This window comes from Fusobacterium varium (assembly GCA_021531615.1).
In the GTDB taxonomy this organism is placed as follows: Bacteria; Fusobacteriota; Fusobacteriia; order Fusobacteriales; family Fusobacteriaceae; genus Fusobacterium_A; species Fusobacterium_A varium_C.
In genome coordinates this window covers 1-57,671 of the sequence record JADYUE010000009.1, presented here as the reverse complement: position 1 = coordinate 57,671, position 57,671 = coordinate 1, and the positions used below count along the sequence as shown (strand labels likewise).

Annotated in this window: 50 protein-coding genes (1 of these 50 running past the window's edge); 4 read left to right on the top strand and 46 right to left on the bottom strand. The window is 29.8% G+C overall.

The window, feature by feature from the left end:
* The 10 genes from alr to folP form a co-directional block, all read right to left on the bottom strand.
* Nucleotides 1–357, bottom strand: the 5' end (the start) of a protein-coding gene (alr, locus tag I6E31_05180) for an alanine racemase (protein MCF2639364.1). It extends 741 nt beyond the left edge of the window; 357 of the gene's 1,098 nt are visible here — the first part of the coding sequence; its start codon is at nucleotides 355–357; its stop codon lies beyond the left edge, outside the window.
* Nucleotides 358–457: 100 nt separating this feature from the next.
* A complete protein-coding gene (gene secF / locus I6E31_05175; GenBank protein ID MCF2639363.1) occupies nucleotides 458–1,396 on the bottom strand; it encodes a protein translocase subunit SecF in 939 nt (312 codons plus the stop codon).
* Nucleotides 1,396–2,619 (bottom strand): protein translocase subunit SecD, encoded by a 1,224-nt coding sequence (gene secD / locus I6E31_05170; protein MCF2639362.1) that lies wholly within the window; start codon nucleotides 2,617–2,619, stop codon nucleotides 1,396–1,398. Before secD ends, secF begins: the two co-directional genes overlap by 1 nt.
* An 18-nt stretch (nucleotides 2,620–2,637) precedes the next feature.
* Nucleotides 2,638–3,057: a Holliday junction resolvase RuvX gene (gene ruvX / locus I6E31_05165; protein ID MCF2639361.1), complete on the bottom strand. Its 420-nt coding sequence runs from the start codon at nucleotides 3,055–3,057 to the stop codon at nucleotides 2,638–2,640.
* 10 nt (nucleotides 3,058–3,067) lie between these two features.
* The gene (gene alaS, locus I6E31_05160; protein MCF2639360.1) at nucleotides 3,068–5,671 is read right to left on the bottom strand and encodes an alanine--tRNA ligase; all 2,604 of its coding nucleotides are present in this window, start codon (nucleotides 5,669–5,671) and stop codon (nucleotides 3,068–3,070) included.
* 24 nt (nucleotides 5,672–5,695) lie between these two features.
* Nucleotides 5,696–6,421 carry an LPS export ABC transporter ATP-binding protein gene (gene lptB / locus I6E31_05155; GenBank protein ID MCF2639359.1) on the bottom strand — a complete coding sequence of 242 codons (726 nt, stop codon included), beginning with the start codon at nucleotides 6,419–6,421 and terminating at the stop codon, nucleotides 5,696–5,698.
* Nucleotides 6,422–6,430: 9 nt separating this feature from the next.
* Entirely contained in the window at nucleotides 6,431–9,121 is a 2,691-nt protein-coding gene (gene lptC / locus I6E31_05150) for an LPS export ABC transporter periplasmic protein LptC (GenBank protein MCF2639358.1), read from the bottom strand.
* A gap of 3 nt (nucleotides 9,122–9,124) precedes the next feature.
* Nucleotides 9,125–11,752, bottom strand: a complete 2,628-nt coding sequence (mutS, locus tag I6E31_05145; GenBank protein MCF2639357.1) for a DNA mismatch repair protein MutS — start codon at nucleotides 11,750–11,752, stop codon at nucleotides 9,125–9,127.
* Nucleotides 11,753–11,764: 12 nt separating this feature from the next.
* Nucleotides 11,765–12,748, bottom strand: a complete 984-nt coding sequence (gene dusB, locus I6E31_05140; protein ID MCF2639356.1) for a tRNA dihydrouridine synthase DusB — start codon at nucleotides 12,746–12,748, stop codon at nucleotides 11,765–11,767.
* A 106-nt stretch (nucleotides 12,749–12,854) separates the two neighbouring features.
* The gene (gene folP, locus I6E31_05135; GenBank protein ID MCF2639355.1) at nucleotides 12,855–13,673 is read right to left on the bottom strand and encodes a dihydropteroate synthase; all 819 of its coding nucleotides are present in this window, start codon (nucleotides 13,671–13,673) and stop codon (nucleotides 12,855–12,857) included.
* Between the two features lie 171 nt (nucleotides 13,674–13,844).
* On the opposite strand from folP, the gene ahpC reads away from it, so the two are divergent.
* The 3 genes from ahpC (at nucleotide 13,845) to I6E31_05120 (ending at nucleotide 16,568) form a co-directional block, all read left to right on the top strand.
* Nucleotides 13,845–14,405 carry a peroxiredoxin gene (gene ahpC, locus I6E31_05130; GenBank protein ID MCF2639354.1) on the top strand — a complete coding sequence of 187 codons (561 nt, stop codon included), beginning with the start codon at nucleotides 13,845–13,847 and terminating at the stop codon, nucleotides 14,403–14,405.
* A 54-nt stretch (nucleotides 14,406–14,459) separates the two neighbouring features.
* Nucleotides 14,460–16,091, top strand: coding sequence for an FAD-dependent oxidoreductase (locus tag I6E31_05125; protein ID MCF2639353.1), 1,632 nt, complete (start codon nucleotides 14,460–14,462; stop codon nucleotides 16,089–16,091).
* A 63-nt stretch (nucleotides 16,092–16,154) separates the two neighbouring features.
* Nucleotides 16,155–16,568 carry a hypothetical protein gene (locus I6E31_05120; GenBank protein MCF2639352.1) on the top strand — a complete coding sequence of 138 codons (414 nt, stop codon included), beginning with the start codon at nucleotides 16,155–16,157 and terminating at the stop codon, nucleotides 16,566–16,568.
* A 54-nt stretch (nucleotides 16,569–16,622) separates the two neighbouring features.
* Here the strand turns inward: I6E31_05120 and folK are convergent, their stop codons facing one another.
* From folK to ptsP, 36 genes are all read right to left on the bottom strand, one after another.
* Entirely contained in the window at nucleotides 16,623–17,444 is an 822-nt protein-coding gene (gene folK, locus I6E31_05115; protein MCF2639351.1) for a 2-amino-4-hydroxy-6-hydroxymethyldihydropteridine diphosphokinase, read from the bottom strand.
* 12 nt (nucleotides 17,445–17,456) lie between these two features.
* Complete coding sequence (gene folE / locus I6E31_05110) at nucleotides 17,457–18,008, bottom strand: GTP cyclohydrolase I FolE (GenBank protein MCF2639350.1); 552 nt, start codon at nucleotides 18,006–18,008, stop codon at nucleotides 17,457–17,459.
* Nucleotides 18,009–18,032: 24 nt separating this feature from the next.
* Entirely contained in the window at nucleotides 18,033–19,055 is a 1,023-nt protein-coding gene (locus I6E31_05105) for a PTS sugar transporter subunit IIC (GenBank protein MCF2639349.1), read from the bottom strand.
* 72 nt (nucleotides 19,056–19,127) lie between these two features.
* A complete protein-coding gene (locus I6E31_05100) occupies nucleotides 19,128–21,200 on the bottom strand; it encodes a glycine--tRNA ligase subunit beta (protein ID MCF2639348.1) in 2,073 nt (690 codons plus the stop codon).
* 51 nt (nucleotides 21,201–21,251) lie between these two features.
* On the bottom strand, nucleotides 21,252–22,124 hold the full coding sequence (gene glyQ / locus I6E31_05095) for a glycine--tRNA ligase subunit alpha (GenBank protein ID MCF2639347.1): 873 nt from the start codon (nucleotides 22,122–22,124) through the stop codon (nucleotides 21,252–21,254).
* 11 nt (nucleotides 22,125–22,135) lie between these two features.
* Nucleotides 22,136–22,591, bottom strand: a complete 456-nt coding sequence (lspA, locus tag I6E31_05090; protein MCF2639346.1) for a signal peptidase II — start codon at nucleotides 22,589–22,591, stop codon at nucleotides 22,136–22,138.
* Nucleotides 22,592–22,606: 15 nt separating this feature from the next.
* The gene (ileS, locus tag I6E31_05085; protein MCF2639345.1) at nucleotides 22,607–25,405 is read right to left on the bottom strand and encodes an isoleucine--tRNA ligase; all 2,799 of its coding nucleotides are present in this window, start codon (nucleotides 25,403–25,405) and stop codon (nucleotides 22,607–22,609) included.
* Nucleotides 25,405–27,813, bottom strand: coding sequence for a GHKL domain-containing protein (locus I6E31_05080; GenBank protein MCF2639344.1), 2,409 nt, complete (start codon nucleotides 27,811–27,813; stop codon nucleotides 25,405–25,407). Before I6E31_05080 ends, ileS begins: the two co-directional genes overlap by 1 nt.
* A 1-nt stretch (nucleotide 27,814) precedes the next feature.
* Nucleotides 27,815–29,980 (bottom strand): RNA-binding transcriptional accessory protein, encoded by a 2,166-nt coding sequence (locus I6E31_05075; GenBank protein MCF2639343.1) that lies wholly within the window; start codon nucleotides 29,978–29,980, stop codon nucleotides 27,815–27,817.
* Between the two features lie 147 nt (nucleotides 29,981–30,127).
* On the bottom strand, nucleotides 30,128–30,391 hold the full coding sequence (rpsP, locus tag I6E31_05070; protein MCF2639342.1) for a 30S ribosomal protein S16: 264 nt from the start codon (nucleotides 30,389–30,391) through the stop codon (nucleotides 30,128–30,130).
* A 46-nt stretch (nucleotides 30,392–30,437) separates the two neighbouring features.
* On the bottom strand, nucleotides 30,438–31,787 hold the full coding sequence (ffh, locus tag I6E31_05065; GenBank protein ID MCF2639341.1) for a signal recognition particle protein: 1,350 nt from the start codon (nucleotides 31,785–31,787) through the stop codon (nucleotides 30,438–30,440).
* 8 nt (nucleotides 31,788–31,795) lie between these two features.
* Complete coding sequence (locus tag I6E31_05060) at nucleotides 31,796–32,110, bottom strand: hypothetical protein (protein MCF2639340.1); 315 nt, start codon at nucleotides 32,108–32,110, stop codon at nucleotides 31,796–31,798.
* A 146-nt stretch (nucleotides 32,111–32,256) separates the two neighbouring features.
* Nucleotides 32,257–32,664, bottom strand: coding sequence for an NfeD family protein (locus I6E31_05055; GenBank protein MCF2639339.1), 408 nt, complete (start codon nucleotides 32,662–32,664; stop codon nucleotides 32,257–32,259).
* An 11-nt stretch (nucleotides 32,665–32,675) separates the two neighbouring features.
* The gene (locus tag I6E31_05050) at nucleotides 32,676–33,080 is read right to left on the bottom strand and encodes a hypothetical protein (protein MCF2639338.1); all 405 of its coding nucleotides are present in this window, start codon (nucleotides 33,078–33,080) and stop codon (nucleotides 32,676–32,678) included.
* A gap of 27 nt (nucleotides 33,081–33,107) precedes the next feature.
* Entirely contained in the window at nucleotides 33,108–33,929 is an 822-nt protein-coding gene (locus I6E31_05045; GenBank protein ID MCF2639337.1) for an NAD+ synthase, read from the bottom strand.
* Nucleotides 33,930–33,944: 15 nt separating this feature from the next.
* Nucleotides 33,945–34,808, bottom strand: coding sequence for a ribosome biogenesis GTPase YlqF (gene ylqF / locus I6E31_05040; protein ID MCF2639336.1), 864 nt, complete (start codon nucleotides 34,806–34,808; stop codon nucleotides 33,945–33,947).
* An 11-nt stretch (nucleotides 34,809–34,819) separates the two neighbouring features.
* Nucleotides 34,820–35,485, bottom strand: coding sequence for a 16S rRNA (cytidine(1402)-2'-O)-methyltransferase (rsmI, locus tag I6E31_05035; protein ID MCF2639335.1), 666 nt, complete (start codon nucleotides 35,483–35,485; stop codon nucleotides 34,820–34,822).
* Nucleotides 35,486–35,505: 20 nt separating this feature from the next.
* Nucleotides 35,506–36,792: a S41 family peptidase gene (locus I6E31_05030; protein ID MCF2639334.1), complete on the bottom strand. Its 1,287-nt coding sequence runs from the start codon at nucleotides 36,790–36,792 to the stop codon at nucleotides 35,506–35,508.
* On the bottom strand, nucleotides 36,789–37,598 hold the full coding sequence (locus I6E31_05025) for a TlyA family RNA methyltransferase (protein MCF2639333.1): 810 nt from the start codon (nucleotides 37,596–37,598) through the stop codon (nucleotides 36,789–36,791). Before I6E31_05025 ends, I6E31_05030 begins: the two co-directional genes overlap by 4 nt.
* Nucleotides 37,599–37,607: 9 nt before the next feature.
* Nucleotides 37,608–38,468 carry an HD domain-containing protein gene (locus I6E31_05020; protein ID MCF2639332.1) on the bottom strand — a complete coding sequence of 287 codons (861 nt, stop codon included), beginning with the start codon at nucleotides 38,466–38,468 and terminating at the stop codon, nucleotides 37,608–37,610.
* On the bottom strand, nucleotides 38,452–40,275 hold the full coding sequence (locus tag I6E31_05015) for a 1-deoxy-D-xylulose-5-phosphate synthase (protein ID MCF2639331.1): 1,824 nt from the start codon (nucleotides 40,273–40,275) through the stop codon (nucleotides 38,452–38,454). Before I6E31_05015 ends, I6E31_05020 begins: the two co-directional genes overlap by 17 nt.
* 9 nt (nucleotides 40,276–40,284) lie before the next feature.
* Entirely contained in the window at nucleotides 40,285–40,770 is a 486-nt protein-coding gene (locus I6E31_05010; GenBank protein ID MCF2639330.1) for a divergent PAP2 family protein, read from the bottom strand.
* A 17-nt stretch (nucleotides 40,771–40,787) separates the two neighbouring features.
* Complete coding sequence (yhbY, locus tag I6E31_05005) at nucleotides 40,788–41,096, bottom strand: ribosome assembly RNA-binding protein YhbY (protein MCF2639329.1); 309 nt, start codon at nucleotides 41,094–41,096, stop codon at nucleotides 40,788–40,790.
* A 50-nt stretch (nucleotides 41,097–41,146) separates the two neighbouring features.
* Nucleotides 41,147–43,006 (bottom strand): ribonuclease J, encoded by a 1,860-nt coding sequence (locus I6E31_05000; GenBank protein MCF2639328.1) that lies wholly within the window; start codon nucleotides 43,004–43,006, stop codon nucleotides 41,147–41,149.
* Between the two features lie 72 nt (nucleotides 43,007–43,078).
* The gene (gene mrdA, locus I6E31_04995; GenBank protein MCF2639327.1) at nucleotides 43,079–44,908 is read right to left on the bottom strand and encodes a penicillin-binding protein 2; all 1,830 of its coding nucleotides are present in this window, start codon (nucleotides 44,906–44,908) and stop codon (nucleotides 43,079–43,081) included.
* Nucleotides 44,908–45,324: a hypothetical protein gene (locus I6E31_04990; protein ID MCF2639326.1), complete on the bottom strand. Its 417-nt coding sequence runs from the start codon at nucleotides 45,322–45,324 to the stop codon at nucleotides 44,908–44,910. Before I6E31_04990 ends, mrdA begins: the two co-directional genes overlap by 1 nt.
* 17 nt (nucleotides 45,325–45,341) lie before the next feature.
* Entirely contained in the window at nucleotides 45,342–46,319 is a 978-nt protein-coding gene (locus tag I6E31_04985; GenBank protein ID MCF2639325.1) for a LytR C-terminal domain-containing protein, read from the bottom strand.
* Nucleotides 46,312–47,610, bottom strand: a complete 1,299-nt coding sequence (mtaB, locus tag I6E31_04980; protein MCF2639324.1) for a tRNA (N(6)-L-threonylcarbamoyladenosine(37)-C(2))-methylthiotransferase MtaB — start codon at nucleotides 47,608–47,610, stop codon at nucleotides 46,312–46,314. Before mtaB ends, I6E31_04985 begins: the two co-directional genes overlap by 8 nt.
* Nucleotides 47,597–48,310 (bottom strand): 16S rRNA (uracil(1498)-N(3))-methyltransferase, encoded by a 714-nt coding sequence (locus I6E31_04975; GenBank protein ID MCF2639323.1) that lies wholly within the window; start codon nucleotides 48,308–48,310, stop codon nucleotides 47,597–47,599. Before I6E31_04975 ends, mtaB begins: the two co-directional genes overlap by 14 nt.
* Nucleotides 48,311–48,319: 9 nt before the next feature.
* The gene (locus I6E31_04970) at nucleotides 48,320–48,742 is read right to left on the bottom strand and encodes an Rrf2 family transcriptional regulator (protein ID MCF2639322.1); all 423 of its coding nucleotides are present in this window, start codon (nucleotides 48,740–48,742) and stop codon (nucleotides 48,320–48,322) included.
* Between the two features lie 7 nt (nucleotides 48,743–48,749).
* Entirely contained in the window at nucleotides 48,750–49,742 is a 993-nt protein-coding gene (gene ruvB, locus I6E31_04965; protein ID MCF2639321.1) for a Holliday junction branch migration DNA helicase RuvB, read from the bottom strand.
* 10 nt (nucleotides 49,743–49,752) lie between these two features.
* Nucleotides 49,753–50,364 (bottom strand): DUF445 family protein, encoded by a 612-nt coding sequence (locus I6E31_04960; protein ID MCF2639320.1) that lies wholly within the window; start codon nucleotides 50,362–50,364, stop codon nucleotides 49,753–49,755.
* Nucleotides 50,365–50,625: 261 nt separating this feature from the next.
* The gene (locus I6E31_04955) at nucleotides 50,626–52,260 is read right to left on the bottom strand and encodes a 30S ribosomal protein S1 (protein ID MCF2639319.1); all 1,635 of its coding nucleotides are present in this window, start codon (nucleotides 52,258–52,260) and stop codon (nucleotides 50,626–50,628) included.
* Nucleotides 52,260–53,129, bottom strand: a complete 870-nt coding sequence (gene ispH / locus I6E31_04950; GenBank protein ID MCF2639318.1) for a 4-hydroxy-3-methylbut-2-enyl diphosphate reductase — start codon at nucleotides 53,127–53,129, stop codon at nucleotides 52,260–52,262. Before ispH ends, I6E31_04955 begins: the two co-directional genes overlap by 1 nt.
* Nucleotides 53,130–53,132: 3 nt before the next feature.
* Nucleotides 53,133–53,402, bottom strand: a complete 270-nt coding sequence (locus I6E31_04945; protein MCF2639317.1) for an HPr family phosphocarrier protein — start codon at nucleotides 53,400–53,402, stop codon at nucleotides 53,133–53,135.
* 18 nt (nucleotides 53,403–53,420) lie between these two features.
* On the bottom strand, nucleotides 53,421–55,148 hold the full coding sequence (ptsP, locus tag I6E31_04940; GenBank protein MCF2639316.1) for a phosphoenolpyruvate--protein phosphotransferase: 1,728 nt from the start codon (nucleotides 55,146–55,148) through the stop codon (nucleotides 53,421–53,423).
* A 274-nt stretch (nucleotides 55,149–55,422) separates the two neighbouring features.
* Here ptsP and I6E31_04935 point away from each other — a divergent pair, with 274 nt between their 5' ends.
* Nucleotides 55,423–57,531: a glutamine synthetase III gene (locus I6E31_04935; protein ID MCF2639315.1), complete on the top strand. Its 2,109-nt coding sequence runs from the start codon at nucleotides 55,423–55,425 to the stop codon at nucleotides 57,529–57,531.
* The last annotated feature ends 140 nt before the right edge of the window (nucleotides 57,532–57,671 follow it).

The window sequence follows — 57,671 nt, the reverse complement described above, 5'->3', positions numbered from 1 at the left end:
TATATGAAATTTTATATTTAACCTATTTTCTTCTATAAATCTTAGTTGTTTTCTACTACTTACTGTTATTTGAAAATTCTCTTTATCTGCTGCTAAAATTTCATCTTCAAATAGTGAACCTAAAATTAAAATCTCATCTTCTATACCACTTTTTTTTAATTCAAGTGCCTCATCTAATGAAGCTACACCAAAAATTTTTACTCCTACTTCTGAAAGTTCCTTCGCTATCTTAACTGCTCCAAAACCATAACTATCAGCTTTTACCACTCCTAAAATCTTTTTACCCTCAACTAGTTTTTGTATTTTATCTATGTTGTATTTTAAATTGTCTATATCTATCTCTAGCCAAGTTCTCATTTTTATTCCCTTCTTTGTCTATGTGTATAAATTTTTAGAGGGCGACTTTAAATTTTATCATTCTCAGTTGCCCTCTTATATTATATATTATCTTTTATATTTAGACTAATATTTTCTCTTCATTTTCCTTTTTTGTTTCTTCTTTAAAACTATTAAACCCTTTATTTGGTCCTTTTTTATTTTTATCAAGAATATAAACTAAAGGAGTTGCAATAAATACTGAACTGTATGTTCCAGCTAAAATTCCTATTAATAGAGTCATAATAAATGTTTTTAAGCTGTCTCCACCAAAAACAAGAATTGCTATAATAGCAAATAAAGTTGTTACTGATGTATTTAAAGATCTTATCATAACTTGATTAACACTCTTATCTAAACATTGCTCAAAAGTTCCTCTATTTTTACGTTTCATATTTTCTCTTATTCTATCAAAAACTACTATTGTATCGTTAATTGAATATCCAAGAATTGTAAGTATTGCAGCTATAAACGGAGTATCTATTTCATAACCTAAAAGTGCTATAACTCCAATTGCTATTATTAAGTCATGGAATAGAGCTGCTACTGCTGCAACAGCAAATGTAAATTCAAATCTAAATGTTATATATAGAATTATTAAAACTGCTCCTATACTTAAAGCTAAAATTGCAGATGTTTTTAATTCTTCTCCTACACTTGCTCCTACTTTTTCCTCTTTATTGATTTCAAAGTTTCCTATTTTTTTCAAATTGTTAAGTACTTCTGTTTTTTGGCTTTCTTTTAATTCAGGAGTTCTTATAATAACTGTATTGTCTTCTGAAATTTGAACTTTTCTACTATTAGGATTAACTTGATGTATTGTTTTAGCTATCTCATCTAAGTTACTATTAATTTGATTTAAAGTTATACTTTTCTCAAATTTTAATTGAAATAGGTTTCCTCCAGAGAAGTCAATTCCATAATTTAATCCTTTAGCAAAGAAAACTACTAGAGAGATTATTAGGAAAACTGCTGAAATACCTAAAAATTTCTTACTGTTTTTTATAATTTCTATTTGCATTATATTTTCCTCCTAACTCCAAATAGTTCTGGTTTATTTAGTTTAAATATAGTTACAAATGTAACTAATAATATTTTAGTGATTGTAATAGCTGTAAACATTGATGCCAATGTACCTATTGTCAATGTTACTGCAAACCCTTTTACTGGTCCAGTTCCAAAAGTAAATAAGATAGTTGTTATTATCAGTGTTGTTAAGTTAGAGTCAAATATTGCTACAAATCCTTTACTAAATCCTGCATCTATTGCATTACGAATTGTATTACCTAATTTTAATTCCTCTTTTATTCTCTCAAATATAATAACGTTAGCATCTACTGCCATTCCTGCTGATAAAATAAGCCCTGCTATACCTGGAAGTGTCAATGTTGCATCTATGAAGTTTAAAGATCCAAAAGTTATAAGTCCAAATATAATAAGTGCTATATCTGCTACTATTCCTGGAAGTCTGTAGAATATAAGCATAAATATACCAATTAAAGCCATAGCAAACATAGCTGCTTGTTTACTTTGAGCTATTGATTCATCTCCAAGTGATGCCCCTACTGTTCTAGTTTCTACAACTTCAGCTTTTACTGGTAAAGCTCCTGCATTTAAAAGAGTTGCTGTTGCCTTAGCCTCTTCTAAAGTATAGTTTCCTGTAATAACTCCATTTCCGCTAGGAATTTCAGAGTTGATCATAGGAGCAGTTTGAACTTTTCCATCTAGTGTAATTGCTAATTTTCTTCCTATATTATTTCTTGTAATTTCAGCAAATTTTATTGCTCCCTCTTGGTTCATTTCAAATTGAATTTGAGGTCTTCCTAAGTTATCATGTGTTACATCTGCTTTTTTCAATGCTCCACCTGTTAATAGTGTTTCCCCTAAAGTTCCATCTGGATTTTCAATTTTAAATTCAAGAAGTGCTGTTTTTCCTATCATGTTAATAGCATCTTCAGTGTTACTTATTCCTGGAAGTTCAATAATAACTCTATTATTTCCAGCTTTTTGAACTAATGATTCAGCTACCCCAAGCCCGTTTATTCTTCTGTCTAATACCTCTATCAACCTATTCATAGCAGAGTCATCAATCGTTACTCCTTCTTCTGGAACAGCTTCAAGAACTACATATACTCCACCTTTTAGATCTAGTCCTAGTTTAGTTGATTTAAAAAAGCTAAGCCATATAGCTCCTATCACTACAACTATAACAAGGGATAATCTCATCAGTAATTTTGATCCCATTTCTCCTCCCAAATTTCTCTATTTTTTTCTATCTAAAAAAGTTTGTAAAATAATTGCTGCTGCTATTTTATCAACTACTTTTCTCTTTTCTAAAGCCCCTTTTTTATTAGCCTCATTTAACATTCTATCTGCTGATACAGTTGTCAATCTCTCATCTACCTCATATATTTCCAAACCTTCAATATTCTTTTTAAGTTTTTCTATATACTCTCTAACCTTTTCAGCTTGACGTTTCTCTGTTCCATCTAAACTTTTAGGAATCCCAACTACTAAAGATTTTGTATTCTCTTGTTCACATAACTCCTTTATCCTTTGGACAGACTTAACTTTTTTTCTATTTATTACTTCTAGGGGAGTAGCAACTATCCCTAGAATATCAGATTTTGCTACTCCTATCCTTACATCCCCTATATCTAAGGCAATATATTTTTTATACATATTTTACCTCTTATAAAGATTTTCTTAAAGTTTCTCTTACTGCTTCTAAAGCCTCTGTTACTTTAGTAGTGTCTTTTCCTCCTGCTTGAGCAAAGTCAGGTCTTCCTCCACCATTTCCTCCAGTTATTTGAGCTGCTTCTTTTACAAGATTTCCAGCTTTTACTTTAGAGATAGTGTCTTTTGTTACTCCTGCTGCAAATATAACTTTATCGTCCATTGAAGATGCTAAAACTATAACAGCATTTGTCATTTTTTCTTTTCCTAAGTCAATGAATTTTCTTAATTCATCAGCTGTTTTGCTCTTGAATGCTTTTAATACAACAGTTGTTCCATTGATTACTTCAGCATTTTCTTTTAAGAATGAAGATTCCACATAAGTAAGTTTATCTTTTAGAGATTCAATCTCTCTTTCATTTTCTTTTAAAGTTTCTACCATTTTTTCTACTCTTTCTAGTAGATTTACTTCATTAGCTTTTACTGTTTTTTGAATTTGAACTAATAGTGCTTCTAATTTTTGTACAAATTCAAATGCTCCTTTTCCTGTAACTGCTTCTATTCTTCTAATTCCAGCAGCTATTCCACTTTCGCTTTCAATTTTGAAAAGTCCGATTTTTCCAATGTTATCTATGTGAGTTCCTCCACAAAGTTCAATAGAGAATCCTTCTACATTAACAACTCTTACTATATCTCCATATTTATCTCCAAATAGTGCTGTAGCTCCAGCTTTTTTAGCTTCATCCATAGACATATTTTTTACAGATACTTCTATTGCTTCAGCTATTTTACTATTTACTATATCTTCAACTTTTAAGATCTCTTCTGGAGTCATTGCTTCATAGTGGTTAAAGTCAAATCTTAATCTTTCTCCATTTACAAATGATCCAGCTTGTTGTACATGAGATCCTAAAACTTCTCTTAATGCTTCATGTAATAAGTGAGTAGCAGTATGGTTTTTAGCAGTTGCAACTCTATTTGCTTCATCTACTTCTAATAGATACTCTTCTCCTTCAACAGCTTCTCCTTTTACTACTTCAACTGTATGAGTGAAGATTCCCTTTTGTTTTTGAACATCTATAACTTTTCCTTCGAAATTATTTCCTGAAATAACTCCAAAGTCTGCTGCTTGTCCTCCTGATTCTCCATAGAAAGGAGTTGTATCAAATATCATAAGTTTTTTACCATCTTTTCCATCTCTGATACTTAATAGTTTTCCTGTATCTTTTAGAGTTTCATATCCAGTAAAGTTAGTTACTCCATATTTATCATAGAACTCTTCTATAAAGCTATCTTGTCCTTTTTCCATTACTACTTCTCTAGCAGCTTTTGCTCTCTCTTTTTGCTCTTGCATTTTAGCTTCAAATTCATCTTTTGATACTTTAATTCCTTTTTCTTCACAGATCTCTTCTGTTAATTCATAAGGGAATCCATATGTATCATAAAGTTTAAATGTTACTTCTCCAGTTAAACTATCTTTTCCATCTTTTTTAGCATTTTCAATCTCTTGATTTACAAGTTGCATTCCTTGATCTAGTGTACGAGAGAATTTTTCTTCCTCAATTTTAACTACTTTTTTAATGTGAGCAATATTTTCTTTTAAATCTGAGTATGCTTCTCCCATGATTTCTACTACTTTATCTACCATTTTATATAAGAATAGTTCTGATTGTCCTAATAATCTTCCATGTCTTACTGCTCTTCTTAAAATCCTTCTAAGAACATATCCTCTTCCTTCGTTTGATGGGATAACTCCGTCATTTACTAAAAAAGTTACTGCTCTTGAGTGGTCAGTTATAACTTTTAGTGAGAAGTTTTCTTCGTTGTCTCTTCCATATTGGCTATTTGTTAATCTTGCAGCTTCTTCAACTAATGGGAAAAGAAGATCTGTTTCAAAGTTATTTGATTTTCCTTGTACCATAGCAGCTATTCTTTCAAGTCCTGCTCCAGTATCTATATTTTTCTTAGGTAGTGGTTGTAAGCTTCCATCTTCCATTCTGTTCCATTCTGTAAATACTAGGTTCCAAATTTCTATGAAACGGTTATCTGTTCCTTCATCTCCAAGTTTAGAGTTTTCATCTCCTCCATAAGCTGGTCCTAAGTCAACGTGAATTTCTGAACATGGTCCACAAGAACCTGTTGGTCCTGCTGCCCACCAGTTTTCATCTTCCCCAAGTCTTACAAGTCTTTCTTTAGGGAAGTTACATTTTTCTATCCAAATTTTTTCTGCTTCATCATCAGTTGTAAATACAGATACCCAAAGTTTATCTTTATCTAATTTTAATACTTCAGTAACAAATTCCCAAGACCATACTATTGCTTCCTCTTTAAAGTAATCTCCAAAAGAGAAGTTTCCTAACATTTCAAAGAATGTATGGTGTCTAGCTGTTCTTCCTACATTTTCAAGGTCGTTTGTTCTGATACATTTTTGATATGTAGTTACTCTTGGATATGGTGCTTCTTTTTGTCCTAAGAAATAAGGTTTAAAAGGTACCATTCCTGCTACTGTAAGTAATAGTGTTGCATCATCTGGAATTAGAGATGCACTTTCAAAGTGCTTATGATTTTTAGCTTTAAAAAACTCAATAAACTCTTTTCTAATTTGATTTCCTGTTAACATATTTTTCCTCCAAATATTTAAAATTTAATCTAATTTAAATTTTTCTCCTAAGTAGATTTTTCTTGCAGTTTCATTATCAGCTATCTCTTGTGGAGTTCCACTGATAAGAACCTTACCATTTGCCATTATATAGGCTTTTTCTGTTATTCTCAAAGTTTCCCTTACACTGTGATCTGTTATTAAGATTCCAAGTCCTCTATCTCTAAGATATCTTATTATCTGTTGAATATCCTCTACTGCTATTGGATCTACCCCAGCAAAAGGCTCATCTAATAGAATAAAGCTAGGATTATTAGCTATTGTTCTAGCTATCTCTATTCTTCTTCTCTCTCCTCCAGACAATGAATAACCTAAAGATTTTCTTACATGGGTAAGTTTAAACTCTTCCATTAACTTTTCTATTATCATTTGTTGCTCTTTTTTTGCAACACCTTTCATCTCAAGTACAGCTGCTATATTTTCTTCAACTGTTAAGTTTCTAAAAACTGACGGCTCTTGAGCTAGATAACCTATTCCCATATTTGCTCTTTTAAACATAGGATATGTTGTAACATCTACGTTATCACAATATACTGACCCTGTTTCTGGTTTTATTATCCCAGTTATCATATAGAAAGTTGTTGTCTTTCCTGCACCATTTGGTCCTAAAAGTCCAACTACCTCTCCTTTATTTACTTCAAGGCTTACATTATCTACAACTGTTCTTTTCTTATAGCTTTTACTAAGATTTTGGGCTATTAAACTTTTCATAGTTCCCCCTTATTGATTTTTATGGTTGATATATACATGCCCTTTAGCTTTTAATTTTTTACTGTTCATGTTATATATTGCCTCATCTGATTCCACTATTGATTCTGCATTTTCAATCTTTACATTTCCAATAAGATCAAGTATTCCTGTTTTTTGTCTAGCTATTCCCTTGTCTGCTGTTATTACAGTTTTTCCTTGTTCTTTATTGATATTTTCAATATAAACATCTCCAATAAGAGTTGCAGTATCATTATTCATATTTATTTCAGCAACATCAGAAGTTATTATAATATCTCCATTGTCCTTATCTTTTACAATCATTTTTGTATTATCTCTTGCAAAAACAAGACTTCTTTCAATGTCAGCTTCTATGTAATCAGATTTTAAAGTTTTATCCTCTTGAATAAATACAGCATTTTTCTTAATTTCACTTCTTATTGCTTTGTAACCATCTGTATCTTTTTTAAAGTAAATTCTTGCAAAATCTCCAGAGAAATCTGTTCTCTTTCCATCATAATTTGTATGTCCTTTAGCATTTCCAATAAAGTCCATTCTCATTTCATGTAGATTTCCATCTGCTTTATCAGCTGTAAATTTGTCTCCACTTTTAGAAGTTATATCAGCTTTATTACTTTTAAATATTCCATTTTTATTATCAAAAGTTCCACTGTTACCTTTTATTGTAAATTCATCATAGAATACTGTATATGGTTCTTTTGAAGTAGCTAATTCACTATCTAAGTTATAGTCAAACCTGTTTCCTTTTAAAGTTACTTCAGGAGTTTTTATTGTAGTATTCTTTCCAAACTCTATTTTATTTTCTTTTGTAAAATACTTTACTAGAGAACTTGTTATATCTGTATCCTTATTCTTTCCTTTAAAATTATTTCCAGTAAAAATCTCTCTCTTAATATCATAAGTTCCCTTTGCCATAGTTCCAGAAGTTAATTTGTCTTTACTTTCAAAATCTATCTTTTCAGGAATATAAACTTTTTCATCTTTTAAATTATACTTTCCTCTAGCAGATTTTGCTATAATTTTTTCACTTGTTATTACAAGATTTCCTACAATCTCAACTGAGTTATCCTTTTGGAAAAGAAGTTTATCTCCAGTTACAGTAGTTCCATTATCTGTGTTTTCAAAGAATATGTTACTTTGTAACTCCCCTGCTCCTGTTTTGTTGTTATAAGTTAAGTTATTTCCACTTGCTTTAAAGTTACTTCCTAAAGCATTAATTACCCCATTACTTAAAAGATTTCCTGTATTTTCATCATAGTCAGCACCTTTTCCTACAAATTCAATACCATTTTTAAGTTGAGTAATCTTATAATCTGCTGGTGTTGTAACTTTTCCAGTATTACCATCATACTTAATATTACTGCTTTCAATTCTATAATCTTCATTTTCAAAAACAGCATCATCTTTTAGTTTATATATCTTAGTTTCACTATTAAAATCTAGTCTATTACCCTTTGCACTTTGCTTTTTAATTTTATCAATTACCTTTCCATTTATAACATAACCATCTTTTGTTACATTATTAAAGTAGAATTTCTCTCCTGTACTATCATATTTTAAACTTCTAAAGTCATATTTTTTATCTGCAAATGCCTCTTGAGTCTCATTGTTATATCTAAATTCTCTACTTCTTAACTCTCCGTTATTTGAAACATATAATAGATCTTTTTTCTCACCATAAGCTGTTATAAATTTAGTTTTATTGTCATAAACTATCTTATCAGCATTAAGTTTTTCTCCCTTTGTAGAAGTTACAATTACATTTCCATATAGTTCTAATTTTTCACTGTCTATATTATATATTCCCTCTGCTCCTTCAAAAGAGTAAACTCCATTTGATCCTTTAACTTTTCCATAAAATTTAACAATATTGCTGTTAGCATCTTTCTCAATTCTATCTACATATATTGTGTATCCAGATGTTTCTATTACAACATTTTTAGAGATCTTTAAAGCCTCAACTCCATCTTGATACCAAAGGTTTTCTCCTGACAGTTTTACTCCATCATATGTAATTGAAAAAGGTTCCCAAGCTTCAAGAACTTTATCATCTACAAAATATTTAAGATTTTTAAAATCTCCATCTACTTCTTGATCTTTCTCATCTACTCCTGAAACAGATATATTTCCTGAAAGTACAACTATCTTATTAGCATCGCTATATTTTCCAATATCACCTTTTAATTTCAATCTCTCATTTTCTAGAACAACATCATCTTTTATCTCTATATAACTCATTTTACTATCTGTAGTAAAGTTTTTACCAGATATTTTAATCTTTTTTTCCTCATTAAAAGCTGATACTCCTGTATTTGAAGTTATCTCATCTTTTAATTTCTCATAGTTTGCTGAATCTGTGTTAAACTTCCACCCATTAGGACTTATTCCTAAGATATTATTTTTCAATGCTAAGTTTCTAACTTTATCAATGAAAACATTGTCCCCACTTATTACCATATCTTTTACTAGAGCCTTTGCTTTTTCAAAGTCAGTTTCTTTCTCATCAATATAATCTATCTGCTTAGCAGCTTCAACATGATAATCATCACTTTCATAAGTAACATTTGTAGTTTCAATAGCCTTTTTTAAATCTGAAAGATCCTTTTCCTCTTTAAAATAATTAAGATATCCTAAAATTATTACAACTGCAAAAATAATCATATAGATTTTCTTTTTATTCATAATCTAACTCCTATTTAATATTTTTTTCAGTTCATTAAGTTTCATCAATGCTTCTAAAGGAGTCATACTATTAGGATCCAACTCCTCTAAAACCCTCATTACTATCTTCTGTTCCTTAGTTATCTCTTTACCTTTTAAACTATTTTTTTCACTTTCATTATCTTGCTTTTCAACTTCTGGAGTTCCAAACAGTATAAGTTGTTCCCCTTGAAGTTTTTTCTCAATAATCTCTTTTCTCTCTTCAAGATTTTTTAAGACACTTTTTGATCTATCCAATATCTCTTTTGGCAGTCCTGCTAATCTTGCAACCTCTATTCCATAAGATTTATCTGCTCCACCTTTTACAATCTCTCTTAAAAAGACTATCTCATTTTTATTCTCTTTAACTTCAATTCTAAAGTTTTCAGCTCTATCTAACTTGTCTTCTAATTGAGTTAATTCATGGTAGTGTGTAGCAAATATTGTTTTAGCTCCTATTCTCTCATGTATATACTCAGTAATAGCTGTAGCTATTGAGATTCCATCAAAAGTTGAAGTTCCTCTTCCAATCTCATCTAAGATTATGAATGATCTATCAGTAGCACTATTTACTATATTTGCCACCTCACTCATCTCTAGCATAAATGTAGATTGTCCAGTAAGTAGATCATCACTTGCCCCTACCCTTGTAAATATCTTATCCACTAATCCTATTTTAGCATAATTTGCTGGAACATATGAACCTATGTGAGCCATAATTATTATTAATGCTACCTGTTTCATATATGTAGACTTACCTGACATATTTGGACCAGTTAAAATTATCATCTCACGTTTATCATCAAAGACTATATTATTTTTAACAAACTCACCACTAGAAATAAGCTTTTCAACTATTGGATGGCGTCCTGCTATTATTTCAATGTCTTTTCCATCATGTATTTCAGGCTGAATATACGAATTTTTTATAGCTATATAAGCAAAATCCGTAACTACATCTAAGTATGATATTTGATAAGCTAAGTCTTGTAAGATATTTTTATATTTTTTTATCTCATAAGATACCTCTTTAAATAGTTGATACTCTAAATTTTCAATCTTATCCTTAGCATTTAATACCTTTTCCTCATATTCTTTTAGATCTGGCACAATATATCTTTCAGCATTTGCTAAAGTTTGTTTTCTTATATAATCTTCAGGAACAAGATGTGCATTTGCCTTTGTAACTTCAATAAAATATCCAAATACCTTGTTATATTTTATCTTTAATCCTTTTATTCCTGTTCTTTCTCTCTCTCTATTTTCTATCTCTAAAATATAATCTTTTCCATCTTTTGAAAGTCCATGTAGCTCATCTAACTCACTATTATAACCAGCTTTTATTATTCCACCCTCTCTTATTGAAAATGGTGGTTCATCTACTATTGTTCTTTCAATTAGATTATATATATCAATTAACTCTTTTACCTCTATTGCAAAAATAGGATTTCCGTTTAAAAGTTTCAATATCTCTAAAGAGTTTTTTATAGAATATTTTAGTGCAACTAAATCTCTTCCATTTTCAGTTTCAAGAACAAGTTTACCTATTATTCTTTCTATATCATAGATATTTTTTAACTTCTCTCTAACTTCCTCTCTCAATAAAACATTTTCTATGAAAAATGCCACATTTTTTTGTCTTGCTTGAATCTTTTCTACATCTAAAAGTGGATTTTTAATAAACTTTTTAAGGAGACGACTTCCCATAGAGGTCATACACTCATCCATTACCCACAGTAGAGTTCCTGCTCCACTTTTATCTCTATAATTGTCTATAATATCAAGATTTTTTTGAGTTGTTATATTTAACTCCATAACATTTTCACTGCTTGTATAAACTATATTATTAACTGGTAGCTCTTTTCCCTTTTGTAGTTCCACTGCATAGTCTAATACTGTAGCTGATACTGTTGATGCCAATTTTTTATCTTGCATTCCAAAACTATCTAAAGATACTATATTGAAGTATTTTTTTAGAAAATCCTCTGATTTTCTCTTTTCTAAAACTCTATTTAGGTTTACATTGTTTAAAGAGTTATGTCTTTTTAACTCCTCTGCATATCTATCATAAGTCTTTTCATCTAAAAGTATCTCTTTAGGAGCTAATTTATTGATCTCTCCTAAAAGTTTAAATATTATATCTTCACTTTGAAATTCACTAGCTTTAAACTCTCCAGTAGTAATATCCATATAGGCAATAGCCCCTCTATTTCCATCTATTTTTATTCCCATAAGGTAGTTATTACTTTTCTCATCTAGATACTTAGTATCAATTACTGTACCAGGAGTAATTACTCTAGTTACCTCTCTTTTAACTATCCCTTTAGCTGTTTTAGGATCCTCTACTTGCTCGCAAATAGCCACTTTATATCCTTTATTTACAAGCTTAGCTATATATGATCCTACAGAGTGATAGGGAACTCCTGCCAATGGTACATCTTGATCTTTTTCTCTATTTCTACTTGTCAGTGTCAATCCTAACTCTTTTGATGCTATTACTGCATCTTGAAAAAACATTTCATAAAAATCTCCAAGTCTAAAGAAAAGAAGGCTATCTTTATTTTCTGCTTTTATCTCTTTATATTGCTTCATTAAAGGTGTTTCTCCAGCCACTCTCTCAACTCCTTAAATATTTTCAAGTTCTCTATTTTCTATCTCTATATAATCTTCAGGCTGAATATTTTCCTTAACTTTTTCTAAAAGCGAGATTATCTCTTCATAACTATCTGTATGATTGATTCTATCTTTAAATTCAGCACTTTTTCTAATTCCTTTCAAATACCAACATAGATGCTTTCTAAGTTCAAATATAAATGGTCTCTCTGGATGCTCTATTTGAGTTCTTCTAGTATGCTCTATTGCCATATCAACTTTTTCTTCTGGTGTTACAAGGTGCAATACTTTTCCATATTGGAAGTACTCTCTTATATCTCTTATTAACCAAGGATTTCCAAAAATTCCCCTTGCTAACATGATTCCATCTACTCCTGAAAAATCTACTCTCTCCTTGGCATCTTCAGCAGTAAATATATCTCCATTTCCTATTACAGGGATATTTACACTCTCTTTTACTTGCTTTATGATACTCCAATCAGCTTTTCCAGTATACATTTGCTCTCTAGTTCTTCCATGAACTGTTATATGTTTACATCCTACCTCTTCAGCTATTTTAGCTATTTCAACAGGATTTTTTGATTCCTTATAACCTGCTCTTATCTTTATTGAAAGATCTGTGCTATCATTTAAAGCACTTCTTACCTCTGAAAGCATAGCTCTTATATGTTCTGGATTTTCCATTAAAGCTGCTCCATATCCATTATTTACAATCTTCTTCATAGGACAACCAGAGTTTATATCTATATGTTTTACTCCTAAACTCTCAACAAATTTAGCACTTTCAACCATTTTTTTTATATCTTTACCAAAAAGTTGAACAGAGTCTCCCTCTCTCAATCTAAGTATAACTTTTAAAGTTTTTTCACATGCAACTTCTAAAGCATTTATACTTACCATCTCTGTAAATAGTAAATCTGGTTTAAATTCTTTTAGTATTCCTCTATATGTATAATCTGTAACACCTGCTATTGGTGCAGTATATATTTTTATCATAAATTATTTTCCTCCGATATCATTTAAAAAGGTATCTCAATCTAAAAATTTTACCATATTTATAATATTTTTTCAATACAACAGAGGATATTCAATATTTTTTTATTTATCTTCTATAAATTCTATCTGCCACTAAAGCTGCCCTTTTATTTTCAAGAACATTGTGAACTCTTACTATATCTACTCCCTTTTCTATTCCAATTACAGTAGTAGCAACAGTTCCTTCAACTCTTTCATCTGTAGGAATTCCACCTAAAATAGTTCCTATAAATCTCTTTTTAGAAGTTCCAAGCAAAATTCTTCCCATGTCTCTCAATTCTTCTAATCTTGCCATAACCTCTATATTTTCTTCCATTCCTTTTCCAAAACCAATTCCAGGATCTAATATTATATTATCTCTTGAAATTCCATATCTATCTGATATTTCATATGTTCTTTCAAAGAATTTTCTCATACTTAAAATAATATCTTCACTATATTCAGTTCCATTTTGATTATGCATAGCTATTACAGGAACATTGTAATCAGCTGCTAACTTTGCCATCTCTCCATTATCATATTGTAATCCCCATATATCATTTATTATATGAGCTCCAGCTTTTAGTGCTGCCTCTGCCACTTGATATTTATATGTATCTATTGAGATAACTATATCTAACTCTTTTGATAACATCTCTATCACAGGAACAACTCTTCCTATCTCCTCTTCCACACTAATTTGTGTATGTCCAGGTCTTGTAGATTCTCCACCAATATCTATTATATCCACTCCATCTTCTATCATTTTTTTAGCTTGTTCCAAAGCAGAATCCAAATTATTATATCTTCCCCCATCTGAAAAAGAATCAGGTGTTACATTTAAGATTCCCATAATTAAAGTTCTTTTCCCTAGTTCTATATTTTTATCTCTACATTTTAGTATCATTTATTTTCTCCCCTTTATTAATTATAATCTATTTTAAATTTTAATATAGTTTCCCAATAAAAACAAGATATATAATCCTAAAAAATAATTGTTGACTTTTTTAATAATAAATGATAGTATTAAATTGTAATAATTACAAATAAGTAAAGATTATACTTAAGGAGGAATAATATGTCTTTAATAGGTAAAAAAATATCTGAGTTTAAAACAATGGCTTACCACAATGGTGATTTTATAGAAATAAATAGTGAATCTTTAAAAGGAAAATGGGCTGCAGTAGTTTTCTATCCTGCTGATTTTACATTTGTTTGCCCAACAGAATTAGAAGATTTAGCAGAAAATTATGATAAATTTAAAACTGAAGGTTGTGAAATTTATTCAGTATCTACTGATACTCACTTTGTTCACAAAGCTTGGCACGATTCTTCTGAAAGAATTAATAAAGTACAATATCCTATGTTAGCAGATCCAACTGGAAAGTTAGCTAGAGATTTCGATGTTATGATTGAAGAGGAAGGTTTAGCTTTAAGAGGTAGCTTTATTATAAATCCTGAAGGTGTCATAGTTGCTTATGAAGTACATGATACTGGTATTGGAAGAAAAGCAGAGGAATTATTAAGAAAATTACAAGCAGCAAAATTTGTAGCTGAACATGGAGAAGTTTGTCCTGCAAAATGGGAGCCTGGTGATGAAACTATAGTTCCTTCTATTGATTTAGTAGGAAAATTATAAAAATAAAGCACTGCTCTTGTAGTGCTTTTCATCTTTTTTACGGAGGAAATGACTATGGAAAAAATATATGATCTAATTATTATAGGGGGAGGTCCAACTGGACTAACTGCTGGAATATATGCTGGACGTGCTAAGTTAAACGTTCTTATTCTTGAAAAGTCTAGTATTGGGGGACAAATTTATCTAACAAACGAGGTAGCAAACTACCCTGGAATTTTTGAAACTACTGGTTCTAACTATGCTGAACAACTAAAAAAACAAGCTGAAGCTTTTGGAGTAGAGATAATATCTGGAGAGGTTACTAATATGGATTTCTCTAAAGAAATTAAAGAGATTAAAACTTCTACTGATAGTTATAAAGGATATTCTGTCTTAATAGCTACTGGTGCATCTCCTAGAAAGTTAGGATTCCCTGGTGAAGAGGAATATACTGGTAGAGGTGTAGCTTATTGTGCTACTTGTGATGGAGAGTTCTTTACTGATATGGATGTATTTGTTATTGGAGCTGGATTTGCTGCTGCTGAGGAAGCTATGTTCTTAACAAAATTTGCTAGAAAAGTTACTGTTATAGCTAGAGAACCTGAATTTACTTGTGCCAAATCAATAGCTGATAAAGTTCTTGCTAATCCTAAAATTGAAGTTAAATTTAATACTGAAATATTAGAGGCTAAAGGAGATATCCAACTTAGAAGTGCTAAATTTAAAAACAATGTTACCAATGAAACCTTTGAATATAAAGCTAATGAGGGAGAAAGTTTCGGAATATTTGTCTTTATTGGATATGAGCCTCAAAGTAAATTATTTAAAGATATTATCACTTTAGATAATCAAGGATTTATCCCTACTGATGAAGATTTAGCTACTAATGTAAAGGGAGTTTATGCTGCTGGAGATATCAGACCTAAAAAATTGAGACAACTTGTTACAGCTGTTTCTGATGGAGCAACTGCAGCATTTAGTATCGAAAAATATGTTCATGATTTAAAAGGTAAATTAGGAGTAGAAAAAGAGGAAAATAGTTCTAAAACTACCTCTGAAATTAAACACCCTACTAAAAAATTATTAGATGATAATATTCAAAATCAACTAAAAGATATCTTCTCTAAATTTGATAAAACAGTTAAAGTTGTTCTTATAAAAGATCCTGAAATTGCCAAATCAATTCAAATGGAAGAATTTTTAAGTGAAGTATCTTCTCTTTCTGATAAAATAGAGTTTCAATCTCTAAATAAAAATGAAAATTTAGAACTTGAAAAAAAGATAGATGCTGAAAGATTTCCAACAATAGCCTTTTTTGATCAAGATAACAACTTTAAAGGAGTAAAATTTTCAACTCTTCCTGGTGGACATGAGTTAAACTCTTTTATACTTACACTATATAATATTGCTGGTGCTGGACAAAAAATATCTGAAGAGTCTAAAAAGAAAATTGATGGTATTTCTACTCCTCACAAAATAAAAATTGGAGTTACTTTAAGTTGTAGTAGATGCCCTGAGAGTGTACAATCAGCACAGAGAATAGCTATTGAAAATAGTAATCTTGATGTAGAAGTAATTGATGTTTTCACATTCCCTAAATTTAGAGAAAAATTTGAGATTATGAGTGTTCCTGCTATTATTATAGATGATAAATTAGCTGGATTTGGACAAAAAAATATTGAACAATTCCTTGAGCTAATTAAATAATATTTATTTTTAAAGGAAAGCTATTATCCTTTTTGTAAACTATTAATATAAGGAGGGGATAATATGAAAAAATTATCAATATTTATTTTAGCTTTAGCTACTACTATACTAATTACTGGATGTGATGGTAAAAAAGATGAAAGCATCAAAAATGAAATTACTCAAAAAGCTACTGAAGTAAAAGTAGATGTTAAAGATGCTGCCGAGGATATTAAAGAAAAAGCTGTAGAAGCTAAAGATGTAACAGTTGAAAAAGCTGATGAATTAAAAAATAAAACAAAGTCTATAATTGAGGACACTAAAAATGATCTAAAAGAAAAAACTGAAGATATGAAAGAGGATTTAAAGTTTAGACATGAATCTATAAAAAACAGTGCTGCTGATAAAGTTGCTGAAGTTAAAGAAAATGCAAATAAACAGTTAGATGCTTTAAGCAATAAAATTAATTCATCATCAACTACTGAAGCTAAAAATTAAAATAACTAAAAATAAAAAATTCAGAGAGGTTTTATCCAATCTGAATTTTTTATTTTAATTTTTCGAATCTAATTTTCTTTTTAAATTAAATATACTCTCTTTTCTTAATGGGTGAATTATATTAGGAGCAATTTCACAAAGAGGATCTAGCACAAAACTTCTTTCACACATCCAAGGATGTGGAACTGCTAGATTATCATCTTCAATTATCTCTTTATCATAAAGAAGAATATCTATATCTATTATTCTAGGTCCCCATTTTTTTATTCTAACTCTTCCCATTTTCTCTTCAATTCCCAACAACTCTTTCAATAGCTCTTGAGGTGTAAGAAGAGTTTTTATCTCTAAACAAGCATTTAAAAAATCATCTTGATCTACAACACCAAAAGGTTCTGTTTCCAATATAGTACTAACTTTTGTTACCTCTGTATCCTCTATCTTTCCTATATTTTCTATTGCCTTCAAAAGATTTTCTTTCTTATCACCAATATTTGAACCTATTGATAGATAAGCCTTATGTCTTTTTCTTGTTATTTCCACAGCTACATTTTCAAAATGCATTTGTAGAGGTGCCCAAGGTTTTTTTACTGTTACTTTAACTTCAGAAATTAAATGATATTTTCTTAAAATCATCTGTGCTATATCTTCAGCACAATTCTCTATAAGATCAACACTTTTTTCTAAAAATAGTTTTCCTATATCTTCAGCAACTAACCCATAGTGAGTTGATTTAGTTAGATCTCCAGTTTTTCCTGCCTCTCTTGTATCACAGCTCATCTCAACTGAAACTTGAAATTTTTGTCCAAGTTTTTTCTCCTCTGGAAAAACCCCGTGATACCCTATAAATTCAAGATTATTAATACAAATTTTATCCATTATCTCTCCATTCTATTTTATCAAAGAAAGAACTTCCAATTTTTTAGAAGAGTCTGTTTCAAAAACTCCTCTAGCTGCTGTTGTGATAATCTCGCTGTTCTGCCTTTTCTCCCCTCTCATTGTCATGCACATATGCTTAGCTTTAGCCATGATAAATACACCTTGACAATCTAATGTCTCATATATTGCATCAGCTAACTGTGCACACAATCTCTCCTGTATTTGAGGTCTTTTAGCTAAAATATCTATTGCTTTTATTATATCTCCAAATCCTACTATCTTCCCATTTGGAATATATGCAACATCTATCTGTCCATAAAAAGGTAAAAAATGATGTTCACACATAGAGTGAAAATCAATATTTTTTTCAACGATTAGATCATTTCTATCAACAGTGAAAGTTCTTTGTAATACATCTTTAGGATCCTGTAATAATCCAGAGAAAAGCTCTCCATAACTTTGAGCTACTCTTTTTGGAGTCTCTTTTAATCCCTCTCTTTCTCTATCCTCTCCTAAAGCTTCCAATATATTTTCAAAAGATCTCTCTATCTTTTCTATATCTATCTTTTTCATTTTTCTCCTTAGAATTTATAAATCTAATTTTAAATCTCCATCTTTTATCCAATTTTTCTTTCTCATAAATTTAGCAATAATCAATGTCAAAATAGCTGGTAAAATAAAGTGAAGTAAAAGTATTCCTAAATATAGATTTACTCCTCCCACACCTAATGCCTCCATTGTAGAAACAGTTCCAAACTGCCCAACAAGTCCACTTGTTCCCATTCCTGCTGCTATTGGAATATTTTGATATTTTAAAACCATAGTTGAAACTGGTCCTAAAATAGCTGATGCCAATGTAGGTGGAATCCAAATTTTCCAGTTTTTTACTATATTTCCTATCTGTAACATTGAAGTTCCTAGCCCTTGAGCTACAAGTCCACCCCAACCATTTTCTTTAAAACTCATCACTGCAAATCCAACCATTTGTGCTGAACAACCTACTGTTGAAGCTCCTGCTGCCAATCCACTTAACCCTATCATCATACATAGTGCTGCACTACTTATAGGAAGTGTCAATGCTATTCCCACTACTACAGATACAATTATTCCCATAGCAAAAGGTTGCAACTCTGTTGCATACATTACAAAAGCTCCTACTGCTTCCATAAATTTAGCAACTGCTGGACCGATGTAGTAAACTGCTAAAGAACCTGTTAAAATTGTAACTGCTGGAGTTATTATTATATCAACTTTTGTCTCCTTTGATACCATCTTTCCAAACTCTGCTCCAACAACTGCCCCTATAAAAGATCCAACAGGTCCACCATATATTCCCCCTGCTGCTCCTGTTATTGTAGAGGAGAAAAGCACTAAATGAGGAGCTTGTAATCCATAAGCTACTGCAACACCAATAGCTGGTCCTGTCATATCCCTAGCTATCTTCCAAATTACATCAGTTAAAAATGTTATCCCTAGTTTTCCACCTATAGTATTAAGAATAGTACCAATTAGTAAAGTTGAGAACAATCCCAATGCCATATAACTAAAGGCATCTATACAATATCTTTTTATAGATATTTCAATATTTTTTCTTTTAAAAAACTCTTTCATCTTATATTTCCCCTGTGTTAATTTTATAAAGAAAGCCTGATTTCTCAGGCTCTCATTTATATAAATATAATATTATCTTTCTTCTATTTGGTTAAGATCAGCCATTTTTACAAATAGATCTGCTAAGAATCTTAATTGAGAAAGTCTATTTTCTTTTATAGCTTCATCTTTATCCATTACCATAACTTCATTGAAGTATCTATTGATTATATCTTTTCCTAATACTATTTCATTTAGGTATTTTCTATAATCTTTATTATTAAGGGCATCTATTACTTTTCCGTTTAATTCTAGTGAGAAGTTATATAGTTCTTCTTCTACTGGAACTTTAAATAGATCAGGATTGATTATTCCTTTTTCGTGATCTTTAGAGATATTTCCAACTCTTTTTATTATTGGAAGAAGTGTTTCAAATGCTTCATCTTTTACAAACTCTTGTAAAGTTTTTACCTTTTCAAGTGCTTCTATTACATTATCGCTATTTGAATCTAATACTGCAGCAACAATATCTTTACTGTATTTCATATCAGTGAAGATATTATTTTCTCTTTGTTTGAAGAATTCTAATACTTCAGCAAGAACAGTTGCTCTATCTCTTTTTAATACTCCACACTCTTCTAAAGTATCTAATGATTTTTCAACAAGAGCTTTTAAAGAAAGATCTAGTCTTGAATTGATTATTACATTTACTATTCCTAAAGCTGCTCTTCTTAAAGCAAATGGGTCTTTAGATCCACTTGGGATTACTCCAACACCGAAACATCCTACTAGAGTATCTAATCTATCAGCAAGTCCAGCTATAATTCCTTCGATTTCTGTTGGCATTTGGTCACCTTGGAATCTTGGATAGTAGTGCTCTTTAATTCCTAAAGAAACTCTTTCTCCCTCTCCATTTTTAAGAGCATAGTCAGCTCCCATAAATCCTTGAAGTTTAGTAAATTCTTTTTCTCCTATCATATTTGATACAAGGTCTGCTTTATCTAAGTATACAGTTCTTAAAACCGAATCTTTTCTATCGTTACATCCTAAAGCATCAATTAAATATTCAGCAACTTTGCTACTTCTTTCTATCTTAGAGTAGATAGTTCCTAAATCTTTTTGGAATACTACTGTTTTTAATTTTTCAACATTATCAGCTAGTGGAGCTCTTAAATCTTCTTGATAGAAGAATCTAGCATCTGCTAGTCTTGCTGATAATACTTTTTCATTTCCTTTTCTTACTTGTTCAGAAGTTTCTACACCATTTCTTACAACTACAAATTTAGGAAGTAATTTTCCATTTGAATCAAGAATTGGGAAGTATCTTTGGTGAACTTCCATAGATATTATAAGAACTTCTTGAGGCACTTCTAGGAAGTCTGAATTAAAGCTTCCAACTATTGGACATGGATACTCTACAAGATTAGTTACCTCATCTAATAATTCAGGTTCAATAAGAACTTGTTCTCCAGAGTTTGTGCAATTTTCTTTAATTAGATTTACTATCATATTTTTTCTTTCTTCAATATCTATGATAACATTGTTTTCTCTAATTTTTGCAAAGTACTCATCAATACTATTTACTTCAAACTCTTTTCCAAAGAATCTGTGTCCTCTTGATCTATTTCCACTTACTATTCCTTCTATTTCAAAGTTTACAACTTGATCATCACACATTGCTAAGAACCATTGAACAGGTCTTGCAAATCTTAATTTTTTATCTGACCATACCATTGATTTTTGGAAACTTAACTCTAATACAAGAGATTTTAAGATTTCTGGTAAAAGTTCTTTTACCTCTTTCCCTTGCATGAATTTTCTAGCAGCTATATATTCACCTTTTGGAGTGCTTACTATTTCAAGATCAGCAGCATCTATTCCTTGAGATTTTGCAAATCCTAATCCAGCTCTTGAAATTTCTCCATTGATATTATATGCTACACTTTTAGCAGGTCCCATATTTAGAAGATTTAAGTTCTCTTGTTTCTCTGCTAATTCATGAACATCAAGTACTAATCTTCTTGGTGTTCCATATGTTTTAATCTCTTTAAAATTTATTCTTCCATCTTTTAATTTATTTTCTAAGTTTGTTTTTAAATCTTTTAGAGCCTGTTTCAAAAATCTTGCAGGTAACTCTTCCATTCCGATTTCAAATAATAATCTCACTTTATTTCCTCCTCTTTTACATTAATCCTCTTTTTATTTTAAAATTTTATCCTATTTCTTTTTTAAAAGAGGGTATCCTAGATCCTTTCTATTTTGTACATAAACTTCTGCACATCTTCTTGCTAAGTTTCTAACTCTTAATATATAAGCCATTCTTTCAGTTGTAGATATAGCTCCTCTTGAATCTAAAACGTTAAATGTATGTGAGCATTTTAATACATAGTCATATGCTGGAAGAACTAATCCTGCATCAAGAATTCTTCCTGCTTCTTTCTCATATTCATCAAACCATTTAAAATGACTTTCAAGATCTGCTAATTCAAATGAGTATTTAGAGTTTTCATATTCAAATTGGAATCTCATATCTCCATATTTTACTCCTGGTGCCCACTCTAAATCATATACATTCTCTTTATTTTGAATATATAGTGCAAGTCTTTCTAATCCATAAGTAATTTCAACAGGAATTGGATCAAGTTCTAATCCTCCAACTTGTTGGAAATAAGTAAATTGAGTTACTTCCATTCCATCAAGCCATACTTCCCAACCTAGTCCCCATGCTCCTAGTGTTGGTGATTCCCAGTCATCTTCAACAAAACGGATATCATGTTTTTCTGGTTCAATTCCTAATACTCTTAAACTTTCTAAGTAAAGTTCTTGAATATTTAATGGAGATGGTTTCATAATAACTTGGAATTGATGATGTTGATATACTCTATTTGGGTTTTCTCCATATCTTCCATCTTTTGGTCTTCTAGATGGTTCTACATAAGCAACATTCCATGGTTCTGGTCCTAAAGACATAAGAAATGTATTTGGGTTAAATGTTCCAGCTCCTTTTTCAATATCATAAGGATTTCCTAATACACATCCTTTAGAACTCCAGTACTTTTGGAGAGTAAAAATTATCTCTTGAAATGTCATTTTTCTTCCTCCTATATTTTTTTCTTTTTATTATCAAAGAAATATTCTAATAATATTAATAATACACCTATGTTAATCCATACATCTGCCAAATTAAATACAAAAGCCCAGATTCCTCTGAAATCAATCATATCTATGACAAATCCTCTTGCTACTCTATCTATCATATTTCCAATAGCCCCAGCAAGAATGAAATTAAAGCCTATTTTCTCCAAAATAGGCATTTTATTTCTATCTTTGTATAAATAATAGATAATGGCAATTATAGCTATTACTGTTGCTATACTTATAATATCTAACTTTCCTTGAAACATACCAAAGGCTATTCCTCTATTTTTAACATATGTGATATGAAAAAAATCAGTTATTACTCCAAGGGTATCTCCTTCAAAAAAGTTATTATCTATAATATATTTTGATACTTGATCTAAAGCTATCAATATAGCCACTAAAATTATATATACCATCTTTTCTCCTAGCTTTTATTTTTTTAGTACACTTGCACATCTTGGACAAAGAGTTGGATGTTCTGGATCTTTTCCAATCTCTTTAGAGTATTTCCAACATCTTTCACATTTTTCTCCCTCTGCATGAAGAACTTTAATGTAAAGATCTGTTGCCTCTTCTCCTTTAGTGAAAGTTTCATCAATATTTTCTACTATTTCAACCTCTGAAACAATTAGAGCAAGTTCAAGTTTTTCTCTATTTTCAACCAAGAATTTTTGAATCTCTGCATCTGTTGAATGTAACATAACTTTTGCATCTAGTGAGTTTCCTATAATTCTATCTTTTCCTTGTCTTGCTTTTTCAAGAGATTTATTAGCTTCTTTTCTAACTTTTATAATCTCTACCCATTTATTTTCAATCTCTGGATTTAGATACTCATCATTTTCTTTATACCAATCAGTTAAAAGAACAGATTCTTTATCTTTTAATACTTCTGGTAAAGTTTCCCAAATTTCCTCTGCTGTAAATGATAGAATTGGAGCTATCATCTTAGTTAAAGTTACTAGAATTTCTGTCATAACTGTTTGAGCAGATCTTCTCTCTATTGAGTTAGTTCCTTCAGTATAAAGTCTATCTTTTATAATATCAAGATAGAAAGCTGACATATCTACTCCTGCAAAATAGTGAATATCTTGGAATAAGTTATAGAACTCATATTTATCATAGTTTTCTGTAACTTTTCTCTTTAATACTTCAAGTTTATGTAATGCCCATTTATCAATTTCCATTAATTGCTCATATGGAACTTTATCTGTATTAGGATTAAAGTCATTACTATTTCCTAAAATGTATCTTGCTGTATTTCTTACTCTTCTATAAGCTTCAGCCATTTGTTTTAGAATATTATCAGAAATTTTAACATCTTCTCTATAATCTACAGATGCACACCATAATCTTAAAATATCAGCTCCATAAACTTTTATAACATCTGCAGGTACTACTGTATTTCCAACAGATTTTGACATTTTCTTTCCTTCTCCATCATTTACAAATCCATGAGTAAGGATATTTTTAAATGGAGCATCGTGAGTTGATCCTATTGAAGTAAGAAGTGATGTTTGAAACCATCCTCTATGTTGATCTGATCCTTCTAAATATAGATCTGCTGGTCTATGTAGTAAATCTCCTCTTGTTTCTAGTACAGCTCTATGAGAAACTCCAGAGTCAAACCAAACGTCCATAATATTTGTTTCTTTTCTTAATTCTACACCTTTTAGATTGTATTTTTCAAGTAGTTCCTCTCCTATTAACTCTTCAGCACTATATTTTACCCAAGCTATAGTTCCCTCTTTTTTTACAATCTCAATTATTCTATTTAAAATATCTCTATTAAAGATCTCTTTTCCTGTTGCAACATTATAGAATACTGGAATAGGTACTCCCCATACTCTTTGTCTTGAGATACACCAGTCAGGTCTTGCTTCTAGCATTGATCCAATTCTATTTCTTCCCCAAGCTGGAATGAATGTTACATCATCTAAAGCTTTTAAAGCTCTCTCTCTTATATCTGAACCTTCTACATTAACAAACCATTGTTCTGTAGCTCTGAATATTACTGGAGTTTTAGATCTCCAATCATGAGGATATGAGTGTTCTATCATCTTTAATTTTAGAAGATCTCCTGTTCCCTCTAAGTAAGCACAGATCTCTTTATTTGCTTTTGCATAGAATAATCCTGCAAATTGCCCTGCATCTTCTGTTAATACTCCTTTATGGTTAATTGGAGAGATTACAGGAAGTCCATATCTTGTTCCTACAACATAGTCATCTTGTCCATGTCCAGGTGCTGTGTGTACACAACCTGTTCCTGCATCAGCAGTAACATGAGTTCCTAATATAACTAGTCCTGTTCTATCTAAGAATGGATGTTGGTAAGTAGTTCTTTCAATATCTCTACCTACAAACTCTTTTATTAATTCATAGTTTTCAATTTCCATAGCTGAGAACGCTTGTTCAGCTAGATCTTTTCCTAAAATTAAGTTTCCTTTTTCTGTTTTGTATACTCCATATTCAAAATCAGGATTTAAAGATATAGCTACGTTTGCTGGAAGTGTCCATGGAGTTGTTGTCCAAATTACAACCCAAGTTTCCTCTGTCATACCAATTTTATCTAATAGGTCTTGATTAGCTTTCATCTTTACATAGATTGAAGGTGAAGATACATTTTTATACTCTATTTCAGCTTCTGCTAAAGCTGTTTCAGTAACTGGTGACCAATAAATAGGTTTTAATCCTTTAAAAATATATCCATTTTCATAAAGCTCTCCAAATACTTCTAATTGTTTAGCTTCATATTCTGGTTTTAAAGTTAGGTAAGGATTTTCCCAATCTCCTAAAACTCCTAATCTTACAAACCCTTCTCTTTGGATTCCTACCCATTTTTTAGCATATTCTGCACAAAGTTCTCTAATCTCTGCTGGAGTCATCTCCTTAGCTTTTGATCCAAGTTTTTCTGTTACTTTTAGTTCAATAGGAAGTCCATGAGTATCCCAACCTGGAATATATGGTGCATTATATCCTCTTAATCTCTTATATTTTAAGATGATATCTTTTAATATTTTATTAAGTGCATGTCCTATATGGATTTCACCATTTGCATATGGTGGTCCATCATGTAATATGAAAGAGGGTTTATCTTTGTCAATTCCTTTAAAATAAATCTCTTGTTCTTGCCACATCTTTATAAATTTAGGCTCTTTATTTGGAAGATTAGCTTTCATTTGAAAACTAGTCTTCGGAAGGTTTAGAGTGGCTCCATAATCCTTATCACTCATTATAAAATTTCCTCCTTGTATATATTTAATGTTATTTTTATATCTGTTCCTTCATCTATCTTAGAATAGAATTTAATTACACCATGATGATCTTTTATTACTCTATCAACAATGGCTAATCCCAATCCAGGAGTTCCCTCAGTATAACTTACAAATGGATCTGAAATATTTATCATCTGTTCCTCTGTCATTCCAATTCCATTATCTATTATATTGATTCTTATCTTATCTATATTTTTATCCTTAGAAACAATAATGTTAATTTTTTTATCCTTGTCCTTTTGATCTCTTAATGCCATTTTAGCATTTTTTATAAGTTCATAGAATACTCGACTTAATTTTTTTCTATCTCCTAATATTCTTCCGCTACAATTCATAAATACAGATATGATTATTCCATCTTTTTCTAAATCTGGTTGTATCTCATCTACAACATCATAGATAATTTGATCAAATTCTACTGGCACCATCTCATTTTCATCAATCTTTGAATACTCTTTTAAAATAAGATTTTCTTGTTTAATTTTTACAATCTCATCTCTTGCCTTTAAAATCTCATCTACAATACAACTATCATTATAATCATATTCTGCCATTCTTTCAATAATAGAAATTATTTTTTTCAAGGAAACTTCTCTTCTACCAAAGAATCTATTTGCTAATCTAGCTAAAGTTGCTGTTCTTTCATAGTCGATTTTAGCTTCTTCCATTGTTTTATTCTCCAATCTAACAGCAGTATTTATTGATAATAGTGTCATTAATTCTGCTTCTTCTTCAGAGATCTTTCTATTTTTTCCAAAATAATCTACTAAAATACATCCATAATTTCTATTATTATTGTATACTGGGAATAATAAAAAGTTATTTATTCCAAAACTTTTAAAAAGATCATTTCCTAAATTGTATTTATACCCTTTATCATTATGATAGATAACTCTCTTTTCTTTTAAAGCCTTTACTAACATACTTTCTTCTTTAAATGGTATTTTTATAAGATGTACTAATTTATTTAAGTTCATCAATTGAAACTCAAATCCATCTCCTTGAGTCTTTTCATCTTTTTTAGTAATATCTGCTTTTACCATGCTATTAATACTTGACATCTCTCCTACAAGAGTATCTATTTCACGACTATATCTAAAATACATAGCCCTACTATATCCCAATCCCATTTCAGAGGTAAAGGCTGATAAAAGACTTTTTACTGTTGCAGTTACATCATCTTCAATTTGTAACCCCATTAAGATCTTTTCAATAGCATCTATTCTATTAATATTTTCTAAAAGCTTATTGTTCTTTTCTTTTAATATCTTTTCTTTATCTCTTACACTTTTTGCCATATGTTCAAAAGATTTAGAAAGAGATCTAATCTCCTCAACCTCTTCATCATTAAAGGAAAGATCATAGTTACCCTTACTAATTCCATCAACTGCCTCAATCAACTTATTTAAAGGAGCTAAAAGCTCATAGAATACCCTTGCACAAATAGTTGTACTTGTTATAATAAGTCCTAATACTATTAGTAGAATTGAAAATGAAACTTTTACTTTATCCCTTACTATTTCATCTCCAACTAAACCTATACCTATATTAGCAATATATTTTTTATTATAATCTTGTAAATTATATAGTGACATGTAATATACTGTATTGTCTATTGTTTTCTTTCTATAGAAGTACTCATATTCCCAATTCTCTTTTTTTCTAAAAAATTTACTTCCCTTTTCTAAGCCTAGATCTCCAAATTGATAGGTATTATCAACTACTAAAAATATCTTATCATTTTCATCCAATCCAACAAATTTCCGTAAATTATCTAAAACATTTTGATTAATTGGTAGTGTTAAAACTAAATACTCCTTTGATCTTCCTGAACCAGAACTATATGGTATAACTATTCTAGCATAGACAGTATCTCCCAATTTTCCAAAATATATACTATCCATATCTTCCTCACTACGAGAAAGATTTTTTTCTAAAATATATCTACTTGTTTCACCATTTATCAAGGTTTTTCTATTTCCACTTGCTTCCCCTAGTGGCATTCCATCTGCTGATACAATACAAACAATGCTATCTGAATATAATTTTAAATTTTTCTTTGTCAGCTGATTTCTAATCAATTTAGCAACTGTATTATAGGTAAATTTATTATTTATATTCTTTCCTGAAAGTATATTTATATTTCGTGAAACTTGAAATAGATCATCTTTTGCTTTTAAAATTACTGCATTATATCCTTTATTCAATAGAGTTATCTTATCTCTACCTGCATCTACAATTCTATTTTCAAGACTTTGAAATGAAATTAGAATCAGAAAAAGAGCAATAGTCACAGATGTGATTATTATTGCTATATCATTATAGAATATTATTTTTATAAGAAGAGAATTCTTCTTTATTTTCATTCTATTTCTCCTTTTTAGTCAATGCTACTCTTTCTCTCTCTTTATCTATATCTTTTATTCTTACTTTTATAATTTGTCCAACTGATAAAACTTTACTTGGATCATCTACAAATTTATTAGAAATCTCTGAAATGTGTAGTAAAGCATCATTTTTTAATCCAATATCTATAAAAGCTCCAAACTTAACTACATTTCTTACTGTTCCCTCAATCTCCATTCCAATTTGAAGATTTTCCATTTTTAATATATCTGATTTTAAAAGAGGTTTTTCAAAGCTATCTCTAGGATCTCTTCTATCTCTAATTAAAGCTTGATAGATATCCTTAACTGTTTCCTCTCCATAACCATTTTCTTTAGCAAATTTTTCAGCTTTAAAGTTCTTTAATTGCTCTCTAGCTCCTGTTAAATCTTCTCCATATTTTTCAACACTAAATCCAACAGTTTCTAAAATCTCTTTAGCTATATGATATGATTCAGGGTGGATTATTGTATTATCTAAAACATTTTCTCCCTCTGGAATTACTAAGAATCCAGCCATTTGTTCATATGCTTTAGCTCCAATTCCTTTTACCTTCATCAATTCTTTTCTATTTTTAAAGTTTCCATTCTCTTTTCTATACTCTACTATATTTTTAGCTATATTCTTTTTAATTCCTGAAATATGTGAAAGTAGTGCCCATGATGCAGTATTCAAGTTAGCTCCTACACTATTTACAACATAGTTAATTACAGAGTCTAATGATTCATCTAAACGTCCTTGGTTTACATCATGTTGATACATTCCTACACCAATAGATTTAGGATCAATTTTTACTAATTCAGCCAATGGATCTTGTACCCTTCTTCCAATAGAGATAGCTCCTCTAACTGTTACATCTAGATCTGGAAACTCCTCTGCTGCTATCTTCGATGCTGAATAGATTGATGCTCCTGCTTCATTTGCTATCAAATACTTAACATCTAATTTATTCTTTTTAATTACATCTGCAACAAAACTTTCTGTCTCTCTTGAAGCAGTTCCATTTCCCATTACTATTATATCAATTTTATACTTATTTACATAATCAATTATTTTCTTCTCTGCTTCAGCTAACTGTTTTGGTGAGTGCATCTCTCCAACTAGGAAAAATACATCATTTTCTCTATAAAATCCATTTTTATCAATTACTGCTACTTTACAACCAGTTCTATACCCTGGGTCAAGTGCTAATATACTTTTTTCTTTTAGTGGTGCTTGTAATAAAAGATTCTTCAAATTATCTTTAAATACTGCAATAGCTTCTAACTCAGCTTTATCAGTTAAAATATTTCTAACCTCTCTCTCAATAGATGGTAAAATCAATCTATCTAAAGAGTCTACAACTATTTTCAGATAAATATCCTTTAAGTTTTTATTTAAAAAATCTTTTAATATAAGATTTTCCACTCTAGCTCTAGTTTTTTCGTCTAAAGTGATATTAACAGATAGTATATCTTCCTTTTCTCCTCTATTTACTGCTAATATTCTATGAGGTGGCATCTTTGTAACTGGCTCACTATAATCATAATAGTCTCCATAAACTTTTTTTACATCTAATTCCTTAGCTTTTTTACTCTCTTTAGTTACAAGAATACCATATTTAAGCATAATCTCTCTTATTTGCTCTCTATAAGTAGGTGTTTCAGAGATATTTTGAGCTATAATCAACATAGCTCCATCAAGAGCTTCATCAACTGTTTTTATATCTTCAGTTAAAAATCCTTGTGCTTTTTCTACTAACTCTTCCACTGACTTTGCCTTTAACATAATATCAGCAAGAGGCTCAAGTCCTCTTTCTTTTGCAATATCAGCTTTTGTTTTTCTCTTCTTTCTATAAGGGAAATATATATCCTCTACCTCTTGAAGTTTCTCTGCATCTTCAATGCTCTTTCTAAGTTCCTCTGTAAGTTTCCCTTGCTCCTCTATTAATCTAATTACCTCTTCTTTTCTCTTTTCAAGATTTCTAAGATATGTTACAGATTCTAATATTTTCCCAATTTCTATTTCATCAAGATTTCCTGTTACCTCTTTTCTATATCTTGAAACAAATGGTACAGTTGCACCTTCATCTAAAAGTTGCATTGTATTTGTAACTTGATTAACTTTTAACTTTAATTCCTTTGCTACTGTCTCAAATATCTTTTCCATAACTCACCTTTCTAAACTTCTCTATTTTAAAATTAAATTTTTATAGTATATCAAATTATATCAAATCTTTTATTAGTTGTCTAATAAAGTATTAGAAAAAGAGGCTCTACACTATCGTATAAAGCCTCTCTTAAAAACTTTTTCTAATTATTTTCTTTTTGATTCTTCAAATTTAGCCCATACTCCAGCTTTAACTAGGATTGATTTAACTGTTCTTGTAGGTTGAGCTCCATTTGCTAGGAAGTTTAAGATTTCTTCTTCTTTTAAAACAACTTTAGAATCTTCTAGTGGGAAGTAGTTTCCTAAGTAAGCAACTGCTTGTCCATCTCTTTTTGTTAAAGCTTCCATAGCAACGATTCTATAAGAAGGTCTTTTTTTGTCTCCAAGTCTTGTAAGTCTTAATTTTAACATTTTTTCACGTCTCCTTTTATTATTACTTAAATTTTTTATTTATTTTTTAAAAAGGGAATCTTCCTCCCTTTCCACCTTTCATACCAGGAAAGCCAGGGAATGACGGCATCTTTCCACCACTGAACATCTTCATCATCTCTTTCATTTGTTCAAATTGCTTCAATAGCCTATTTACATCTGATACATCAGTACCACTACCCATTGCTATTCTCTTCTTTCTACTTGCTTTTAATATCTCTGGTTTCTTTCTCTCTTCAAAAGTCATAGATTGTATTATTGCTTCTACTTTCTTCATCTCTTTTTCAGCAGGAGCTAAGTCACCAATTTGCCCCATACCAGGTATTAATTTTAAAATACTTCCTAATGAACCTAATTTTTTAATATTTTGAAGTTGTTTTAAGAAGTCATTTAAGTCAAATTTTTGTGTTCTTATCTTTTCTTCTAAAGATTTTGCATCTTCTTCATCTATTGCACTTTGAGCTTTTTCAACAAGTGAAACTACATCTCCCATTCCTAAGATTCTTGAAACAAGTCTTTCTGGATGGAAAAGTTCAATATCATCTATTCTCTCTCCTACTCCAACAAATTTAATAGGTTTACCAACAACAGATTTTATTGAAAGTGCAGCTCCCCCTCTTGTATCTCCATCTAGTTTTGTTAAAACTACTCCATCTATGCTTAAAACATTATTAAATGATTCTGCCAAGTTAACAGCATCTTGCCCTATCATCGCATCTACAACTAATAATATTTCTTGAGGTCTAACAGCTTTTTTAATATTTCTAAGCTCATCCATCAACTTCTCATCTATGTGAAGTCTTCCTGCAGTATCTATTATCATATATGTAGATTTTAACTCTTTAGCTTTTTCAAGCCCTCTTTCACAAATTGCCACAGCATCTTTTGTTTCTTCCTCAGCATACACAGGAACATTAATTTGTTCTCCTAAAACTTGCAATTGTTTTATTGCTGCTGGTCTATATATATCTGCTCCTACCATTAAAACAGATTCTCCCTGTTTCTTTAAGTAGTTAGCTAGTTTTGCTGCAAAAGTTGTTTTTCCTGCCCCTTGAAGCCCTGAAAGCATTAGAACAGTTGGATTTTTTACCCCTTTAGTCAGTCTTGAATTTGTTCCACCTAAAAGTTCTACCAATTCATCATTAACTATCTTTATAAATTGTTGTCCAGGATTTATTCCTTTTAAAACATCTGTTCCAACAGATTTTTCTTGTATCTTCTTTGTAAAATCTTTTACAACTTTATAGTTTACGTCAGCTTCAAGTAGAGACATTCTTACTTCTCTTAATGCTTCTTTTATATTGCTTTCACTTAATTTCCCATGTCCTCTTACTTTTTTAAAAATCTCTTGAAATCTAGAACCTAAATTATCTAACATATCCACCTCTAACTAAAATAGCTATCCAATATATCATCTAGTTTTTCTACTTTAAAGTTATCTCTCAAATCTTTCAACTTTCCATATAACTCTCTATCTTTTTCGTAGAAACCTAGTTTTTCTTCATACTCTTTTAATAATTTTATTCCCCTTTTAATATTATCATATACAGCTTGTCTACTCACATTATTGTTTTTTGCTATCTCAGACAATGAGAGATCCTCTTCAAAATGATTCACTAAATACTCTCTCTGCTTGTCACTTAACAAGTTCTTATAATAATCTAAAAGTGTTGAAACTTCTAAAAATTCACTTAATTCCATTATATCTCCTAAGTATTATATAAGATTTTATAAACTATGTCAAGGTTTTTTTCTTTACATATAAATTAATTTATTTACTATTTTAACTTTTATTTTTCATCTTGTCAAAATAAAAATAGAGGTGAACTATTGTTCCCTCTATTATCTTAATTTTCTCTTTCTAAAACAAGTTTTATTCCTTCAATTTTTAAGATCTTAGCTTTATCTCCAACATTTAAAGGTACTTCAGATTTTCCTAACCAATGCTTTCCATCAAGATAAAGAATATAATTTCCTTTTTCATCAATATCTTTAATCTCCACTATAGTTCCAGTTATTCTATCTACCTTATCATTTTTTTGAGAACGAATTTTTTTACAATATTTTCTTGTTAAGATTAATAAGAGTATTGATATAGCTACAAAAAAATACCCTTGGTAGAGAATACTTTCAACTACCATTGAAAAAAATATTGTAATAACTGCTGAAATAGCAAACCAAATTGAAATAAGTCCAGGAACTATAAACTCTATCACTGTAAATATTACTGCACCTATCAGCCATACTATTTCCATATTATCACCTTTTATTTCTCACTTTTATTTTCTTCTTTTACTTCGTTTTCGCTTTTCTCTATTGTTAAAGCTTTTTCTATTCTTCTCAATCTTTTATCAACTTCATTTATTCTATATTCTAATGAATTCATTATCCAAAATTGAAAATGATTAGCTCTCTGTGCTTCATAAAACATCCAAATTATTTTAAATATACCTAATAAAACTGCTACTTCCAATGTCAAAAATAGTGATATTTTTTGCAAAACTATTCCCAATATGAGTAGTGCTACTATTAAAATGATAAAAATAAAGTTTATTATCATGTGTTCTGAATTGTGTGTTCCACCTATCTGTCCAACAATATTTCTAATACGTTCCTTTTCTTTCTGAAACTCATTTAATTCCTCTAGTAGTTGCTCATCTTTTCTTGGCATTGAAACCACTCCTTCTGTTTATAAGTATTATACTCCCCAATCTCTTGGATATCTAAAATCTATTCCCGAAGTTCTTTTTGATATTTTAGCTATAACAGGAAGTTTTCTCTTATATTGAGAAAATCTTATTTTTCTTTGAATTTTCTCAACTATCTCTTTTGAAAATCCTTCTTCAACTATCTCTTCTGCTGTCATTCTCTCATCAATTAATCTGTATAATATTTCATCTGCCATTTTATATGAAAATCCTAATTCTTGCTCATCTGTTTGTCCTTCCCAAAGATCAGCACTAGGTTTTTTATCAATTAACTCATGTGGAACTCCTATATGTCTTGAAAGATTCCATACATGTGCTTTATATAGATCTCCTATTGGATTTACTGCTGATGCTGAATCACCAAATTGTGTACTATATCCTAATAAGATCTCTGTTTTATTTGAAGTTCCTAATACTAAAGCATTTTCCTTAGCAGCATTGTCAAAAAGAATGTTCATTCTTTGTCTTGCCATCATATTTCCTCTTCTCAAACTACTCATATCTGGATTCATTTGAAAATAAGGCTCTATCATAGGAGTTATTTCAACTTGAATGCTTCTTATTCCTGATGCCTCAACTACTAATTTAGCATGTTCTACACTCTCTTTACTAGAGCTTTTATAAGGCATCATCACACCTAATACATTTTCTGGACCAAAAGCTTTAGCTGCTAAAAATGCTACTAGAGCTGAATCAATTCCTCCAGATAAACCTAAAACAACCTTTTTAAATCCTGTCTTTTCAACTTCATCTTTCAAAAATGCTACTAGAGTTTCTTCTAGACTATTTAAATCAATGTTTAATTTTTCCATAATTATATCCTCCAATTATCTGTCTAGTCCAAATTTTCCCAATCTACAATTTCTATAATCTCTTAAAACTGTATAAGCTGCTTGTTGTATATTTAGACTTTCACCTTTATTAAACATCTTATTTCTAAGAGCAACTTTCTCAAGAATTTCACCTAAAATTTCACTCTTATCTTCTGGTTCAAGCTTATATCTCTCTGCAAAAACATTCCACATATTATATTTAATCATCTTTCCAATTAATACACATGCGATATCTTCAATAGGTAAAATCTCATCTCTTATTGCTCCTGTAATTGCTAAATTTTGTCCTACTTCATCACTTTCAAATTTAGGCCACAATATTCCTGGAGTATCTAAAAGTTCTAAACCATCTTTTATTCTAATCCATTGTTTTCCCTTAGTAAACCCTGGTTTATTCCCTACTCCTGCACTATTTTTTCCAACTATTCTATTGATCAATCTAGATTTACCAACATTTGGTATCCCTGCAACCATAAGACGAACATTTACTTTTCTAAGTCCTTTAGCCATAAGTTTCTCTTTTTTCTCAGCAGAAACCTTGTCTATTATACTATACAAAGCTTTTATATTAAATCCTGTTTCAGCACTTATCTCCAATACTTCATCTGCAAAATTATTATCTTTAAAATATTTTTTCCAGTATTGTATCTCTGATTTTTCAACAAGATCTGACTTATTTAAAACAATTACTCTTTTTTTATTTTTAGCAAAAACTGATATATCAGGGTTTTTACTTGATAGAGGTATTCTTGCATCTACAACTTCAAGAACAATATCTATTAGTTGCATATTTTCCTTTATCAAATCTTTTGTTTTTTTCATATGTCCTGGATACCAGTTTATCTTTGTCATTGACATAATTTTTCTCCTTAGTCTTCCTGTCCTTTTATTAGAAGAACTATCTCTCCCTTAATAGGATTTTTAGCTAATTTTTCAATTAACTCAGTAGTAGTTCCTCTTAATATTTCTTCATAAATTTTAGTAATCTCTCTAACTATTACAACTTCTCTTACACCAATAAACTCTTCAATATCTCTTAAAGTTTTCTCTATTCTAAATGGTGATTCATATATAACTATTGTTCTTTCCTCTTGAGCTAATGATTTTAAAAGAGTTTGTCTCCCCTTTTTCTTAGGAAGAAAACCTTCAAAACAAAATCTTCTCATACTGATTCCTGCTGCTGAAGCTGAAGCTGTTAAAGCACTTGCTCCAGGAATTGGAACAACTTTTATTCCCTCTTTATGAGCAGCATCTACTAACTCATATCCTGGATCTGATATACATGGTGTTCCTGCATCTGTTACTAGAGCAATATCTTTTCCCTCTTTTAATAGATTTATTACATTAGCTATTTGATGCATTTTTGTATGCTCATCATATCTATATACTGTATTTTCTATTTCAAAATGATTTAAAAGTTTTTTTGTTACTCTTGTATCTTCAGCAAAAATATAATTTACCTCTTTTAAAATACGAATCCCTCTCAAAGTCATATCTTCAAGATTTCCTATTGGTGTTGCAACTATATAAAGCATTTTTTCACCTTTCTCCTCAATTATTTATTATTACTATTTATAAGTAATCCTTTAAGAATTCCAACTGCTGTGTCCAATTGAATATCTTTATGATTTTCAAACTCTTTAGCAGCCTCTTCTCCCTTGATCTCTTTTATTAACTCTTTCTTATTTTCTTTGCTTTCATTTTCGTCAATGTTTGTTACCATGCTATCAAAAAGCATATACCCTTCTTTTTCCACAACTTTTACATCTGGTTCAATTCCTATTCCGTGAATACAAATTCCACTTGGAGTATAGTATTTAGCAATAGTAAGTTTCATTCCATCTCCATCTGGAAGAGGTATAAGAGTTTGAACACTTCCCTTACCAAATGTTTTCTCTCCAACAAGTATTCCTCTCTTATTATCTTTAATTGCACCTGATACAATCTCAGAAGCTGATGCACTTCCACCGTTTATAAGGACAACTAATGGGAAATCTCCATAATATTTTCCCTCTCTATTTGAAACTTGTTCATTTCCATCTTTAGATTTTACACTTACTACTCTTCCCTCTTTTAAGAACATTGAAGCAATTTTTATAGATTGATCTAATGCTCCACCTGGGTTACTTCTCAAGTCAAAAATCAACCCTTTCATTCCACTTTTTTGAAGTTCTTCTAACGCTTTTTTTACATCTGGATATACATTTTCTCCAAATTGAGTAAGTCTTAAATATCCTATATTTTTATCAATCATTCTTTGTTTTACATATTTCAATTCCACTACTGCTCTAGTTATTTCTATATCTTTTGTCTCTTTTGTTCCTTCTCTAAATACAGTAACTTTTACTTTAGTATTTGGCTCACCCTTTAATTTTTTTACACTTTCTTCACTTGTAAGCTTATATACAGATTCACCATCAATAGCTATAATTTTATCTTTAGGTTTTACTCCTGCTTTAAATGCTGGTCCATCTTCTATAGGAGACACCACTGTCAATGCTTCATTAGGTCTCTTTTGAACAACCATCCCTACTCCAACATAAGTCCCTTTAATATCCTCTTTAAAACTTTCTAGTTCAGTCTTAGTAAAATAGTTTGAGTGAGGATCATCTAAAGATTCAATCATCCCTTTTATTGCCCCTTGCATTAACTCTTTTTTCTCAACTTGTTTTTCCCCTACATAGTTTTCATTAATTATGTCCATAATATCAGATAACTCTTTTAATTCCCTTATATTTGAAAGGAATCCATTCTTATCTTCATTTCCATTTGAAAAACAATTAACAAAAATCATCATGGAAAATAGTAGTACAAATACTTTTGTTCTAAATAATTTTCTCATACAGCCCCTCCTAAGTTTTTACCACTATTGACTACACTCTCTATATCAATATCTCTTTTATTTTCTCTATTCAAACTAAAAAGTGATATATACTCAACATTTCCCTTTGTCCCTGTTATTGGTGAGAAATCTAAATTTTCTATATAAAATCCAACTTCCTCTCCACTTACTATCACTTTTTTTATCGCCTCAATATGTTGCTCAGTATCCTTAACAATTCCACCCTTTGCTATAAATTCCTTATCTGTTTCAAATTGAGGTTTTATAAGAGCCATTAATTTAGTACTTTCATGGCAAAACTTTACTAGATGTTCTATAACTTTAGTAATAGATATAAATGAAACATCCATTACTATATAATCTACTTTCTTATTATCTAAATCTTCCTCTGTTAAATCTTTTATATGAACATTTTCTAATGATTTTACTCTACTATCATTTCTCAATTTCCAATCTAACTGATTAGTACCAACATCAACTGCATAAACAAAAGATGCTCCATTTTGCAGTGAACAATCTGTAAAACCACCTGTAGATGCTCCTACATCAAGAATGATTTTATCTTGAAAATCTAGCTCAAACACTTTCAGAGCTTTCTCAAGTTTTAATCCCCCTCTGCTCACATATTTTGACATCTCTCCTTTTATTCTAATTACAGGTTCTTTGTCTATTTTAATAAGAGTTCCACTTTTATCTATTTTCTTCTCATCAACAATTACTAATCCTGCCATTATTGCTCTTTGTGCTTTTTCTTTATTTTCAAAGAAGCCTCTTTTTACCAAGAGAATGTCCAATCTCTCTCTCATTTTCCACCTCTATTTTTTCCCATTAGGTTCTGTTTTCTCTAATTCTTTTTTCTTAAAAATCTCATCATCTCTAAAATATGGAATTAAAGGATTTTCCAGCATAATATTTTTAAATCCTTTTCTATCTACCATTCTTTTTAATTTTTCTGTCTCTCTAACTCTTTGAATAAAAAAGTTATCTCCTATTGGAATTTTTTTATTTTTCTTATAATAATTTATTAACTGCTTTGTATTTTTAAAATTTAATTCTTGTTTAGCTCTTTTTAGCCTATCTTTTATAACCCCTTGAGTACAATTTAATTTTACACTTATCTCTTCCAATTGCATTCCTTGAGCCATAAGCTCCAATATTTTATCTGCTCCAATAGGATTTATTCTATGATACTTAGCTGAATACATATCAGCTCTATGAACTATATGAGCCTCTTTACTATTAGGTTGAATTTTTCCCCATTTTCCATGGTGTGATAAAACTATATGAATTATATTTTTTCTAATAGCATCATTTATTTCAACATCTAATTTTTCCTCTATCTCTTTTAAAACTCTATCAGCCTCTTTAGTTATATATTCTGGCTTTTTTAACATCATTTGAGAGTGTGAAAATTTCTCTTCTGTCTTTCTTATACTTCCTTTACTCAAATCATGAATAATTATTCCAATAGTCATTGCAAAGAAATCTACTCTCTGTTTTGCCTCTGTAAAACTTCTATAATCTCTTTTTAATTCATCTATTGAGATCTTTAAAACATCATATGTATGAGTAGATACTTTTACTCCCTGATCATCAAAAAGCTCCAAATCTTTTACCATTTCTAAATCTAAAAGATTTTCAATAAAAGCTAATGCTTTTTTATTTTTTAACTGCATCTATTTTTTCCTCAATTCTTTTAATTAAATTTTCTCCTCTTAAACCAAATTCTTTTAAAAGCTCGTCTCTTTTTCCGTGTGGAATTATAGGTGTTGCAATCCCTATCTTATATATTTTTTTATCAATTCCATTACTATTTACAAAATCTAATATACTACTTCCAAAAGAATTAACTTCATAAGCTTCTTCCAATACAAATATATTATCATATTTTTCTAAATTATCTATCAAATATTTTTCATCAAAAGGCTTAATAGAACCAGCACTAACTATTGTTCCATCAATTCCTCTTTCTTTTAACTCTTCATCTATATTTAAAATCTCTTTTAGCATACTTCCTGTTGCTATAAAAAGATTTTTCTTTCCTTTTTTTATCTCTTTCCATTTTCCTATTTGGAATTTTTCATCATTTTCAATAAAAAACTCATTCTCTCTAGGTATTCTTATAACTAATGGTCCTGAATTAAAGTCTTTAGATATCTCTAGAGCGTCTACTAACTCTTGTGAAGTTGTAGGTGCTATCACTGTATAATTCGGTATTGTTGTAAACATTGAAACATCATAAAGCCCATTGTGAGTTTTTCCATCTTCTCCTACAATTCCAGCTCTATCTACTATAAATCTTACTGGTAATTTTTGAATAGAGATATCGTGGATAAGTTGACTAAAGCCTCTTTGTATAAAAGTAGAGTAGATAGCTACATATGGCTTTTTCCCCATTGATGCCAATCCACCAGCAAAAGTTACTGCATGTCCCTCTGCTATTCCTACATCTATAGCTCTATTTTCAAATTTCTTGAAAAAGTCTCCTAATCCTGTACCTTTTACCATTCCAGCAGAGATTGTATAGATACTTTCGTCCTCTTCTCCAAGCTTAACCATCTCTTCACCAAAGATACTAGAGTATGTTTTCACTTTAGAAGTTGTTGCTCCTGTTTCCATATTAAATGGAGCTATTCCATGAAACTTCTCTTTATCCTTCTCTGCAAAGGAATAACCTTTTCCCTTTTGAGTTTTTATGTGAATAAAGATCGGTCCCTCCATCTCTTTAACCTTTTCAAAAGTTTCTACTAATTCATTTATATTATGTCCATCTAATACTCCTAAAAATTTTAATCCAAAACTTTCTAATATACTTAAAGGTAAAAAGAAATTTTTTACAGAAAATTCAACTCTTTCCAATGTTGAAGAAACTCTATTAATTATTCTTAATTTACTGATGATATTTTTTACATCATCTCTAAGATTCATATATTTTTCACTTACCATTAATTTTCCAAAAAATTTAGAAAGAGAGCCTACATTTTTTCCTATAGACATCTCATTATCATTTAATATAATAATCAAATTTTTTAGCTTTCCACTCATATTATTTAAGGCTTCAAGTGAATGTCCATTAGAAATAGAAGCATCCCCTACTACAACTATTACTTTTCTATTTGGATCAGCCATAGCTATTCCTGCTCCAGCTGATAAAGCTGTCCCAGCATGTCCTGAGATATATGGATCGTATGAACTCTCTTTAGGATCCATAAATGGTCCAATTCCATGTCTCTGTCTTAAAGTTGAGAATCTCTCCCCTCTATCTGTTAAAATTTTATGCACATATGCTTGGTGTCCTACATCAAAAAGTAATTTATCCTTTGTAAAATCAAAAACTTTATGTAAACATAGAGTAAGTTCTACAACTCCTAAGTTAGGAGCTAAATGTCCTCCATTTTTACTTACAGTTTCTATTAAAGTTTTTCTTATCTCTTCAGCTTTTTTTTCAAGTTCTTCTACATTTGCTTTTTTTAAATTCTCCATATTCCATCCTTACCCCTGTAGATACCTTCTAAAGAGCAATCCAATAATTATTCCTAAAATACATCCTACTAACACTTCAAATGGTGTGTGCCCTAAAAGTTCTTTTAATTTAGCTTCCTTCTCTTTACTAAAATGCTTGTTATACTGTGCTTTTCCAATAAATAATGGTATTTTTTCTATAAGTGAATTTATGACTCCAGCTTGTTTTCCTGCTGCTCTTCTAATTCCAGCAGCATCATACATTACTATTCCAGCAAAAATAATTGTTATAGCAAAAAGGTCACTGCTGATTCCATATTTTATAGCTATACTTGTTACTAAACAAGATACAGTAGAACTATGGGAACTTGGCATTCCGCCAGTATCCCACATTCTTGTTATATCAAGCTTTCCCTTTTTAAAGATACTTGTTAACACTTTATAAAATTGAGCTATAAACCATGCTATAAACACAACATCTAAAACTCTATTATTCAATATAATTCCGGGATTCATCTTTTCCCTCCAAAAAATTATCTTATTCCTTTTACTTCTAAAGAGATCACTGGTTTATCTATATTTTCTCTATATAAAATAATTGTTCTTCCTATTAATCCAACAACTTCAAATTCATCTCTAGCTGATAACTCTTCTAATATCTCTTCTTTCTCTTTTTCACAGTTTTGAAGAATTTTTACTTTTAAAATCTCTCTTGAGTTTATAGCTTCAAGTATACTTTGAATTAGATTTTCTGTTACTCCATCTTTTCCAATTCTTACTAATGGTTCTAAATCATGTGCTTGTTTTCTTAAAAATGATCTTTGTTTGCTTGTTAATGACATATTCTTTCTCCTTTTTCTTTTTTAATTACTACTAAAATCTTTTTCTAAAATTAAACTTCCATTATTATTGGTAGTACTACTGGGTTTCTCTTTGTTTTATTATAAAAATATTTTGATGCTATATCTCTAGTATTATTTTTTAACATTGTCCAATCTTTCATAGCATTTCCATCCATGCTATCTAGTTTTTGTTTAATTGTTTCAATAGCTTCTTTTATTATATCATCTGACTCTTTTGAATAAACAAATCCTCTTGTAACAATATCTGGACCAACTATAATTTTTCCTGTTTCCTTATCTAAAGTAAATACTATTACTACAACTCCATCTTGTGAAAGTTGTTGTCTATCTTTAAGAACAATATTTCCTATATCTCCAACACCTAATCCATCAACAAGTGTAGATCCTGCATTTACTTTTCCTTTAATTTTTACTGCTGATTTTGTTACTTCAACCTTGCTACCATTTTGTGCAATTATAATATTATTTTTAGGTACTCCAGTTTCTATAGCAGTATCTTTATGTGCCTTTAACATCTTATGTTCTCCATGAACTGGCATAAAATATTTTGGTCTAATCAAATTTAACATAAGTTTTTGTTCATCTTTACTTCCATGTCCTGATACATGAATTCCAGCTATTTTCTTAAATACAACCTCTGCATCATATTTTAACAGATTATTTATATTATTTGAAACTGCTTTTTCATTCCCTGGAATAGGAGTTGCTGAAATTATTACAGTATCTCCTTCTTTTATCTTTATATGTTTGTGCATATTCTTAGCTATTCTCGAAAGAGCTGCCATTGGCTCTCCTTGAGTTCCTGTACAAAGAATTACTACTTTATTATCTCTTAGACTATCTACTTCAGCTAAAGATACCATCATTCCCTCAGGTATTCTTAAATATCCTAAATTTGATGCTATTTCAAATACTTTTACTAAGCTTCTTCCATCAATAGCTATTCTTCTTCCATACTCTTCAGCAGTATTTATAATCTGTTGTAATCTATGAACATGAGATGCAAAAGCTGCAACTATAATTCTTCCCTTAGCCTTGGAAAATTCCTGTTTAAATGCTTCTCCTACACTTCTTTCTGATGGTGTAAATCCTTCTACTTCAGAGTTAGTTGAATCTGATAGCATTAGATCTACTCCCTGTTCTCCTATTTGAGAAAGTCTAGCAAAGTCTACTCCCTCTCCATCTACTGGAGTTAAGTCAATTTTAAAATCTCCAGTATGGAATACTACTCCAGCAGGAGTTGTTATCACTAAGGCATAAGCATCTGTTATAGAGTGTGTCACCTTTATAAATTCAACTGTAAAATATTTTCCAACTTTTACTTTACTTCTTCCCTTAACCTCTTTCATCTTAGGAAGTTCCTTTGAAAATCCAGGATTTTCAAATTTAGATTTTGCCAATGCAAGAGTTAGTTTTCCTCCATACATTGGAACTGTTTTATCTATTTTTTGATAAAGATATGGAATAGATCCTATATGATCTTCATGTCCATGTGTTATAAATAATCCTTTAACTTTATCTTTATTATTTTCTAAAAATGTAAAATCTGGAATTACTAAATCTATTCCCAATAAGTTTTCGTCTGGAAAAGTTACTCCAGAGTCAATAATAATTATCTCATCTCTATATTGAACTACTGTCATATTCTTTCCAACTTCTTCTAATCCTCCAAGAGGAATAACATACATCTTTTCTTCCTTTTGAATTTTAGCTTCCTTTGTTTCTGTAGTAGTTACTTTTGATGTTTTTTTACTGTCATCTTTTAACTCTTTTATTCCAGCTTTTATAGCTCTTATTTTCTCTTTTATAGCTTTTACTTCTTTTATTCCTGTAACATTACTTCTTTCTTTCTTCTTTTGTGTCTCTGTATCTTTTATTTTTCTTATCATTACATGTTCTCCTTAACCAAATTAAGTGTTCATTACCTCCACTATTTTTAAATCTTATAATCTAAAATTAACCTATCCCTCTATTTTTTGAGGAACTTCAACTCCATTTTCCCTATCTTTTATTTCCATATACTTATCTATAAATTTTTTAGCCATAGCTCCTCCCATGGCTCCTCCTCCTCCAGCTCCTTCCAATACAACTGTAAATACAATCTCTGGATTTTCAGCTGGAAAATATCCTGCTACCCAAGCATGAGTTGTTTTAGAGTGAGCATTTTGGGCAGATCCACTTTTTGCTGCTACTGTTATATCTTTTCTTCTCAAAATCTTAGTTGTTCCATTGTTTTGAGCTACAGTAGCTACTAAAGCATCGTTTAAAATATCATAGTATTTTTTAGGGAAATTTTTTATTTCATGTTTCTTTCCTAATATTTCTTCAACTTCTTGTCCACTAAAATCAACTAAACTCTTAGCTAAATGTGGAGAATAAGTATACCCTTTATTAGCTATAGCAGCATAGAGAACTGCTATTTGTAAAGGTGTTACTGTTAGATACCCCTGTCCTATTGATAACAGAATTGTATCCCCTTTATACCAACCACTTCCTATAACTTTTTTCTTCCATTCTACATCTGGAAGTATCCCTCTCTTTTCTCCTGGAATATCTATTCCAGTTTTTTCTCCCAATCCAAAGATATGTGCTGTTTCTACAATAGGTTTATGCCCTATTTGATCAGCAAGTCTATAATAGTAAGGGTTTGCTGACTCAACTATGGATTTTTTCATATCTACATATCCATGTCCTCCAGCTTTCCAAGCTCTCCATCTCCATTTTCCAATTTCATAATATCCATTTCTATCTAAATATTTCTCTTTAGGATCTATTCCATTTTCTAGAAATGAAATTGCTGAAACTACTTTAAATACTGATCCTGGTGGATACTCTCCAGCAATAGTTTTATTAGTTAAAGGTCGCCCTGGATCGTTGATTATTTTTTGCCAATCTTCATTTAAAATTTGAGAGCTAAACATATTTAATGAGTATGTAGGATAACTTACCATAGTTATAAGTTCACCAGTTTTAGGGTTCATTGCTATAAATGATCCTACCCTTTTATCCTCTTTAAATTGCTCTTCCATATATTGTTGTAACTCCATATCAAGAGTCATATAAAGATTTTTACCAGGTACTGGTATCTTTTCTTCTGCTACTCTTCTTTGAACTCTATTAAAGGCATTTACCTCAATATACTCATATCCATCTTCCCCTTGAAGTTCCTTATCATAGGTTCTTTCTAAACCATCTTTACCTATAATATCTCTTGGAGAATACCCTTCATCTTTTAATTTTTCATACTCTTTTTCTGAAATTTTCTTTACATATCCAATACTATGAGAAGCTGTAGAATCATAGAGATAACGTCTTTTTGAATAAGTTTGTACCTGTAAATATGGGTAATCTATAATTTTTTCCATTAATTTGTGAGCTGTTTCCTCATCTAAACTCTCTACCAAAACATTTTCACGAGTATATGGGAAGATCTCCCCATTCTTAATTCTCTTTTTTATAAATTCCTCATCATATCCAGTAACTTCACTTATCTCTTTAACTATCTCTGGGTTATTATCTCTTTCCTTTAAGTAAACAAGTCTATACCCTGCACCATTTGTCACTACTAACTTTCCATTTCTGTCGTAGATTTTTCCCCTTGGAGACTCAATCTTCTTTAACTTAAACCTATTTTTTTCAGCTAAATAAGCGTATTTATCCCCTCTATATAATTGTAAATACATCATTCTAAGGATTAAACCTAAAAATATAAAGATAACAAATATCTTATATATAATATCTCTTTTAGTACTTTCATTTCCTAATTTTATCTCAATATTTCTATTTTTCATTACTGTTGTCCCCTAATATTTTTCTTTCTCATATGTCTGATATAAAAATAATTAATTATAAGAAAACCAACTAAATTTAATATAAGATAAAATCTACTGTAATTTTCATAGTTTAATACAAAATATACACCTATTTGCAAAAGAGAGATAAATATTATATTTTCTCTATTATAAACCATATTTATAAATATAAAATTAAACAGATAATAAAATAGAGCCAGTATTATAAAGTTTTCAACAAAATCATGAGTTTGTATAGACATTATCAGAGTCATTAAAAATATACAAGTAACTGAACGAATTCTCTTTAAATTTACTAAATAAGTGAAAAAAGGTAAAGTCACTATTAAAACAACTCCACTTAATGGCAAACTATTTTCTATTATTATTCCTAAAAAAGATAGTATATATATCATAGTTCATTCCTTTTGAATTAATTGTTTACAAAAATATTTATCTTATTCTTTAAATTTTCCTTTTCTATCATATCTTTTATATCTAGTTTTTTAGCTATTTTATATGCTATATAGTAATCTTCTGGATTATATTCAATTACAGGAGTTTCAACTTTAGAATCTGTAACAACATTTTTTACATTTTTATATCCCTCTTTTTTTAACTCTTTAGTAAACTCATCTGCTACATTTCCTTTTCCTATAATATCAACATCAAATTTTACATTTTCTTCCTTACCTAAGATTACAACTACATTAGCTAAAGTTGGTATTGTTGGAACATCTTTTACTTTGAAATATTTTTCATTTAGTTGCATCAATATCTCTTGAGTTTTATCTTTAGAAATATCATTTAAAATAACATAACTTTCCTCTAAGAAAGTTTCATAGTTAGCTGCATTATACTTCATTGAAAGATTTTTCTTCAATTTCTCTCCTGTTTTTCTTGCATAACCACCTCTACCATTTGCATTTAAAATATCTACAATTATATTTTCATTTACTTCATTTGCTTTATTAGGGTCATTATACATCTCTTCAAACATTGAATATAAACTTGATGTTAATACATATCTTTTATCTCCAATAGTTGTTTCAGGAATATTTTTTGAATTTTTTGTATTAAGTTTAACTTCACCAAATTTTACAACTTTATAATTATCAACTTTTTCTGGTAAAATTTTATTTACTGTTGCCATGATTTCTTCTTTATTTTTAGTTTTTACAAGATCTTCAAATGTTTCATCTTTACTTACACTAACTTCATAAGGAATTTTCACAGCTAATTTATCTTCATATACAGCAATTAAATTTCCCTTTCCTATTATTAAGTATCTGCTATTTTTATCTAACTCTTTATTGCCATCATTAATATTAATAAATAAAAAAGCACCTAAAGCTACTATTATAATTAACACCAATACTACTACTTTTAATCTTCCATTCTTTTTACTCATCCCCAATTAGCATCTCCTTTTTTAAAGAATTTATTTTTACACTAACTATATGATTTAAACTTGTAGCTTCTCCTTTTAATTTTACTCTTAGATAGTTTTCACTATAACCATATAAATACCCATCTTTTTCCTCTTCTACTAATACTTTTAGTTCTTTATCTAGGTATTTTTTTCTCTCTCTTTCTGCCATTATCTCTTTTAGTTTTTCCAATTCATCTGCTCTCTCTTTTTTTACTTTTGGATCTATCTTATCTTGAAAAGTACTAGCTAAAGTGTTTTCTCTATCTGAATATTGGAAAATATGTAAACCTGAAAATCCTATTTTATCTATTAATTTATATGAATTTTCAAACATCTCTTGAGTTTCTCCAGGGAAACCTACTATTACATCTGCTGTATACTCCATATTAGGTACAGCTTTTCTTAATTTTGTCAATCTTTCTTCTATTAAAGAGCTTCCATATTTTCTCTTCATTCTCTTTAAAACACTATCATCACAAGATTGAAGTGAAATATGAAGATGTGGCATTAATTTAGGATTAGAAAACATCTCAATAAACTCATCTGAAATTTTATCTGGATATACTGATCCTATTCTAACTCTTTCTATTCCATCTATTTTTAATATATCTCTCAATAGATCTTCAAAATTCCCACCATTTTCTAGATCTTCACCATAAGCACCTAAATTTATACCTATAAGAATTATCTCTTTAAATCCCTCTTGAGATAATTTTGTTATCTCTTTTAATATATTATCTTTCTGTCTAGATCTACTTTTTCCTCTTGCAAAAGGAATTTTACAATATGAACAAAAGTTATTACACCCATCTTGAATTTTTACATAGGCTCTTGACATCTCTCTTAAAGTGGCAAACTCATATTCTGTATACTCTGAATCTAAGAAAATATTATGGTTTTTCAATTTTTCCATAGTTCTATTTTCAATATCCTCTATAAAATTAACTATTCCACTTTTATCTGTATTTCCAATTACATAATCTATATCTTCCATCTCTAATAGTTCTTTACTGTTAGTTTGAGCATAGCACCCTGTTACAATAACTGCTCCATTAGGATTTATCTTCTTAGCTCTTCTCAACATATTTCTAGTCTTTCTATCTGCTACACTTGTAACAGTACATGAATTTACTATATATATGTCTGCTTTATCTTCAAAACTAACCTCTTCATACCCTTTTTTTATCAATTGATTTTTTATACTCTCTGTTTCATACTGATTTACCTTACATCCTAAAGTATAAAAAGCAACTTTTTTATTGAAACTCATTTATTAATATTCCTCCTACTACAATAGAAGCTGTTTCTGCTCTCAATATTCTCTTTCCTAAAGTTACAATATTAGCACCTTTAGATTTTAAATATTCTATCTCCTCTGAATCAAATCCCCCTTCAGGACCGATTATATACAATACCTTTTTAGGTGAAACCTCTCTGTTATTTAAAAGATTTTTTAATGTATATTCCTCTTCACACTCATAAGGAACAATGATCAAATCATATTTTTCCAGCTCTATATCTTTTATTTTTACTACTTCTGCAATTTTTGTTGGCTTTACCCCTTGACATTGTTTTAATGCTTCTCTTACAATAAGATCCCATTTATCTTTTTTTTCATTGATCTTAACTACTCCCCTTTTAGCTGCAACTGGAATAATCTCATTTATTCCTAATTCAGTTAATTTTTGTATAGTTAGATCCATCTTATCATTTTTTAATATCCCTACTGCTGCATCAATCTCTATTTTATGAGAGTATCTATCCTCTAATACCTCTTCAATTTCCAATATGATATATTTCTTTTCAATCTCTTTTACATTACAGAAATACTCTTTTTCTCCATCAACAGCTCTTACTTTTTCTCCAAGCTTAACTCTAAAAACATTCTTTAAATGATTTACATCAGCTTTATCCTCTATAATAATATCTTTTTCTCTTATATTTTCTTCTGATATTATAACACTTATCATACTAAACTCCTATATCATATCTTGATTTTTTATAAAATCATTTAAAGTTGTTTCTTCAAGTATTTTAGTCATTGCATTATCTAATTTATTCCATATACAAGTAGTTCCACAACTTTGTCCGTTACAGTTTGCTTTATTCTCCTTGCTCTCATTACAGTCTATAACTTTTTCCTCTTCATCTAATATTTTATATAGTTCATGTAATGTTATCTCTTCAGGGTTTTTAGCTAATCTATATCCACCATTAGGTCCTCTTTTTCCTTCTATTATATTTTCATTTTTTAATTTAAAAAGTATTTGCTCTAAATATTGTACAGATATATTTTGATCATCAGCTATCTCTTTTATTCTCACTAATTTATCTTCTCTGCTCTTTTCAGCTATATATACTAAAGCTTTTAATCCATATCTAACTCTTGTACTTATCTTCATCTAATCACTACTCCTTAACTTTCTTAAAATGTTGGTATCCCTTTTCAGTTACCATTCTTCCTCTATTTGTTCTTTTTAAATATCCTATCTTTACTAAATAAGGCTCATAAACCTCTTCTAAAGTTCTTCTATCTTCCCCTAATAATAGTGAAAGAGTTTCTATTCCAACTGGTCCTCCACCATAGTTATCTATAATAGCATTAACTATATCTCTATCCAAATCATCTAGTCCAGCTGAATCTATTCCCAATATCTCCAAAGCTTTCAATGAAGTCTCTCTATCTATCACTCCATTTCCTCTTATTTCACAATAATCTCTCACTCTTTTTAAAAGACGATTGGCTATTCTAGGAGTTCCCCTACTTCTACTAGCTAGTTCCCTTGCTCCCTCTTCTTCAACCTTTACTCCTAAGATATTTCCACCTCTAATAATTATCTCAGCAATCTCATCCTCTGTATAATACTCCATTCTATGAGTTACTCCAAATCTATCTCTCAAAGGTGAACTTAAAAGTCCAGCTCTAGTTGTAGCTCCTATCAATGTAAAATTAGGTAGCTCTATTCTAATTGAACGAGCTGAAGGTCCTTTTCCAACTATAATATCAAGTTCTCTGTCTTCCATAGCTGGATACAATATCTCCTCTACTGTATTATTTAATCTATGTATCTCATCTATAAAAAGTATATCATTCTCCTCTAATGAAGTAAGGATAGCTGCTAAATCTCCAGCTCTTTCTAATACAGGTCCTGAAGTTATTCTCAAATTAGCTCCCATCTCTGTGGCTATGACTCCTGCTAAAGTTGTTTTTCCCAACCCTGGTGGTCCATATAACAAGATATGATCTATTGATCCCCCTCTTCTTTTTGCAGCTTCAATAGAGATAGCCATTTTCTCTTTTAAAGAAGTTTGTCCAATGTACTCTTTAAAACATTTAGGTCTTAATGTCTTTTGTACCTCTACTTCATTTTCCATTTCCAAAGTTGTAACTACTCTATCCACTCTCTTCTCCTTATACAAATAAACTTATAGCAAATTGGAAAATTCCAATTATTCCTCCTAAAATCGCTCCTATTACTTCAATATGCTTTAACTCTTTTTTAGCTAAAGAGTAGGTAATCTCCTCTAATTTCTCCAATGAAAAAGCTTCTACATTCTCAATTATAATCTTTTTAAAATCAACTTTTTCTTCTAAGTAACTTGTAAACATATTTATTATAGTTTCTTTATTTTCTAAAATAGATGTTTTTATCATTGATTTTATCTTATTTATAATCTCGTCACTAAGAAACATAGCTAACATTGGAAATTTCTTAGTTATTTCACTTTCTAATTTTTCCTCTAAGATCTTATCAATTACTGCTCCCATCTTCTCTTCTAACTCATCAGCATTTAAAGAGTTTGTAATATCTTTCAAAGAGATAAGCTCCTTTTGAACTGTATCTGCTATACTTACAGCTATCTCACTTCTTCTTTTAGGAATTAATCCTTGTATCTTAAAAAATAGAAAGTTCATCTCTTTATATGGTCTAAAAAGCATTTTTATAGCGATGTAATTTGTTATCCAACCTATCATTGCTCCAATTCCTACTATTAGAAATAATTTTATAATAATTTGATTCATTCTTATTTTCCTCTCTTTGCACTTTAAATTTCATTACTTTTCTAGTAAACTATTTTATCATAAATATTAGGTTTTTTCAATTATTATAACCATGATTTCAAAAGATTCTTTTCTCTATATCATATCTATTTTTTCTTTAAGATAAAATATTTTTGAACATTATATTATAACATTTTTTAACTCTATTCTCAAAAATATTATTTCAAAAAATTTAAAAGCAGGTAGCTAAAAAACTACCTGCTCTCTTATTTAAAAATATTATTATCTATCTTCTCCAGAAGTTCCATATTTAGAAAGAAGTTCTTGATTTTCTCTTCTCTCTTCTTCAATTTCTATTTTTTTAATAGATAATTTAATTCTTTGTTTTTCTCTATCTATTTCAGTAATTTGAGCTTTTACTTTTTGTCCTACTGTAAATTTATCTTTAAGATTTTTTATAAAGTCTTTAGATGCTAATTGAGCAGGAATGAATCCATCTATTCCTTTACTTAAATTAACAAATAATCCAAAGTCCATTATATTTTTAATCTCTTTTTCTACTGTATCTCCAACTTTATAGTTTTCTAGAGCTACTTCCCAAGGACTTTTTCTTAAAGCTTTTATACTTCCTTTAATTTTGTTATCTTCTGTATTAAGTTCGATTACTTTAAATTCTACTGTATCTCCAACTGCAAATTTCTTATTTTCTTCACCTTGCCAGTTATAGTCTGATTGGTGAATAAATACATCTACACCAGGTTCAACTTCAGCAAAAAGTCCAAAAGGTTTTACTTCTAAAACTTTTCCTGTTAATTGAGTTCCTACTGCAAATCTTGTTTCAGCTGAATCCCAAGGATTTTCACTTAATTGTTTAATTCCTAGTTTTAATTTTCTTTCAGCTGGTTGGAATTCAAGAACTTTAACTTTAACTATATCTCCAACTTGAACAAATTCATTTAAGCTAACTCTTTTCTTATTCCATGTAAAGTCTGACATATGTACTAATCCTTCTACACCATCAGCTATTTCAACAAATACTCCATAAGGAAGTATTTTAGTTACTTTTCCTTCAATTACAGAATCAACAGCGTATTGCTCTGCTGCTACTTCCCAAGGATTTCTTGTTAGAGCTTTTATTGAAAGTTTTACATTTTTCTTTTCTGGTTCTAGAGATATAATTTCAGCTTTTACCATATCTCCTTTTTTGTATTGATCAGATAATTTATCTAGTTTTTTCCAAGATACTTCAGAAATATGTACAAATCCTCTTAGATGTTGAATTTTTAATGAAAGTCCAAATTCAAGAACATCTGTAATTTCAGCTTCTACAACATCTCCAACTTTTAATTCAGAGAACTCTTCACTTTCTTTTAATAGAGTTATATCTTTTTTAGAGAAAGTAATTTTCTTACCTTTTTTATCTTTATCAGGTTTGATATCTTTAATCATTACTTTGATTTCCTCTCCAATTACTTTATCTCCATCTTTCATTGAGATTTCTGATAAAGAGTTAGGAAGGAATCCTTGATGGAACATAGCTTCTACCATATATCCACCTTTTACTCTCTTAACGATTTTTCCTGTGATGATCTCTTTCTTTTCGAAAGCTTCTTCTAGTTTTTTCCAACTATCTTCCATATCTATTCTTCTTCTTGAACCAATTTTGAAATCTTCGTCTTCTCCAACTAAAAGAACTTCTACTTCATCTCCTTCATTGTAGTTTTCTAGCTCTTCAGTTCTTACTCTTACACTTGTAGGTAATCCTGGAACATCAAGGAAAGAGAAGTTTCTTTCTTTTGTAGCTAATATTCCTTTTACTCTTACTTTTTCTCCTTTAGCATTGTCTTCCTCTGGCATATACTCATTTAGCCAAGATTCAAATTCTGTGTAATCAACGTGTTCATTATTATTAGACATTAATTGATCCCCCTTATTTTATTTTCTATATTAATTACTATTTCTTCCGGTGTTGAGGCTCCAGCTGTAATTCCTATTTTTTCACAGCCATCGAACCAATTTTTTTCTAACTCTTTTTCACTCTCTATTAGATAAGTTTTTTCATTTATAGTTTTTGAGATATCATATAACTTTTTAGTATTAGAACTATTTTTTCCACCAATAACTAATAGTATATCTACCTCTTTAGCTAACTCTTCCACTGCTTCTTGGCGAACTTGAGTTGCTCCACACACCTTATCTGATATCTTAACATTTGAATAGTGATTTTCCAAGAAACTTTTTATTTTTTCTAATTTTTTTTTGTTTAAAGTTGTTTGTGTAAGAACACAATACTTTTTATTACTATCTATTTCAGCTTTTTCAACTTCTTCTAACTCATTATAAACTCTTATATTCTCTCCAAAAGATATAATTCCTTTTACCTCAGGATGATTTTTATCTCCAATAAAGATAATTTCATAACCTTGCTTTTCCATCTCTACCAAAGTTTCTCTAATATGTGTTACAAATTTACAAGTAGCATCATATACTTTGACTCTTTTTTCATTCAAAATGTTATAAATTTTTTTTAAAGTTCCATGTGCTCTTACAATAACTATATCATTTTCAGTTAAATCATCTTTTTGATTTAGAATTTCTTCCTCTTCTACTATTAAAAATCCTTCATCTTTTAACTTATCAACTACATATTGATTATGTACCAACATACCTAAAATAAAGATTCTTTTATTTTTATTTTCTTCTTCTTTTATTACATTGTGACAAGTTTCAATAGCTCCAGAGACTCCAAAACAGAATCCCATATGTTTAGCTCTTATTATCTCCATAAATTATTCCTCATTAAATTTTTTTACTTCTATTAGATCGACAAGTGCATCTAACATCTCATCTTCATCTGGTCCATCTGCTATAAGCTCAAGTTTTCTTCCACACTCTGCTGCTAATAGCATCAATCCCATTATACTTTTTCCATTTATCTCTTCATCATCACATTTAACTGTAATGTCAGAATCATATCCTGTTACTAATTGTACAAATAAAGATGATGGTCTTGCATGTAAACCTGCTTTATTCTTTATTTGAACTATTCTACTTTTCATAAATTTATCCCTTTCCTTTTAGTTTATATATTTTATTAAAATATCTTTTACTTCTTTTGAATCGTGACAAAGTAATATTTTTTCTTTTATCTCTTTTAGTTTTTCATAGTTTAAACTTCTTATTAGAGATCTAGCAGTTAAAATTGATGTTCCTACCATACTTAAATCTTTTATTCCCATACTTAAAAAAGCAACTATAGCTTTTGCATCTCCTGCCATTTCTCCACAAACTGATACTTTTTTTCCATATAAGTCAGCTGCTTTCTTTACAAAGGCAATAGAACGTAATACAGCAGGATTATAACAATCATACATTGAAGACACAGTTTCTGAAAGTCTATCTGTTGCTAAAATATATTGAGTTAAATCATTTGTTCCTATACTGAAAAAATCTACCTCTTGAGCAAAAACATCTGCCATCATAACTATTGATGGAACTTCAATCATTACCCCAATTTCTATATCTTCTTTATATAATTTATTTTCTTGTTTTAACTCTTTCTTTGCTCTCTCCAATAGTTTATTAGCTTCTCTAAGTTCAGATATATTAGTAACCATTGGATACATAATTTTTACATTTCTATTATATGCAGCTCTCAAGATAGCTTTTAATTGTGTAAGAAATATATCTTGATTTTGTAAACTAAATCTTATTCCTCTCAATCCCAAAAAAGAGTTTGTTTCATTTTTCATCTTAAAATATGGCAACTGTTTATCAGCACCTATATCCAAAGTTCTTATAACAATAGAAGAATTTTTATCAAATTTTTCTACTATATTATTGTAAATTTTAAATTGATTCTCTTCATCTGGAAAAGATGTATTTTTCATATATAAAAGCTCTGTTCTTAATAAACCAATTCCATCTGGTTTAAAAAGTTTAACCTCATCTGAATTCAGATCACCACTAGCATTTATATACAATGAAACTTTTTCTCCATCTAAAGTTTCAGTTGGTAAGTCAGCATCTCTCTGAATCTCTTCCTTCTTTAATCTAAATTTTTCTAAAAGCTCTTCATACTCTTTTTTAGTTTTTTCATCTGGTTCTATTATAACACAAGAATTGATCTCTGTAGTATCTAAAATTATATCTTTTCCCCAATTATAGCTAAAAATATTTTTTATTCCCATCAATGTTGGAATTTCTAAAGCTTTTGCAAGAATAGCTAAATGTGATGTTTCTCCACCATATTCCATAACTATTCCCTTTATATTTATTCCTAAATGGTATATATTTAAAAGTTCTGTTGGAAAGATCTCCTTTGTTACTAATATTTTCCCATCTAATTTTTTCCAATCTTCAAATCTTTTATCTAAATTTCCAGTTATTCTTTTTCCTACATCTTTTATGTCTAATTCTTTTTGCCTATATTCAGGATTTTGAATACTCTTAAACATCTTTACATATTTATTAGTTATAAGCCTTACTGCCTCTTCAGCTCTCAATTTATCTTTTTTTATACTTTTTTTAATATCTGATACGTACACTGGATCATCTAGTATCATCATATGAGCTGTTACTATTTCTAAATCATGTTCGTTCATTTTTCCAGCAAAACTTGTTCTTAGATCTTCTAAAGACTCCTTTGAAAGTTCTAAAGCTCTTTCAAATCTTTCAATTTCATTTTCAATATCTTTTTCATCTAAAATTGCTGTTATTCCTTCATCTATATACTTTTTTTTATCTAAAAAAACTTCTCCAGTTACAATGCCTTCAAAAGCGAAACTTCCTCTTACTATTTCCACCCTTATCACTCTCCTGCTTCACCTTTAATGGATTATATTAGATTATATCTTATTTTATTTTTTTTTTCAATTTTTTTACTAAATCAAAATAATTTTTTAAAAAAATCTATTGATTATCATGTTCCCTTGTGTTACAATCATAAGATAAAATTAATACAATAAATATTTTTATCCATTTATATTATATACCTTTATGTATCATATGTTTTAGTTATGTAATCACTAAAATTTTACTATAAAAAAATTTTATTATATACAGGGGGGCGTTTAATAAATGAACACAATGCTGGAAGTTTTTGGAATCAACTACTTTTCAGAACTTGAATTAAAAAGTAGAGTTCCTAGTTCAATTTTCAAAAAATTTAAATCTGTTCAACTTGGGGAAGCTGAAATGTCTTTAGAAGTAGCTGATGTTATTGCCAATGCAGTAAAAAGTTGGGCTACTGAAAAAGGAGCTACACACTTTACTCACTGGTTTCAACCTCTTACTGAATTAACTGCAGAAAAACATGAATCTTTTATTGCTATTACATCAGATGGAACTATAATGTCTCAATTCTCTGGAAAAGAGCTTATAAAGGGAGAAGCTGATACATCATCTTTCCCTAATGGAGGATTAAGATCAACTTTTGAAGCTCGTGGATATACAGCTTGGGATACAAGCTCACCTATGTTCTTAAAAGGAGAGGGAATTTCTAAAACTCTATACATTCCTACTGCTTTTGTTGGTTATAATGGAGAAGCATTAGATAAAAAAGTTCCATTAATAAGATCTATAAAAGCTGTTGAATCTCAAGCATTAAGAATTCAAAAATTATTAGGAGATACTCAAACTAGACATATAGATGTTACTCTTGGTGCTGAACAAGAATATTTCCTTGTTGAAAAAGAGTTTTGGGATAAACGTTTAGACTTAGCATTAGCTGGAAGAACTCTTTTTGGTAACTTACCACCTAAAGGTCAAGAGATGAACGATCACTACTATGGAACAATTAAAGAGAGAGTAGAATGTTTCATGGCTGAGCTTGATGCTGAACTTTGGAAAGTTGGAGTTATGGCTAAAACTAAACATAACGAAGTTGCACCTAACCAATTTGAAATAGCACTAATGTTTACTACAGCTAACGTTGCTGTTGACCAAAACCATTTAACTATGGACATCATCAAAAAAGTTGCAAATAGACATCATCTTGCTGCACTTCTTCATGAAAAACCTTTCCAAGGTGTCAATGGTTCTGGAAAACATTGTAACTGGTCACTATCAACAGATACAGGAAAAAATCTATACAATCCAGATTCTCTAACTAAAGATAATCTTCAATTTTTACTATATCTAATGGCTGTTATAGAGGGAGTAGACAGATATGCTGATATCTTAAGAGCATGTACAGCTACACCAGGAAATGATCATAGACTTGGAGGACATGAAGCTCCACCAGCAGTTATCTCTATCTTCTTAGGAGAACAACTTCAAGAACTATTAGAAAATATTGGTAATACAGAATTTAATGAAAGTTCTGAAGAAGTACTAGATATTGGAATGCATATTCCAAAAATTTCTAAAGACTTATCAGATAGAAACAGAACTTCACCTTTTGCATTTACAGGAAATAAATTTGAATTTAGAATGCCTGGATCAAGTGCTTCTGCTTCTACACCAGTATTTATGATCAACACTATAGTTGCTGATATCTTAAAAGAGTATGCTGATTACTTAGAAAAAACAGATCCTACAAAAAATATCAATAAATATATTGTTAAACTTATAAAAGATAGATATCCTAAACACAAAAGAATTATATTCAATGGAAATGGATATGAACAAGCTTGGATAGATAAAGCTAAAGAGCTTGGACTTTCAAATCTAAAAAATACTATTGAAGGAATACCAGTTTATATTAGAGAAGAAACTATTGCTCTTTTTGAAAGACATAAAGTTTTAACAAGAAATGAGTTATACTCAAGATTTAAAATCTACAGTGATAGATTTAATAAACAAACAAATATTGAAATATCTACTGCTATTAGAATGGCAAGAAATGAAATTTATCCTTGTATTTCAAGATATATAACTAATATCTCTCAAATGATTAACAGTGTTAGAGAGGCTCTAGGAGAGGAACAATTTATCCAATATGATAAAGAACATTTAATTAAAGTAATAGGATTTAAAAACCAACTTAAAGACTCTATAACTGAATTAAATGAAGGGCTTAGAACTGCTATGGCTATTGCTGATGAATATGAAAGAGCTTGCTATTACCACAATGAACTTATACCTGTTTTAGCTCGTATGAGAACTGTTGTTGACTCTCTTGAACTTCTAATAGAAAAAACAGTATGGCCTATACCTACTTATTACGATTTATTATTTAGATTATAATATAAGAAAACTGCTCCTAAAATTTAGGGGCAGTTTTTTATTAAATATTTAAATAGATTCTCTTCAATCTCATTGTAACTACTCAGCTATAAATTAAAATTTGAGACTCAAGTTCAAAAAAAATGGGCTTGGGTCTTTTT

Coding starts and splice junctions, on each gene's coding strand:
- secF (MCF2639363.1), bottom strand. CDS start 1,396: ATGCAAATAGAAATTATAAAAAACAGTAAGAAATTTTTAGGTATTTCA.
- secD (MCF2639362.1), bottom strand. CDS start 2,619: ATGGGATCAAAATTACTGATGAGATTATCCCTTGTTATAGTTGTAGTG.
- ruvX (MCF2639361.1), bottom strand. CDS start 3,057: ATGTATAAAAAATATATTGCCTTAGATATAGGGGATGTAAGGATAGGA.
- alaS (MCF2639360.1), bottom strand. CDS start 5,671: ATGTTAACAGGAAATCAAATTAGAAAAGAGTTTATTGAGTTTTTTAAA.
- lptB (MCF2639359.1), bottom strand. CDS start 6,421: ATGAAAAGTTTAATAGCCCAAAATCTTAGTAAAAGCTATAAGAAAAGA.
- lptC (MCF2639358.1), bottom strand. CDS start 9,121: ATGAATAAAAAGAAAATCTATATGATTATTTTTGCAGTTGTAATAATT.
- dusB (MCF2639356.1), bottom strand. CDS start 12,748: ATGATAAAAATATATACTGCACCAATAGCAGGTGTTACAGATTATACA.
- folP (MCF2639355.1), bottom strand. CDS start 13,673: ATGATACTAAAATGTAGAGATAAAAATATAGAACTAGGGAAAAGAACT.
- ahpC (MCF2639354.1), top strand. CDS start 13,845: ATGTCTTTAATAGGTAAAAAAATATCTGAGTTTAAAACAATGGCTTAC.
- I6E31_05125 (MCF2639353.1), top strand. CDS start 14,460: ATGGAAAAAATATATGATCTAATTATTATAGGGGGAGGTCCAACTGGA.
- I6E31_05120 (MCF2639352.1), top strand. CDS start 16,155: ATGAAAAAATTATCAATATTTATTTTAGCTTTAGCTACTACTATACTA.
- folK (MCF2639351.1), bottom strand. CDS start 17,444: ATGGATAAAATTTGTATTAATAATCTTGAATTTATAGGGTATCACGGG.
- I6E31_05105 (MCF2639349.1), bottom strand. CDS start 19,055: ATGAAAGAGTTTTTTAAAAGAAAAAATATTGAAATATCTATAAAAAGA.
- glyQ (MCF2639347.1), bottom strand. CDS start 22,124: ATGACATTTCAAGAGATAATTTTTACTCTCCAAAAGTACTGGAGTTCT.
- lspA (MCF2639346.1), bottom strand. CDS start 22,591: ATGGTATATATAATTTTAGTGGCTATATTGATAGCTTTAGATCAAGTA.
- ileS (MCF2639345.1), bottom strand. CDS start 25,405: ATGAGTGATAAGGATTATGGAGCCACTCTAAACCTTCCGAAGACTAGT.
- I6E31_05080 (MCF2639344.1), bottom strand. CDS start 27,813: ATGAAAATAAAGAAGAATTCTCTTCTTATAAAAATAATATTCTATAAT.
- I6E31_05075 (MCF2639343.1), bottom strand. CDS start 29,980: ATGGAAAAGATATTTGAGACAGTAGCAAAGGAATTAAAGTTAAAAGTT.
- rpsP (MCF2639342.1), bottom strand. CDS start 30,391: ATGTTAAAATTAAGACTTACAAGACTTGGAGACAAAAAAAGACCTTCT.
- ffh (MCF2639341.1), bottom strand. CDS start 31,787: ATGTTAGATAATTTAGGTTCTAGATTTCAAGAGATTTTTAAAAAAGTA.
- I6E31_05060 (MCF2639340.1), bottom strand. CDS start 32,110: ATGGAATTAAGTGAATTTTTAGAAGTTTCAACACTTTTAGATTATTAT.
- I6E31_05055 (MCF2639339.1), bottom strand. CDS start 32,664: ATGGAAATAGTATGGCTGATAGGTGCAGTAATATTTACAGTGATAGAG.
- I6E31_05050 (MCF2639338.1), bottom strand. CDS start 33,080: ATGCCAAGAAAAGATGAGCAACTACTAGAGGAATTAAATGAGTTTCAG.
- I6E31_05045 (MCF2639337.1), bottom strand. CDS start 33,929: ATGGAAAAATTAAACATTGATTTAAATAGTCTAGAAGAAACTCTAGTA.
- ylqF (MCF2639336.1), bottom strand. CDS start 34,808: ATGTCAATGACAAAGATAAACTGGTATCCAGGACATATGAAAAAAACA.
- rsmI (MCF2639335.1), bottom strand. CDS start 35,485: ATGCTTTATATAGTTGCAACACCAATAGGAAATCTTGAAGATATGACT.
- I6E31_05030 (MCF2639334.1), bottom strand. CDS start 36,792: ATGAGAAAATTATTTAGAACAAAAGTATTTGTACTACTATTTTCCATG.
- I6E31_05025 (MCF2639333.1), bottom strand. CDS start 37,598: ATGAGAGAGAGATTGGACATTCTCTTGGTAAAAAGAGGCTTCTTTGAA.
- I6E31_05020 (MCF2639332.1), bottom strand. CDS start 38,468: ATGCAGTTAAAAAATAAAAAAGCATTAGCTTTTATTGAAAATCTTTTA.
- I6E31_05015 (MCF2639331.1), bottom strand. CDS start 40,275: ATGGAGAATTTAAAAAAAGCAAATGTAGAAGAACTTGAAAAAAAAGCT.
- I6E31_05010 (MCF2639330.1), bottom strand. CDS start 40,770: ATGAATCCCGGAATTATATTGAATAATAGAGTTTTAGATGTTGTGTTT.
- yhbY (MCF2639329.1), bottom strand. CDS start 41,096: ATGTCATTAACAAGCAAACAAAGATCATTTTTAAGAAAACAAGCACAT.
- I6E31_05000 (MCF2639328.1), bottom strand. CDS start 43,006: ATGATAAGAAAAATAAAAGATACAGAGACACAAAAGAAGAAAGAAAGA.
- mrdA (MCF2639327.1), bottom strand. CDS start 44,908: ATGAAAAATAGAAATATTGAGATAAAATTAGGAAATGAAAGTACTAAA.
- I6E31_04990 (MCF2639326.1), bottom strand. CDS start 45,324: ATGATATATATACTATCTTTTTTAGGAATAATAATAGAAAATAGTTTG.
- I6E31_04985 (MCF2639325.1), bottom strand. CDS start 46,319: ATGAGTAAAAAGAATGGAAGATTAAAAGTAGTAGTATTGGTGTTAATT.
- mtaB (MCF2639324.1), bottom strand. CDS start 47,610: ATGAGTTTCAATAAAAAAGTTGCTTTTTATACTTTAGGATGTAAGGTA.
- I6E31_04975 (MCF2639323.1), bottom strand. CDS start 48,310: ATGATAAGTGTTATAATATCAGAAGAAAATATAAGAGAAAAAGATATT.
- I6E31_04970 (MCF2639322.1), bottom strand. CDS start 48,742: ATGAAGATAAGTACAAGAGTTAGATATGGATTAAAAGCTTTAGTATAT.
- I6E31_04960 (MCF2639320.1), bottom strand. CDS start 50,364: ATGAATCAAATTATTATAAAATTATTTCTAATAGTAGGAATTGGAGCA.
- I6E31_04955 (MCF2639319.1), bottom strand. CDS start 52,260: ATGTCTAATAATAATGAACACGTTGATTACACAGAATTTGAATCTTGG.
- ispH (MCF2639318.1), bottom strand. CDS start 53,129: ATGGAGATAATAAGAGCTAAACATATGGGATTCTGTTTTGGAGTCTCT.
- I6E31_04945 (MCF2639317.1), bottom strand. CDS start 53,402: ATGAAAAGTAGAATAGTTCAAATAAAGAATAAAGCAGGTTTACATGCA.
- I6E31_04935 (MCF2639315.1), top strand. CDS start 55,423: ATGAACACAATGCTGGAAGTTTTTGGAATCAACTACTTTTCAGAACTT.